52 protein-coding genes and 2 tRNA genes (2 of these 54 running past the window's edge) are annotated in these 57671 nt (G+C 39.7%); 18 read left to right on the top strand and 36 right to left on the bottom strand.

The annotated features are described in order from the left end of the window. The 3 genes in view from lpxK to PTET_RS08385 are tightly spaced (at most 60 nt apart) and all read right to left on the bottom strand, a layout consistent with a single transcriptional unit that may run on beyond the window. A protein-coding gene (lpxK, locus tag PTET_RS08375; protein WP_096038456.1) for a tetraacyldisaccharide 4'-kinase crosses the window boundary here: on the bottom strand, window positions 1–892 show its 5' portion. Its footprint begins 89 nt before the window's first position; 892 of the gene's 981 nt are visible here — the first part of the coding sequence; the start codon lies at window positions 890–892; its stop codon lies off the left edge, out of view. Beyond that, entirely contained in the window at window positions 889–2634 is a 1746-nt protein-coding gene (gene msbA, locus PTET_RS08380) for a lipid A export permease/ATP-binding protein MsbA (RefSeq protein ID WP_096038457.1), read from the bottom strand. The genes lpxK and msbA overlap by 4 nt, the downstream gene beginning before the upstream one ends. Before the next feature lie 60 nt (window positions 2635–2694). Beyond that, window positions 2695–4962 (bottom strand): DNA internalization-related competence protein ComEC/Rec2, encoded by a 2268-nt coding sequence (locus PTET_RS08385; RefSeq protein WP_096038458.1) that lies wholly within the window; start codon window positions 4960–4962, stop codon window positions 2695–2697. Here PTET_RS08385 and PTET_RS08390 point away from each other — a divergent pair. Further along, the gene (locus tag PTET_RS08390) at window positions 4942–5448 is read left to right on the top strand and encodes a DUF2062 domain-containing protein (protein ID WP_024603046.1); all 507 of its coding nucleotides are present in this window, start codon (window positions 4942–4944) and stop codon (window positions 5446–5448) included. The two genes, PTET_RS08385 and PTET_RS08390, sit on opposite strands and share 21 nt — an antisense overlap. A 97-nt stretch (window positions 5449–5545) precedes the next feature. On the opposite strand, the gene PTET_RS08395 is transcribed toward PTET_RS08390, so the two are convergent. The 21 genes from PTET_RS08395 to PTET_RS08495 form a co-directional block, all read right to left on the bottom strand. Further along, a complete protein-coding gene (locus tag PTET_RS08395; protein WP_024603047.1) occupies window positions 5546–7285 on the bottom strand; it encodes a DUF3466 family protein in 1740 nt (579 codons plus the stop codon). Between the two features lie 11 nt (window positions 7286–7296). After that, complete coding sequence (gene uup / locus PTET_RS08400; protein ID WP_058154687.1) at window positions 7297–9210, bottom strand: ATP-binding cassette ATPase Uup; 1914 nt, start codon at window positions 9208–9210, stop codon at window positions 7297–7299. 15 nt (window positions 9211–9225) lie between these two features. Next, a complete protein-coding gene (locus PTET_RS08405) occupies window positions 9226–9465 on the bottom strand; it encodes a glutaredoxin family protein (RefSeq protein WP_016900376.1) in 240 nt (79 codons plus the stop codon). Further along, window positions 9458–11575, bottom strand: coding sequence for a bifunctional 23S rRNA (guanine(2069)-N(7))-methyltransferase RlmK/23S rRNA (guanine(2445)-N(2))-methyltransferase RlmL (rlmKL, locus tag PTET_RS08410; RefSeq protein WP_024603050.1), 2118 nt, complete (start codon window positions 11573–11575; stop codon window positions 9458–9460). The genes PTET_RS08405 and rlmKL overlap by 8 nt, the downstream gene beginning before the upstream one ends. Window positions 11576–11665: 90 nt before the next feature. Next, on the bottom strand, window positions 11666–12196 hold the full coding sequence (locus PTET_RS08415; RefSeq protein WP_036954637.1) for a cell division protein ZapC: 531 nt from the start codon (window positions 12194–12196) through the stop codon (window positions 11666–11668). 131 nt (window positions 12197–12327) lie between these two features. Next, complete coding sequence (gene pyrD, locus PTET_RS08420) at window positions 12328–13338, bottom strand: quinone-dependent dihydroorotate dehydrogenase (RefSeq protein WP_036954635.1); 1011 nt, start codon at window positions 13336–13338, stop codon at window positions 12328–12330. Between the two features lie 106 nt (window positions 13339–13444). After that, entirely contained in the window at window positions 13445–18286 is a 4842-nt protein-coding gene (locus tag PTET_RS08425) for an NAD-glutamate dehydrogenase (RefSeq protein WP_036954632.1), read from the bottom strand. Window positions 18287–18496: 210 nt separating this feature from the next. Next, complete coding sequence (locus PTET_RS08430; protein ID WP_028835179.1) at window positions 18497–20818, bottom strand: efflux RND transporter permease subunit; 2322 nt, start codon at window positions 20816–20818, stop codon at window positions 18497–18499. Then, complete coding sequence (locus PTET_RS08435) at window positions 20818–21813, bottom strand: WD40/YVTN/BNR-like repeat-containing protein (protein WP_096038459.1); 996 nt, start codon at window positions 21811–21813, stop codon at window positions 20818–20820. Before PTET_RS08435 ends, PTET_RS08430 begins: the two co-directional genes overlap by 1 nt. A 124-nt stretch (window positions 21814–21937) precedes the next feature. Then, a complete protein-coding gene (locus PTET_RS08440) occupies window positions 21938–23302 on the bottom strand; it encodes a DUF1329 domain-containing protein (protein ID WP_008112052.1) in 1365 nt (454 codons plus the stop codon). Window positions 23303–23315: 13 nt separating this feature from the next. Beyond that, complete coding sequence (locus PTET_RS08445) at window positions 23316–25412, bottom strand: DUF1302 domain-containing protein (RefSeq protein ID WP_096038460.1); 2097 nt, start codon at window positions 25410–25412, stop codon at window positions 23316–23318. A gap of 253 nt (window positions 25413–25665) precedes the next feature. After that, entirely contained in the window at window positions 25666–25887 is a 222-nt protein-coding gene (locus PTET_RS08450; protein WP_016900377.1) for a DUF2835 family protein, read from the bottom strand. A 3-nt stretch (window positions 25888–25890) separates the two neighbouring features. Continuing rightward, entirely contained in the window at window positions 25891–28485 is a 2595-nt protein-coding gene (pepN, locus tag PTET_RS08455) for an aminopeptidase N (protein ID WP_096038461.1), read from the bottom strand. A gap of 50 nt (window positions 28486–28535) precedes the next feature. Then, the gene (gene nhaC / locus PTET_RS08460) at window positions 28536–30020 is read right to left on the bottom strand and encodes a Na+/H+ antiporter NhaC (protein ID WP_096038462.1); all 1485 of its coding nucleotides are present in this window, start codon (window positions 30018–30020) and stop codon (window positions 28536–28538) included. Window positions 30021–30178: 158 nt separating this feature from the next. Next, window positions 30179–32203: a carboxy terminal-processing peptidase gene (gene prc / locus PTET_RS08465; RefSeq protein WP_016900379.1), complete on the bottom strand. Its 2025-nt coding sequence runs from the start codon at window positions 32201–32203 to the stop codon at window positions 30179–30181. Between the two features lie 27 nt (window positions 32204–32230). After that, a complete protein-coding gene (gene proQ, locus PTET_RS08470) occupies window positions 32231–32869 on the bottom strand; it encodes an RNA chaperone ProQ (RefSeq protein ID WP_008112041.1) in 639 nt (212 codons plus the stop codon). A gap of 16 nt (window positions 32870–32885) precedes the next feature. Further along, window positions 32886–33164, bottom strand: a complete 279-nt coding sequence (locus tag PTET_RS08475; protein WP_008112039.1) for a hypothetical protein — start codon at window positions 33162–33164, stop codon at window positions 32886–32888. Next, on the bottom strand, window positions 33164–33622 hold the full coding sequence (locus PTET_RS08480; RefSeq protein WP_008112037.1) for a GAF domain-containing protein: 459 nt from the start codon (window positions 33620–33622) through the stop codon (window positions 33164–33166). Before PTET_RS08480 ends, PTET_RS08475 begins: the two co-directional genes overlap by 1 nt. 140 nt (window positions 33623–33762) lie before the next feature. Next, entirely contained in the window at window positions 33763–34131 is a 369-nt protein-coding gene (locus tag PTET_RS08485; protein ID WP_096038463.1) for a hypothetical protein, read from the bottom strand. 176 nt (window positions 34132–34307) lie between these two features. Further along, a tRNA-Ser gene (locus tag PTET_RS08490) sits at window positions 34308–34398 on the bottom strand. 51 nt (window positions 34399–34449) lie between these two features. Then, window positions 34450–34540, bottom strand: a tRNA-Ser gene (locus tag PTET_RS08495). 252 nt (window positions 34541–34792) lie between these two features. On the opposite strand from PTET_RS08495, the gene PTET_RS08500 reads away from it, so the two are divergent. From PTET_RS08500 to PTET_RS08525, 6 genes are read left to right on the top strand one after another with little or no spacing between them, the layout of a single operon-like run. Continuing rightward, window positions 34793–35458: a Bax inhibitor-1/YccA family protein gene (locus tag PTET_RS08500; RefSeq protein ID WP_096038464.1), complete on the top strand. Its 666-nt coding sequence runs from the start codon at window positions 34793–34795 to the stop codon at window positions 35456–35458. Window positions 35459–35513: 55 nt separating this feature from the next. Further along, on the top strand, window positions 35514–35867 hold the full coding sequence (tusD, locus tag PTET_RS08505; RefSeq protein ID WP_036954613.1) for a sulfurtransferase complex subunit TusD: 354 nt from the start codon (window positions 35514–35516) through the stop codon (window positions 35865–35867). Further along, window positions 35864–36220, top strand: coding sequence for a sulfurtransferase complex subunit TusC (tusC, locus tag PTET_RS08510; protein WP_008112028.1), 357 nt, complete (start codon window positions 35864–35866; stop codon window positions 36218–36220). The genes tusD and tusC overlap by 4 nt, the downstream gene beginning before the upstream one ends. Next, window positions 36217–36483, top strand: coding sequence for a DsrH/TusB family sulfur metabolism protein (locus tag PTET_RS08515; protein ID WP_028835169.1), 267 nt, complete (start codon window positions 36217–36219; stop codon window positions 36481–36483). The genes tusC and PTET_RS08515 overlap by 4 nt, the downstream gene beginning before the upstream one ends. Before the next feature lie 3 nt (window positions 36484–36486). Then, window positions 36487–36816, top strand: a complete 330-nt coding sequence (locus tag PTET_RS08520) for a TusE/DsrC/DsvC family sulfur relay protein (RefSeq protein WP_008112024.1) — start codon at window positions 36487–36489, stop codon at window positions 36814–36816. After that, window positions 36816–37493: a pseudouridine synthase gene (locus PTET_RS08525; RefSeq protein ID WP_096038465.1), complete on the top strand. Its 678-nt coding sequence runs from the start codon at window positions 36816–36818 to the stop codon at window positions 37491–37493. The genes PTET_RS08520 and PTET_RS08525 overlap by 1 nt, the downstream gene beginning before the upstream one ends. Window positions 37494–37550: 57 nt before the next feature. Here PTET_RS08525 and PTET_RS08530 read toward each other — a convergent pair whose 3' ends face one another. Continuing rightward, a complete protein-coding gene (locus PTET_RS08530) occupies window positions 37551–38825 on the bottom strand; it encodes a sensor domain-containing diguanylate cyclase (protein WP_096038466.1) in 1275 nt (424 codons plus the stop codon). Window positions 38826–39292: 467 nt separating this feature from the next. On the opposite strand from PTET_RS08530, the gene mnmA reads away from it, so the two are divergent. The 5 genes from mnmA (at window position 39293) to PTET_RS08555 (ending at window position 44088) form a co-directional block, all read left to right on the top strand. After that, entirely contained in the window at window positions 39293–40393 is a 1101-nt protein-coding gene (mnmA, locus tag PTET_RS08535; RefSeq protein WP_008113585.1) for a tRNA 2-thiouridine(34) synthase MnmA, read from the top strand. Beyond that, a complete protein-coding gene (hflD, locus tag PTET_RS08540) occupies window positions 40393–40995 on the top strand; it encodes a high frequency lysogenization protein HflD (protein WP_096038467.1) in 603 nt (200 codons plus the stop codon). Before mnmA ends, hflD begins: the two co-directional genes overlap by 1 nt. A gap of 31 nt (window positions 40996–41026) precedes the next feature. Beyond that, entirely contained in the window at window positions 41027–42397 is a 1371-nt protein-coding gene (gene purB / locus PTET_RS08545) for an adenylosuccinate lyase (protein WP_024603065.1), read from the top strand. An 80-nt stretch (window positions 42398–42477) separates the two neighbouring features. Then, window positions 42478–43620, top strand: coding sequence for a ribosomal protein uL16 3-hydroxylase (locus PTET_RS08550; RefSeq protein WP_028835166.1), 1143 nt, complete (start codon window positions 42478–42480; stop codon window positions 43618–43620). A 9-nt stretch (window positions 43621–43629) separates the two neighbouring features. After that, window positions 43630–44088 carry a GNAT family N-acetyltransferase gene (locus tag PTET_RS08555; protein WP_013465047.1) on the top strand — a complete coding sequence of 153 codons (459 nt, stop codon included), beginning with the start codon at window positions 43630–43632 and terminating at the stop codon, window positions 44086–44088. A gap of 33 nt (window positions 44089–44121) precedes the next feature. On the opposite strand, the gene PTET_RS08560 is transcribed toward PTET_RS08555, so the two are convergent. Further along, on the bottom strand, window positions 44122–45339 hold the full coding sequence (locus PTET_RS08560) for a pyridoxal phosphate-dependent aminotransferase (RefSeq protein WP_096038468.1): 1218 nt from the start codon (window positions 45337–45339) through the stop codon (window positions 44122–44124). A 128-nt stretch (window positions 45340–45467) separates the two neighbouring features. Beyond that, window positions 45468–45812: an Hpt domain-containing protein gene (locus PTET_RS08565; RefSeq protein WP_016900383.1), complete on the bottom strand. Its 345-nt coding sequence runs from the start codon at window positions 45810–45812 to the stop codon at window positions 45468–45470. Window positions 45813–45944: 132 nt separating this feature from the next. Between PTET_RS08565 and PTET_RS08570 the strand changes: the two genes are divergently transcribed. Beyond that, window positions 45945–46538 carry a tRNA-uridine aminocarboxypropyltransferase gene (locus PTET_RS08570; protein WP_096038469.1) on the top strand — a complete coding sequence of 198 codons (594 nt, stop codon included), beginning with the start codon at window positions 45945–45947 and terminating at the stop codon, window positions 46536–46538. A 25-nt stretch (window positions 46539–46563) separates the two neighbouring features. Next, window positions 46564–47349 (top strand): CLCA_X family protein, encoded by a 786-nt coding sequence (locus PTET_RS08575; RefSeq protein ID WP_058154702.1) that lies wholly within the window; start codon window positions 46564–46566, stop codon window positions 47347–47349. Window positions 47350–47366: 17 nt separating this feature from the next. Here the strand turns inward: PTET_RS08575 and dcd are convergent, their stop codons facing one another. Then, window positions 47367–47951, bottom strand: a complete 585-nt coding sequence (gene dcd / locus PTET_RS08580) for a dCTP deaminase (protein WP_013465052.1) — start codon at window positions 47949–47951, stop codon at window positions 47367–47369. Between the two features lie 2 nt (window positions 47952–47953). Then, entirely contained in the window at window positions 47954–49030 is a 1077-nt protein-coding gene (apbC, locus tag PTET_RS08585; RefSeq protein WP_096038470.1) for an iron-sulfur cluster carrier protein ApbC, read from the bottom strand. Between the two features lie 177 nt (window positions 49031–49207). Here apbC and metG point away from each other — a divergent pair, with 177 nt between their 5' ends. Further along, a complete protein-coding gene (gene metG / locus PTET_RS08590; RefSeq protein WP_096038915.1) occupies window positions 49208–51232 on the top strand; it encodes a methionine--tRNA ligase in 2025 nt (674 codons plus the stop codon). Between the two features lie 112 nt (window positions 51233–51344). On the opposite strand, the gene PTET_RS08595 is transcribed toward metG, so the two are convergent. Both PTET_RS08595 and PTET_RS19050 read right to left on the bottom strand, forming a co-directional pair. Then, window positions 51345–51986 (bottom strand): hypothetical protein, encoded by a 642-nt coding sequence (locus tag PTET_RS08595; RefSeq protein WP_244186354.1) that lies wholly within the window; start codon window positions 51984–51986, stop codon window positions 51345–51347. Between the two features lie 224 nt (window positions 51987–52210). Then, a complete protein-coding gene (locus PTET_RS19050; RefSeq protein ID WP_167378568.1) occupies window positions 52211–52384 on the bottom strand; it encodes a hypothetical protein in 174 nt (57 codons plus the stop codon). Window positions 52385–52518: 134 nt separating this feature from the next. On the opposite strand from PTET_RS19050, the gene PTET_RS08605 reads away from it, so the two are divergent. Continuing rightward, entirely contained in the window at window positions 52519–53061 is a 543-nt protein-coding gene (locus PTET_RS08605) for a Tll0287-like domain-containing protein (protein WP_096038472.1), read from the top strand. 14 nt (window positions 53062–53075) lie between these two features. On the opposite strand, the gene PTET_RS08610 is transcribed toward PTET_RS08605, so the two are convergent. The 3 genes from PTET_RS08610 to PTET_RS08620 form a co-directional block, all read right to left on the bottom strand. Then, complete coding sequence (locus PTET_RS08610; RefSeq protein WP_036954581.1) at window positions 53076–53597, bottom strand: DUF2937 family protein; 522 nt, start codon at window positions 53595–53597, stop codon at window positions 53076–53078. 91 nt (window positions 53598–53688) lie between these two features. Beyond that, on the bottom strand, window positions 53689–54165 hold the full coding sequence (locus PTET_RS08615) for a nucleoside deaminase (RefSeq protein WP_096038473.1): 477 nt from the start codon (window positions 54163–54165) through the stop codon (window positions 53689–53691). A 58-nt stretch (window positions 54166–54223) separates the two neighbouring features. Continuing rightward, on the bottom strand, window positions 54224–54754 hold the full coding sequence (locus PTET_RS08620) for a GlcG/HbpS family heme-binding protein (RefSeq protein ID WP_036954574.1): 531 nt from the start codon (window positions 54752–54754) through the stop codon (window positions 54224–54226). A 241-nt stretch (window positions 54755–54995) separates the two neighbouring features. Between PTET_RS08620 and PTET_RS08625 the strand changes: the two genes are divergently transcribed. Continuing rightward, a complete protein-coding gene (locus PTET_RS08625; RefSeq protein WP_013465061.1) occupies window positions 54996–55496 on the top strand; it encodes a fasciclin domain-containing protein in 501 nt (166 codons plus the stop codon). A 155-nt stretch (window positions 55497–55651) separates the two neighbouring features. Further along, window positions 55652–56365, top strand: a complete 714-nt coding sequence (locus PTET_RS08630) for a flagellar brake domain-containing protein (RefSeq protein WP_013465062.1) — start codon at window positions 55652–55654, stop codon at window positions 56363–56365. Between the two features lie 74 nt (window positions 56366–56439). Here the strand turns inward: PTET_RS08630 and lepB are convergent, their stop codons facing one another. Beyond that, window positions 56440–57024 carry a signal peptidase I gene (gene lepB, locus PTET_RS08635; protein WP_244186355.1) on the bottom strand — a complete coding sequence of 195 codons (585 nt, stop codon included), beginning with the start codon at window positions 57022–57024 and terminating at the stop codon, window positions 56440–56442. A gap of 454 nt (window positions 57025–57478) precedes the next feature. Continuing rightward, window positions 57479–57671 carry the 3' portion of a DUF2999 family protein gene (locus tag PTET_RS08640; RefSeq protein WP_008113615.1) on the bottom strand. 62 nt of this gene lie beyond the right edge of the window, so only the last 193 of its 255 coding nucleotides appear in the window; the start codon falls outside the window, past its right edge — the gene reads right to left on this strand; its stop codon occupies window positions 57479–57481.

Here is a 57671-nt window from a genome sequence, read left to right on the forward strand (position 1 = left end):
AATACCAATTAGGCTTTGCAAAATCACGGCATTTAACCGCATCTTTTTCTGTCATTAATACACAGTCATCGCCAAATTGAGCAAAATCATCAGCGCTATAAGCATAATGATCGCGAAAATGATGTGTAGACAGTAATTTAATACCTTGTGCTTGCAGTGAAGCCTCAAAACGACCTGGGTTACCAATAGCACTCACCGCATGCGCAGCCTTTAAAGGCGACGCTATATCCGTGTTATCGGCTACGCGCTTAATAACCGATGGCTGCAAGCGATAACTAAACTCATCCTCAGAGCCATTTTCAATTACTACGTCTACGCTCTTTAATCGAGAGACGGTTTCGCGCAGTGGCCCTGCGGGCATTAGCAAACCATTACCAAATTTTCTTTCGCTATCAACAATACAACATTCTATGCTGCGTGCCATTTTGTAATGCTGCATGCCATCATCAGAAATGATCACATCAAGCTTAAAGTTTGCGTTGAGCTTTTCTATATTGTGCTGTCTATTTGGCCCCACAACTAACGGACATTGTAAACGGTTAAATAAAAGCACCGGCTCATCACCAGCCTCTCGTGTAGTCGTTTGTGCAGTAACCAATAACGGGTAATGAGTTGCTTGCCCGCCGTAACCTCGACTAATTAAACCAACAGATAAACCTTGGGCGATTAAGTGATCATGCAGCCATAATACAAATGGGGTTTTACCATTACCGCCAACGCTTATATTACCAACCACAATAACCGGTGTTTTGCTGATAAACGATTTAAAAATGCCGAACTTATAGCAATATCTACGCAGCAAAGAAATACAGCCAAAAATAGCGGACAGTGGTAATAGCAATAACGTAATTAAGCTAAAAGGTTTATACCAGCTTTGCTCTATTTTACTCACCCTTGCTCACCAAACTGCATTTTACATAACGCAGAATAAGTGCCATCGTTAGCAAGTAAATCTGTATGGGTACCACTTTCAATAACTTGACCACTGTCTATTACATAAATGCGGTCACTATTTTCAATAGTCGATAACCTATGCGCAATTACAATAGACGTTTTGTCTTTCATTAATGTATCGAGGGCATGTTGAATGAGTTTTTCTGATTCAGTATCCAGCGCCGAGGTCGCTTCATCTAAAATTAAAATTGGTGCATCTTTTAATATTGCGCGAGCAATCGCGATACGTTGACGCTGACCACCTGAAAGCATCACCCCATTCTCACCAACCATAGTGTTAAGTTGTTCCGGTAAATCTTTAACAAACTCCCACACATGAGCTTGTTTAGCCACAGCATGAAGCTCTTCCATCGATACATCGCGTTGGAGGCCATAACAAATATTATTTGCAATCGTGTCATTAAAAAGCACCACTTGCTGCGATACTAAAGCAAATTGACGACGTAAATCGGTGAGCTTATATTCATTTAAAGCAATACCATCCAGTAATATTTCACTGGGCGCTTCTAAATCATAATAGCGAGGTAATAAGTTTGATATGGTGGATTTACCCGAGCCTGAGCGACCAACAAGCGCAATGCTCTCGCCCGCTTGAATAGTCATAGACAAATTATTTAATACCGGCTCGTCTTTGGTTGGGTATTTAAAGGTGACATTTTTTACCTCAATATGACCTTTAACTTTATCAACCGATAAGGTGCCTGTGTCTTTTTCTATTTCTTCATCTAGCACTAAAAATACACTCTGCGCAGCTGAAATACCGCGTTGTAAATCGCTGTTCACATTGGCAAGCTGTTTTAACGGGCGTAGTAACATCATCATCGAAGAAATGAGCACTACAAAATCCCCAGAGCTAATACTGTCTATCATTGAGGGCATAGACACCACCCATAAAATAACGGCCATTGCACTGGCGGCTAAAATTTGAATGATAGAGACACTTAACGCCTTAGTCGCATCCATTTTGATACGTTGCTGGCGATTATGATTATTAATTTTAGAAAATTGATCGATTTCTTGAGTTTGACCACCAAAGCCGTGGATCACTTTGTGACCACTGAGCATTTGCTCTGAGCTGCGGGTAACTTGCCCCATCGCAGACTGAATATTTTTAGATATATGACGAAAACGTTTAGATACCACCGCCACTATAATAGCCACTAATGGAATAATAACTAAAAAGATTAACGATAATTGCCAGCTGGTATAAAACATAACTGCAAGTAAAAACACCACAAAAGCGCCTTCACGAACTACAATAAGCAGTGCTTTGGTAATCGCTTGCTGTACTTGCTCTGTATCAAAGGTAATTTTTGAAATAAGGTCGCCAGTCGAGTTTTTATCATGAAACGATACTGGCAAATGTAATATATGCTCAAATAGTTCTTGGCGAAGCGCACGCACTACCTGCGAACCAACATAGCTTAAACAGTACGATGACATAAAATTAAATACGCCACGCCCGATCACCAACGCAATAACCACAAATGGCGCATAAGTAAGTACCTGACTATTACGCTCATTTAAACCTTCATCGATAAACGGCTTCATCAGTTGGATGAATAATGCATCCATACCTGAATAACCTATCATTCCAATAATTGCGACGATGGCAACCGACTTATAGGCACCAACGTAAGAAACAAGCCGTTTATAAATTTGTGTAGTACTTTGATCCATAACACTCTCTAAAACCACTGACAGCCTCTATTGTATCCTTAGCAACAGCAAAACAAAACGTCAATCTTTGATAAACCAATAACTTTCCTGCGCCCTCGCTGTAGTAAGCTCAAGGTGCTTAGCATAAAAATCAACTCTAACTTGTCCTACATCACCGGTGCTATATTGTTTGGCGTTTATTTTATTGTAACGCTCAACTACCGCTTTACTTGGAAATTGCCACTGACCTTGATATGCACTTGAATGAATCACAATCGTTGGGTTTACTGCCTTAATAAACTCGTCACTCGAGGAGCTGTCACTGCCGTGGTGTGGGCTTATCAAAACGGTACTTTGTAAATCATCTTCCTTTTTAATTAATTGAGACTCTCGCGTCTTTGATATGTCACCGGTAAGTAGCACACTATAGTTTGCAGCTGAGATTTTAACGATACAGGAATTATCATTACTATTATTAAATTCCTCTTTAGCAAAAGTTTGAATACTCAATCCATTAAAATCGCGTGTTGTTGCTATACAGTCGTTATATACACCATTTGGATGAAAATAATCAAAACTCCATGCATAACCGGCCGCTTTAAAATGCGCAACACCTCCGGCATGATCGTTATCTTGATGACTGACAATCGCGGTACTTACCGTTAGATTATGGGCGTCAATATAGGGTAGTAATACACTAGGCACACGACTAAAGCGATTAAAGTAACTCGGGCCAAAATCATAAATAAACGCATGCTTATCTTTTTTTATCAGTACCATAAGGCCATGGCCTACATCAAATACGTTCAACTGCCAAAGGCTAGATTGCGTAAAGTAATAATTAGACAGTAGAGTCAAAAGCGGAATACACGCCAGTACGCGAAGCTCAATAAAATAAAGTAAAGGAACGACACTATAAAGCAGCACCACAGTGGTTATACTTACCTGACCAACATTAAGCCAACGTATGTGCTGCGGTATCGCCAGCAACATTTGATAAATATAGGTCAGTGGAAAATCATACAACACAATAAACGCATGCCAGTCGGTTAATAACCCCAGCAACACACTTAAAAATAAAGCAGGCATTAATACAAAAGATAAAATGGGAATAGCGACAAGATTTAAAACTAAACCTGCTAAACTCACGCCATTAAAAAAGTATAATGACAGCGGTAATAAGCCAATAAATAATCCCAGTTGAATAACAAAAAGAGTGCGAATATTGGCTAACAATGAATGACCTCGCAGCGGAAACTGTTTTAAAACCATAAAAATAATACATACCGCTAAAAAGGAAAAATACAGGCCAGGATTAAGCAAACTAAATGGATTAACCGCTAGAATAATAACCAACGCATATAAAATACTTCGCCATCTAAGCGCTTGCTTCGCTAAATAATAAAGCAACAAATAACAACCCAACATAATTAAGGCGCGGGTTGCCGAAATAATGAAATCACTCAAGTAAACATAAATAAAAGCGGCAACAAAGCCAGCAGCGCTATAAAAAATAGCAATATTTAATGATTGATTTAGTTCAGGCTTAATCAACTTAAGTAAACAGCGCACTGCAAAATAACAAAAGCCGAAAACCAAAGAGATATGTAATCCAGAAATAGCCAGTAAATGACTTAACCCAAGACTTTGCATTAATTGTTTATGCTCAAAGGTCATTAACGACTTGTCTCCAGTTAAGAGCACGTAATATAGCCAATTAAGCTCAGCACTACTTACGAGCTTTTTGACATAAGTCCGGTAAGCCGCGATATGATTATTTTGTGGACGGTTGTAAATCGCTAACTGCTTATTTAATACTGTGCCTTTAAACGCTATTTTTTGTGTAAAGGCATAGAGTTGACTGTCGAACACAGTAAAATTTTTAATCCCCCTAAAATTTTTTAACCTAACTTGAGCAGTAAAAGCATCACCTGGCTGAATAGGTTGTGTTGAATTAATACTTAATAAGGCATTAGGTGCTCTAAACTGACTATATTCGCTATCTTCCAAACGGGTTATTTTCACTTTTACGTATTGTGGAGGTGTTGAAGAAATAACCTCTTCGACAACAACATTGACTGAATAAGCATATTTTTCGTGCTCATTAGGTAATTCAAATGAATAAAACAAGATAAAATGTGCCGCTACACAGCAAATACCGCAAATAAAGCCTAACAATACAGTTAAAAACGGCTTAAAATACGTGCTCACAATGAGGATTGAAATTGTGATAACTGTAAATTCAAGGGTTTGGTAATAAAATACGGTAACAACAACTCCGATAACAAACCCAAGACTCATCCACACAGAAGTAAATGGTTGCTTTAAATGGCTAAAAAAACGATCCAACGGTTTTTACCCGATCCAAATAAAATTAGACATCACAAATCGCTAAGAATATTTGGCCGTCTTTTACATGATGCTAACCTTTGGCATTTAAATAGACGTTCGGCACGAGGTGCTTTTGCTGTTGGGCTTTTTTTTGCTTTCATCCCTGTTCCTTTTCAAATGGTGCTCGCGGCTGCCGCAGCGATAATTTTGAGAGTTAATTTACCCATTTCTGTTGCGCTAGTATGGATCACTAATCCACTGACTATGCCGCCAATTTTTTACGGCTCCTACCTTGTTGGTACATTAGTACTTAATCAACCAGAACAACACTTTGCGTTCGAAGCCAGTTGGGCATGGTTTATAGAAAGCTTAACGACAATTGGCCCTGCATTCTTAGTCGGTTCTTTGGTATGCGCCTCTATCGCCAGTGTTATTGGCTACTTTGGAATAGATCTAATGTGGCGCCGCTCTGTAAGGCGGGCATGGGGAATGAGAAATAATTAGCCTCTCTTCCTTTAAATGCTTACATTACTATAGACAAAAAAAACCCAACTTAACAAGTTGGGTTTTTTAGTCGTTCTGTTTAACGATTTAAGCTCATTTAAAATCTAAATACACGTCTTAAACCAACAAGTGGTAGTAATAATAAACCAAGCCAAGAAAAGCTCGCAGAACTGCGTTCGTAAAATTCAGCATCTGGGGCTTTACAATTCTCAACTTCACCATTAGGGATAGGCGAAAGTTTTACCGCAACGGCTACACTTTCATATTCAATATTACCATTTACATCGGTAACAACTCCGCCCAATGAATTTCGTTTTTCAACTGTTTTAGTCGCAACACCAAATACTTCGTTGTTTTCATTAATCGATTTAGCTTCTACCATTTTATAGCTGAAACTGGTTTCACCATCACTGTCATAACAAGGCAGCAATTTATTTAGGTTAGTGATCTTGTCATCGCCAATTTTATAAATGAAGGCTTCTGAACGGCGGGTGTTCTCAGATTCACCAATTTCACCTTCACCAACAATGTAACCTTGATTATTAATGTCATTTGCATATGAGCTTGAGCTTATAAAGTAATCTTCAGGAAACACGGTCGTGTTTGTATTTATATCATGGTAAAAAAGTTTATTTCTTAGCGTGCCTTCTATTCGCTTGGTCGCATAACCTACAACAATATCGTTATCGTTGATAGCAAATGCTTTACCACTTTGCCAGTCATCTCTTTGTTCAATAAAATCAACCACTTCACCATCTTTAAAGTAAACTGGCATCGTTAAAATTGTGGAATCTCTATCAAAGTAACGGGTATTAGAAAAACCGGCCGCAACGCCATTTTTATTAACCGCTAATGCATTACTAATAAATGGGTTACTGTCTTCATCTTCTTTTGGTGTCAGCGCTAAACCTAACAATTCTGTTGAGGTTACATTATAGGCACTATCTAATGTCCACTTAACCGCTGTTTTATTAAATAAACCACGTGTGTTACGACTATTAATTGATTCAATACACGTCATTACAGGTTCATCAAGACCATCACAATTATCAGCAATTAAGGTTTGTCTCTCTGTAGGGATACTCACTGATACATTACCAACAACAACGTAACCCGTGTCAGTGGCAACAATATCAGACGCTTTACTCGTCCCACCATGTTCAGTAAATTCTGGAACAAGCGGCACTTCTACACCGCCTTCAGAAATTAAAATACCACGTTCTATAAACTCTCGGGTAAACCAAGTTTCTTCTTCAGTTTCACCATCTGGTGTAAAAGTGATTTTATCAAACGGTGCACTGCCCCAACCTACGGTCGTACCGTCCTGTGCAACAGCATTATAAAAATTGCTGGTCGATCGCGTTAACCCATCATAATCAACCGAAGCCACATCAAACAAAGATTGCTCTGTAATTACACCACTGTTGTAATTTGTAGCAACAATTGAGCTAATTTTTTGATATTCAAAGTTAGCAGATAAGTTTGACAAAAAACGAACCATAAAAGTATGCGCATCAGCATTGGTATAAATAGCGTCGTTGTTTTCGATGTCATCAAGTGTAAACGTAATTTCTTTGTCACTTAGTTCAAATGAATTTACTTCATTAGTATAAGCGTTCTTAATTAAACTATCGGTAAAATCAATATAACTAATATCAATTGGGATATTGTATAAGCCATTAGCAAGCCCAATGACATGTCCGTTTTCACTCACATCGGTAACATAAGTATGTTTTGCGTTTTCAAAGTTACCTAACTCCGTTAACGCATAGGTAGCACTTAATGCCGATGTACTCAGTGTTGCTAAAACACTGGCCGCGAGTAATTTATATTTCATTTTATTCCTTACTACTGATTCTTTAATTCTTCAAGTTCTTCCCAACGCTCAAAAGCGGCTTCAAGGTCAGACTCGAGTTGGGCTAAATGGTTCAATTCCTTAGCTGTTACATCACTGTCTTGCTTGAAAAAGTCTTCGTGACTTACTCGTTCTTGTTGTTTTTCAAGCTCAGCTTCAAGTTGTTCCATTTTATTAGGTAGTTGCTCTAGTTCAAGTTTTAATTTGTAAGAGAGTTTATTTGCTTTGTTATTACTTTTAACGGGTGCCGGCTCTGGTTTTTCAACCTTTTTAACTGGCTGCTGTTGCTGCTTCTTTTCTTGCTCTGCTAAATAGTTGGTATAGGCTTCATAATCGCTGTAGCCGCCAACGATATCTGTTACCTTGCCGTTACCCTCAAAGGCCCATACACTCGAACACGTATTATCAATAAACTCTCGGTCATGGCTAACAATCAGCACAGTACCTTGGTATTGATTGATGATATCTTCTAGTAGCTCTAACGTTTCTATGTCTAAGTCGTTGGTAGGCTCATCAAGTACCAATATATTTGATGGCTTTAAGAACAACTTAGCCAGAAGTAATCTATTTTTTTCACCACCTGAGAGCGCTTTTACGGGGGTGCGAGCACGTGCTGGCGGGAACAAAAAGTCTTGTAAATAACCTAATACATGACGAGAACGCCCGCCCATCATGACCTCTTGCTTACCCTCAGCTACGTTGTCCTGAACGGTCGCTTCTTCATTAAGCTTTTCACGGTACTGATCAAAATACGCAAACTCTAAATTAACACCTTGCTTTATTTCGCCACTGTCTGCTTTTAAATCTCCGAATAGAAGCTTTAATAAGGTCGTTTTACCAATACCGTTAGGGCCTACTAATCCAATACGATCACCACGCATAACCAAAGTAGAGAAGTCATCAGCAATGATTTTATCTTTAAATGCATGGTTTAAGTGTTTCGCTTCAAACACTAATTTACCTGAACGATCAGCCGTTTCAATATTGAAATCGGTTTTGCCTACTTGATCAACGCGTTTTTTACGCTCATTACGTAATTGTTTAAGCTCACGAACTCGCCCTTCGTTACGCGTACGACGCGCTTTAACACCTTGGCGGATCCACGCTTCTTCTTCTGCTAAACGCTTATCGAACAATGCATTTTGCGTTTCTTCCACTTTTAAATCATGCGCTTTTTGTTCTAAGTAAGTGGCATAATCACCTGGATAAGAAATTAGTTTACCGCGATCTAAATCTAAAATACGTGTTGCAACGGCGCGAATAAAAGCACGGTCATGCGATATAAATACAATCCCGCCTTTAAACTCTTTTAAAAATTGCTCTAACCACATTACACTTGTCATATCTAAGTGGTTGGTAGGCTCATCGAGTAATAATAAATCAGGCTCGCTCACTAGCGCACGCGCAAGTGCAACTTTACGTAACCAACCACCAGAAAGTGATTCTAGTTTTGCATCGGGGGTTAATTCTAGTTGGGTTAAAACCAGTTGAATACGGCTATCAAAACGCCAGCCATCAGCTGCTTCTAACTTATTTGATAAGCGCTCTAGTTTGTTGAGTAACTGATCAGTACAATCTGTTTGCAATTGTGTACTTACATGATGAAAATCAATCAGTAAGTTAGCAATTTCAGGCATACCTTGGGCAACATAATCAAATACAGTGCCGCTTGCCCCTTTAGGCGGATCTTGTTCTAAACGCGATATTTTTAAACTACCGACTTGGTTTATTTCGCCGTCATCGAGTATTACTTGGCCATCTAAGACTTTTAGAAGCGTTGATTTTCCTGCACCGTTACGCCCTACAATACACACACGTTCGCCGCTTTCTATAACCGCATCGGCATTATCTAATAATGGGTGCGTCCCGTAGGCTAATTGTGCTTTTGAAATTCTAATTAAATCCATAGTTAATCTTTACTCTTATTCTGCTTGCGCTAAAAACTGCTGCGCCTGAGGTGCAGTAAACGGCCAAAACAATTGCTGGCCTTGTTGATTTTTTAAAACCGGAATACTGATTTGATACTCTAAAATTAATGAGTCATCGCTCATAATATCAATAAGTTGTAATTCATCAGCTGATGAAAGTAACGGTTTTAACAGTTGCTCAGCTTGCTCACACAAGTGGCAACCGTCTGTGTGATATAAAACCCACTTAGCCATGTTTAATTAACCAGCTATTATGAATTTTTTTATTACGTTTAAAATCGGGAGATAAGGTTTTTTCTGAAATATTTTCCGCTTTTAAGCCTAAGCCCATTAACCCTACTTCGTCCATCACAAAGCCGCGTTTATTGTTAGAAAATATAAGCGTACCCGATGGGCTCAATATTTTTTTAACCCAAGTTAACAGCTTAATGTGATCATTTTGTACATCAAACGCATCTTTCATTCGCTTAGAGTTAGAAAATGTTGGAGGGTCTAAAAAGATCAAGTCGTATTGGCCTTGTGCATGCTCTAACCATTTTAAACAGTCTGCTTGCTCAAACCGATAACGCGTATTGCTAATATCGTTAAGCGCAAAGTTATCTTGCCCCCATTTTAGGTAGGTTTTAGATAAATCAACGGTAGTAATCGCTTTTGCACCGCCTAATGCAGCATGAACCGACGCTGTTCCCGTGTAGGCAAACAGATTTAAAAAGCGCTTATCTTTTGCATTTTCTTGAATGTAACGACGCGCAAGACGGTGATCTAAAAATAGTCCGGTGTCTAAGTAATCAAATAAGTTAACTTTAAACTTAGCACCAAACTCCTCTACCACCATGGTTCTGTTTTGCTTAGCCATCGGGGTATATTGTTCTTCACCTTTTTGCTTTTTACGTACTTTTACCGCAATGTTTTCAGGTGCAATATCCAGTTGTTGCGCTGTTAAGCTAATAACATCTTGCAAGCGTTTTTCTGAGGTTTTTTCATCAATTTCTTTTGGTGCTGCGTATTCAAAAATAACCGCTGAATCACCATAAATATCAACCGCAACGTTATATTCAGGAATATCTGCATCATACACGCGATAGGCGTGTACTTGATTTTGCTTAAGCCAATTTTTTAAGCCTTGCTTATTCTTTTTCAAGCGATTAGCAAAAGCCATTGAGCCTTCAAAGTTTAAAGCCGGTTTATCATCCGTGGTAAGACTCACTTGCTTGTCATCAAGTTGATACAAGTTTAATTCAACATCAAGTGGGCCATTTTTAAATTTATAACGTTTTTGCTTAACCAATTTAAGCAGTTTAAACAAGCTTTCATCCATGCCTAATAAAGCTAGTTTCCAGTGGTTGAAGTGTTTTTTAAAGCCAACACCTAAACTGCGATGTAAGTTAACCAGCTCAGCCATAGAGCCAATTCGCTCACCATAAGGTAAATTAGAAATAACAACACCCGGCAATTTAGCAACCGCAGTCAATTTAGTTGCATCGCTTTGTTTAAACTTAATTACCGTATCAAGTTCTGCGCGCTGCGCATTGGCAATGGCTTTATCAAGGACATTTGCGTCGTAATCATGGCCAATCAACCACAATTTAGGGTCGGTAATATTTGCTAAAAGCTGCTCTTTTAGTTCTTTAAATTTTGCCACTCTAAAGCTAGGTAAACGTTCAAACGCAAAGCCTTCACGAAATAGACCTGGCGCTTCATTACGCGCCATTCCAGCGGCTTCAATTAAAATAGTACCAGCACCACAACAGGGATCAAATAAAGGCTGGTTAACATTTTCAAGCCAGCCACTGCGTTTAATAATTGCTGCAGCTAAATGTTCTTTAATTGGTGCTTTACCTTGACCTTGACGGTAACCACGCTCTGATAAACGCGGGCCTGAATAATCAATATAAAGTGAAACACCATGGCGATTTAAACGTGCAACCACTCGTACATTCGCATCTTGCTTATCAACATTTGGGCGCTGTTCATACAGATCATTAAAATAATCAACAATCGCATCTTTAATCACTAACCCTGAAAACTGGGTATTTTTAAGCGAGTCGTTTGTGCCATTAAAGTCAACAGCAAAGGTTTGCGTAGGCCCAAACCACTCTTGCCAAGGTTGTAAGCGTGCAAATTTATACAAGCTGTCTTTGTCATTTACGCCTTCTTTTTCTTCAATAAGCATAAGTACACGCGTAGCAAAGCGTGTTGATAAACACACCTTTTGCGCTAGCAATGAGTCAGCCTCAAAGCGAACAGAACCCACAGTTTGTTTTGACACCGTAGCGCCAAGCTCTGTAAGTTCATCAACCAATAAATTTTCGATTCCGATAGAAGTAAGTGCGATAAATTGCAAAGTAAAAACCCTTAATAGCTAATTGCGCGGGATTATAACATAGGTTTGCGTACAAATACGCCATAAACACGGTGGGAAAACTAAATTAGATTAAGCGGTTTGACTATCGTACTGTGAGATAATAAGCGGGTGAACACGGTTGTTTAATACGCGGATCACTTCAAACTGTGAGAGTGATAAATTATCGTCAAGCGCAAAGGTTTCGCTTAAATTAATACACACAGAAGCATCAGGGCAATGCTCCACAATTAAAAACTCGCCAGTTTGAGATTCAGAGCTCAAGTTGATAACGGCTTCAGTACTAGGTGTTGTACCCGTGTAAGTTTTAAAAAACCAACTTTTAGCTAAAACGGGCTTTAATTGAAACTTAACCGCGGTGGCATTGAGCGCTATTTGACATAATTGCGCAGGATTCCATAAGTTAAACTGCTCGAGGTAATAATATACCTGCTCATAAAAAGCGGCGTCTTCTAAACTAAAGTAAGGGTTTTTAAAGGTGCAATCTGTTAATTGCCTTAGTTTATAAGGGGTGCATAGTTGCATATCGTCATTTAAATCAAGCAGTAAGCGGTTTTTTTCAGCACACGCTATCCACTGCCATTGCTTTGACGCTTGTAACATTTGCTCCTCCCTACTTAGTACTTAAAAAAATAAAATAAGACAATAAGCTTAGAGTATAGCTGCTTTTGACCATTTTTAAAACGTCTTTTTAGAACATTTATCGAACGATCAAAAGCTTACATAACTGATCCTTATAAGTCGTTAATGATCGACTTGACCAATTGTGGTCCTTTATAAATAAATCCAGTGTAAACTTGAATCAAATCAGCCCCTGCGTTCATCTTCTCTTTAGCCGATTGAACGTCATCAATACCGCCTACACCAATGATAGGTAATTGATTATTAGTTAAACGTTTTAGTTCAGAAACAATATGAGTTGAACGCTCTCTTACCGGAGCACCCGATAACCCCCCTGCTTCATCAGCATACTGCTGACCTTGCACTAGGCTACGCTCAAGGGTGGTATTTGTGGCAATCACACCATCAATTTTATTCGTTAATAATGATTCGCTCACTTGTTCAATTTGAATAGGATCTAAGTCTGGCGCAATTTTAACCAGCACAGGTACATTTTTATTATGCTTGGCAATTAAATCTAACTGTTCATTTTTTAAACTTTGCAATAGGTCATCTAATGCTGCGCCATATTGTAAGTCACGCAATCCTGGTGTGTTAGGTGATGAAATATTGACGGTTATGTAAGATGCATACTCAAACACTTTTCGCATACAGTGAATGTAATCATCTTTGCCTTGTTCATTCGGCGTATCTTTATTTTTACCAATATTAATACCTAAAATGCCATCATACTTTGCTGCTTTTACGTTATTTACTAGATTATCAACGCCTTTATTATTAAAGCCCATGCGATTAATAATTGCATTCGACTGTGGCAATCTAAACATACGAGGCTTATCGTTACCTGCTTGTGGACGCGGTGTTACTGTGCCTACTTCGACAAAACCAAACCCCATTTGGGCGAATGCATCAATACACTCGGCATTTTTATCAAGACCAGCGGCAAGCCCTACGGGATTTTTAAATTCGAGGCCTAAAAAGTTAACAGGCTTATTTGCCACGCTTTGTGACCACGCGGCACTTAACGGTGTATTAGCAAAGCGACGTAAGTTATTAAGAGCAAAATCATGGGCCCACTCCGCATCACGGGTAAACATAAAACGGCGAGCTAAATCGTAAAACATGAATATAATCCTCTTAAAGTTGTAGACAAAAAAATACCTCAGACAAGGCTGAGGTATTATATAACAAAAAACTGTTTAACGATTAATTTTAATCAGTTGCAGTTTATTACTTTGCAGAGGTATCACAGTTGTGGCCTAGTAACATAAGCTCTCTAAGTGCAACTGAGAATTTTGCAAAGTCATGACTTTGCGATGTTTTAAATTCAGTGAGCATTTGTTTCCAGCGCTGTAACAACAGATCTTGGCTATCCATCCACTGTTCAATTTGGCCATCAACATCACTACTATCACCTTCAAAGCTGTTTAACACTACTTCAGATAATGTACGTTGTTGCCAATCTAACTCTTCACGATATGAAGCACGCGCAAGTGCTTGCCAATGGTTTGAAACAGGTTGATTAGTAATTTGGTCTAAGAACCAATGTAGCCCCATTTGCGCACCAAGTTTGAAGTAAGTGTGCGATACCATATCGATTTTACGATTAGAGTTTTGCGCAATTTGTGTCAAGTCCATTACAGAGAACAAGCTTGATAACGATACAATACGTTGAGCAATCTCAACCGGAACACCGCTTTGCGTTAGCTCTTCACGTGCACTTTCTATACGATCGCTTTCTGCTTTAACAATGTATTTATTTAAGTTTTCACTTAAATCGGCAAATGTTGGTGCAAATGCTTCAATTGATTGCTCAATTGTTTGTGCTTTCGTACGGTGACGTAAGAACCAACGAGTTGCACGACGAACAGTACGACGTAACTGGTACAACATTTCTGTTTGTACGTTAGACGGTATCTTGTTATCTAAGTCACTAATTGATAACCAAGTGTCACGCATTTGGAATATTTCACTTGCGATTGAATAACATAATGCAATCTCAGCTTCGTTTGCACCTGTTTCTTCATTCATACGCACCATAAAGTTTAAGCCCATATCGTTAACAATATTATTTGCTAACTTAGTGGCAATGATCTCTTTGCGTAGTGGGTGATTATTCATAGCATCGTTAAACTTCTCACGTAATGGACGTGGGAATGATTTAACCAATAACTGACGATAGTAAGGGTTTTCGGTAATTTCGTCGGTTACTAATGACTCTTTAAGAACCATTTTCGCATAAGAGACCAACACTGAAAGCTCAGGACGTGTTAAATCTCTGCCTGCGGCAGCACGCTCTGCTAACTCCTCATCCGTCGGAATAAACTCAATCGCACGGTCTAACTTGCCCTCTTTTTCAAGCGCATGAATAAAACGAATTTTTTCTTTAAGCGTTGAGGTCCCTTTCGATTGGGTAATCGATAAAGTGTGTGTTTGACGATAACAGTCTTTAAGCACTAATTCAGATACTTCGTCGGTCATTGAGTAAAGTAACTCATCACGTTGCTTACGTGTTAAATCACCTTCGGCAACTAAACCATTAAGTAAGATTTTAATGTTTACTTCGTTATCTGAACACGCAACACCGCCTACGTTATCGATAAAATCAGTATTTACACGGCCACCTTTAGCAGCAAATTCAATACGACCTAACTGGGTTGCCCCTAAGTTACCGCCTTCGCCAAAGACTTTAGCGCCAAGGTCTTTACCATTAATGCGTAGTGCATCGTTTGCACGGTCCCCTACATCCGCATCTGTTTCTTTAGAGTGCTTAATGTATGTACCAATACCGCCATTCCACAATAAATCGAACTCCATCATAAGTGAGGCTTTGATCAATTCATTAGGCGTCATGCTGGCTTTTTTAGTGCCCAACATTTTTTTCATTTCTGGGCTTAGCGTAATCGACTTGGCTGCACGAGAGAACACACCACCGCCGCTTGAAATTAACTCTTTGTTGTAATCTTCCCATGATGAACGTGGCAAATTAAATAAACGCTCGCGCTCTGGGTAAGAAGCAGCTGCATCGGGGTTTGGATCCACAAAAATATGTAAGTGGTTAAACGCCACTTGCAAACGAATGTGCTTTGATAACAACATACCATTACCAAATACATCACCGGCCATGTCACCAATGGCAACGGCAGTAAAGTCTGTGGTTTGACAGTTAATATCCATTTCACGGAAATGACGCTTAACAGACTCCCATGCACCACGCGCAGTAATACCCATTTTCTTATGGTCGTAACCTACTGAACCACCTGATGCAAACGCATCACCCAGCCAGAAGTTATATTCGATTGCGATACCGTTCGCGATATCAGAGAAAGTCGCAGTTCCCTTGTCCGCTGCAACCACTAGGTACGCATCGTCTTCATCATGACGAGTAACATCAACAGCAGGTACAACTTCGCCGCGCTCAATATTATCTGTGATATCTAATAAGCCACGAATGAAGATTTTGTAACATTCTTGGCCTTCTTTGATAAACGCTTCGCGCTCACTAGGTAGTTGTTTACATACAAAGCCACCTTTTGAACCAACCGGTACAATTACGGTATTTTTAACCTGCTGCGCTTTTACCAAGCCCAAAACTTCAGTACGGAAGTCTTCACGACGGTCTGACCAACGAAGGCCGCCACGCGCAACTTTACCAAAGCGTAAATGCACACCTTCAACACGCGGCGAGTAAACGAAAATCTCAAACGCAGGAACAGGCAGTGGTACTTCTGGAATTAAACTTGGTTGAATTTTAAGTGAAATGTATGACTTAAACTTACCTTCAGCATCTTTTTGGAAGTAGTTTGTACGCAGCGTTGCAACAATCATATCAACGTATAAACGGATAATACGGTCATCATCAAGATTCGCTACGTTTTCTAACTCTGCATAAATTTCTAAGCCTAGTTTTTCAAGTGTTTTAGCACTTGCAGGACTTTTAACTGAGAATTTTTTAGCAAATAAATTAACGATTTTAGCCGCGATGTGTGGGTAATTAGCAAAGGTGCTTTCGATGTACGTTTGCGAGAAAGTAACCCCAATTTGGCGCATGTATTTAGCGTACGCACGTAAAATTGATGCTTCGCGACCGGTTAACCCACCCATTAACACTAAACGGTTAAAACCATCGTTTTCTAAACGATTTGCCCACACACTGGTTAGTGCGGCACGAAAACGTGCGGAAATTTTATCAAAATCGGCCATCCCTTTGCTATCAATCAGCATTGAGAAGTCCATGATCCAATTAATGCCACCATCACTGGTTTTAACTGAGTAAGGTGTTTCACCTACAACACGTAAACCAAAGTTTTCCAGCATTGGCATCACATCTGATAAGTGAATTGGCTCATCTTTGTGGAATAAGCTTAAACGAACAATATTGCTGCTCGCCTCTTCTTGTGGACGATAAAACAACATCTCAAGTTTGTTGTCATCGTTTAGCATTTCTAGCTTTTCAATATCAACAACAGCGGCACTTGGTAATACTTCTTCTTTGTATGAACGTGCAAAAGCGTTGCAGTATTTACGGTTTAATTCGTTACCACGTGCTTCACCAGCAGATTCGAGTAAGGCTGATTGGAGTTTATCTTCCCAGGTACGAGCGGCTTCAATTAGATTATTTTCTATGTCTTTCACGTTATATTCAATATTGTTATCGGTCACACGAACGGTGTAATGAGTACGCGCCAGTGTTGACTCTGAGAAATAGGTAGTAAATTCGACTTTAACGTCAGAATTAAATGCATTCGCTAAAATAGCCTGCGTTTCGCGGCGCAGCGCCGTGTTATAACGTTCACGTGGTACATACACCATACAAGATAGGAAGCGACCGTATGCATCTTTGCGAACAAATAAACGACACATATCGCGTTCTTGAATTTGTAACACGCCCATAGCAACTTCAAGTAGCTCATGTTCGCGAGCTTGCACTAATTCGTCACGTGGGTAGGTTTCTAAGATGTTTAATACCGCTTTGTATGCATGTGTACCCTTAGCAAAATCACACATATCCATAATGCGATTAATCTTGCTTTTAAGAACCGGGACATCAGCAGCGCTGTTGTTATAAAAGTTAGATGAGAATAAACCTATAAAACGGTCTTCACCAATCACATTACCTTTGTCATCAAAACGCTTAACACCCACATAATCAATATAGGCTGGGCGATGAACTCGAGATAATGAATTGGTTTTTGTTAAAATTAATAAGTTACTACTACGTGCTTCTTGACGAGCCACTTCAGGTAACTCAGAAAGCAAACGTGTATGCTCAGCATCTGAATTTTTCATTAACCCTAAGCTGGTATCCATTTTACCTTTTAATTGATAATCACCTTGGACTGGCGAAAGCTCATATTGGCGGTAACCCATTAATGTAAAGTTGTCTTTTACTAGCCAATCTAAGAACTCAACGGTTTCATTTATTTCGTTATCATTTTTATCTTTGTGGCTTTTAGGTAAGCTTTTACTAACTGCGATTAGTTTTTCGCGAATAGGCTGCCAATCTTCAACCGCAACCGATACATCAACGAGTACAGATTCAAGTTCTTTTTTGAAAGACTCAATAACAGTAGCATCTGTTTGACGGTCAATTTCTATGAAGAATACTGTTTTTGTTGATGTTGATTCTTGCTCTGCTTTTAAGCTTGATAACCCTGATATTTTATCGTTTTTATCACGTTGAATTTTCAGTGGGCTATGTAGAAGTAAGTGAGAGGCAATGTTTTCTCGTGTCATGGCCATACGCACAGAGTCAACTAAAAATGGCATATCTTTAGCAATGATCTCTACAATGGTATGCGATGACTGCCAGCCATCTTTTGCCACTTCAGGGTTGAAAACGCGAATAACTGCGTCATCTGATGTATTTTTTTCTAGCGAATTCCAAAGGCTAAGTGCAGCACCATATAAGTCACTGTCGTTGCGATTTGCCAAATCCTCTTTAGACATATTGCTGTACAAGGCTTTGGCGAATTTCTCAACGAGTAACACATTATCAGCGCGAACTTTTTTCTGGATAAGCTTACAGACGTTATCTAAAATAACCGAGGCTTGGCCTTCATTTCGTGTCATTGTATGTTCCTTAATCTATCACTGCTAGTTTAGCAGAGTATTTGTACAGCCATTTATTAGCGTGGAGTCAGTTAAATTCTAACCCTTTTGAAACTAATAAACAGCCTTTTCGATGAAAACATTTTAAGCATTTCAGCTATTTGGTCATCTATTCACAAAATATAGATATAAATGGCCATTACTGGCCATTTTGGAGCAAATTTATTCACCTTATTTTTTCTGGTCAGTCCAGAGCAAGCTGCCAATTGCAGGTAAAAGTAACACTGCGCCCAACATATTTACTAAAAACATGAAGGTAAGCAGAATTCCCATATCAACTTGGAACTTCAAATCAGAAAAAATCCACGTACTTACACCAATCGCTAATGTAATACCGGTAAATAACACCGCACTACCACGTTCAACTAATGCATTACGATAAGCAATACTCAATGGTACGTTTTGTTTTAACTGCCCCATCATCGATGACAAAATATAAATACCATAATCAACACCAATACCTACACCCAGAGCAATCACTGGTAACGTTGAAACAGTCAGACCAATCTCAAGCTGTACCATCAGTGCTTGTGCAAGGGTTGATACTATGTACAAGGGTAATACCACCGCAATTGTTGCTTTTACACTCTTAAAACTAAGTAAGCATAAAATAATAACCGCACCGTATACATACAACATCATAGGTATTTGCGCTGCTGAAACAGACTCATTCGTTGCAGCCATAACACCAACTGGCCCTGACGCTAATTTAAAGGCAAGTTTATCTGTGCCCTCTTCATCGGCAAATTGTTTTACTTTTGCAATCACGTTATCAATTGTTTGTGCTTTGTGATCGTCTAAAAATATAATCACCGGCATTACCGAACAATCACCGTTTAATAACCCTGTACTGGTTTCTACACGTGACGTTGATTGCACTAAACTGGCAGAATTGCGCGGCAAACTTTGCCACTTTAAATTGCCCTCGTTGTAACCGGCATTGACCGATTGTGCCACTGAACTCAGGCTCACTGCTGACTGCACGCCCGCTAAGTTTTCAACTTTATATTGAAAACGCGATATACGTTCCATTACATCGTGCTCTGTACAGGCCGCAGGGTATGCTTCCACAATCACTTTTAAAATGTCAGACGAAATGGTGTATTTGTCCGATATTAAAAAGGTATCTTGGTTGTAACGTGCATCTTGGTGCAACGATGGCGCACCTGCGTGTAAATCACCTATACGCATTTTATCTGCTTGCCAATAACCCAATGCAAATAAAACCAAGGTAAAACCTATGATCATTTTTGCTGTTTTAGGGTCAGTTGCTTTAACTAATAAATCGCGCATTGCATCGAGTATATTCGGTTTGTTGGCATCACCCGATTGAATATGGATGCTGTTTTCAAAACGCATATACGATGCCCATACAGGCAATAAAATAAGATTAGTAAATATAATAACAGCCACCCCTAAACTTGCTGTAATAGCCAGTTCACGAATGATGCCGATATCTATGGTTAAAAGTGTTAAAAAGCCAACCGTATCTGATAACAACGCAATCCCACCTGGTACCAGCAAAGCTCTAAAGCTAGATTGACAACACACGGCGGTCGCTTTGCCCTCAGTGACTTTTTTACCAATGGCGTTGATCATCTGCACACCGTGGCTTACACCAATTGCAAAGACTAAAAAAGGAACTAAAATTGACATCGGATCAAGGCCAAAGCCTAAACTAGACAATAAGCCTAACTGCCAAATAACGGCAATAATAGAACACACAATTGGTAAAATAGTGAGTTTCAAGCTGCCACAAAATAGCCATACCATGACGAATGTAAACGCAATCGCGATGGCAAAAAATAAAACAACCCCTTTTGCACCTTCAGCGATATCGCCAGCCATTTTTGCAAAACCGATAATATGAATACTGATATTATCAGTACTTAAAGGTTCACGAATCTCGGTTTCTAATTTTTTTGCAAACGCGAGGGTGTCTAATTTTTCTTGTGTTTGCGGATCAGTCTCTAACAGTTGGGCGGTGACCATGGCACACGAATAATCGCTTGCTATCATACGACCAACTACTTTTGCCTTTTCAATATTTTCTTTTACAACGCCTAACCCTTGCTTGTCTGCTTTAAAGTTAGCTGGAATGATAGGGCCACCGGCAAAACCGTCTTCAACGACTTCAACAAAACGGGCACTGGGTGAAAAGATAGAATTTACTAAAGGACGATTTACCCCAGGAATAAAATAAAGCTGATCGTGCACTGCTTTTAATTGGGTAAAAAATTCAGGATTGAAAATATCTCCGCTGTCGTCACATACAGAAATTAAAATACTATTTGCACCACCGAACTGTTTCTCATGTTTAGTGTATACCTTCATGTATTCATGATTGAGCGGGATATTTTTATTAAATGACGCATCAAGTTGAATCTGTGTTGCTTTAAAAACCAACAAACAGGTAATTAGCACAAAACTTATGAGTACTACTGTGCGGTGCCTAAAAATCGCTTTTTCTAAGAAATCTAAAATTGCTTGCATTAAGGGGTCAACTCCTTCACTTTAATGCCATTTTCTGTCGCCATAATAAGTCTATCTTTAACAATTACACCATCAAGTATTGCTTTACCATCGGCCAATTGCTCGTATGACAGCTCATCACCTTTTAGATGAAAAATAACACCGCTATTAGCCAGTAATAGCCATTGTTTATTGTTGTAGTTGATAATGCTATTAATAGTGGCGGTTTTGTCATTTTCTAAATGCTGCCATTGTCCACTGTCGGTTTTATTTACGAAAATATTACCGCGTAGCCCCGCGACGATTTGTTGCGATGAATCAGAAGCAAAACCAAAAAACGAGCCAGGATAAATTTCATCTATCCGTTGCCATGTTTGGCCATCGTCATCACTTTTTGCCATTAAGCCCATCTCTCCCACTAGTATTAAACCCGTACTAGTCGGTTCTATGCGGTTAAAATGTGGCAAAATAGACGAGGTTTCTATTTCATACCCTTCGGGATCGGTTTCTTTTAAATCGTTTAAGTACGTTCTATCTTCACTAAATAACAGTGAATCTAAAAACCGTTTTTGCCAATGTTCGCCGCCATCACTGGTTTGATAAAACATACCGTAGGCGCCCACGGCATAACCATGTAAATCGTCTTTAAAATAAATATCTAAACAGGGTTTATCAAGTGAGGGCTTTGCTTGTTGTAACTGCCAGTTTTCACCACCGTCGGTGGTATTTATAATTGTGGCGTCATGTCCACATGCCCAGCCGTGAGAATCATTAGTAAATTCAACCGCCGTTAGTAATACTTGTGTAGGCACTGATTGTGCTTGTTGCCAATTGTTACCATCAACACTTTTAATTACCGTACCGTGCTTACCCACAGCAATGAGCCCTGCTGAGGTTTGTGTGATATCGGTAAGGAGTGTTTTATCTGCATTAATCGCGCTAATCGCACTTAAAGGTGCGTCTTGTGCAAAACTCGCACCGCTTAGGATCAGGCTGGCATAAACCAAATACTTCATAAATTAAATTCGCCTTGAACTGAGGATTTGTTTGTCTGTTATAAAGAGGAAAACCTGTGCGTTAATAGACAAACGCGATGTGAAAGAAAAAAGGCACCTAGGAAACTAGGTGCCTGCTTTTATACTATCTGCCAGCGCGACGTAAAGCGCTCGATGTGAACTCATTATCATTAAATGACTGAGAAAAATCATACATCTTTTCTTGATTATCTAAACCAATGGCTAAGTAACGACGTGAGTTAAGGTCGTGGTATACCTCAAGCGTACTCCACTGAGTCGGTACTTCGTAGTAGTTAAGGCCATAAGCCATTGCTACACGATACAGTTGGTCGCGATTATCGTATATATCGGTAACATGTACTTGCCAGCTGTCTTCATCAATGTAGAACACACGTTTTTTATAAATATGGCGCGTGTCATCTTTTAAGTTTGCTTCAACAACCCACACACGGTGTTTTTCATAACGTGTATGCTCTGGGTTGATGTGGCCCGGCTTTAAAATATCATCATAGGTTAGCTTATCACTATGAAGCTTGTAGCTATTGTATGGGATATAAAGCTCTTGCTTGCCTTTTAGCGTCCAGTTATAACGATTTGGTGAGCCGTTAAACATGTCAAAATCATCGGTAGTACGTAAGCTATCTGCTGCTGTACCCGGAGCATCATACGCTACATTAGGTGCACGACGAACACGACGCTGACCTGAATTATACGTCCACGCTTGACGTGGTGTTAATATTTGATCCATGGTTTCATGTACTAACAATGCCGTACCTGCCAAACGTGCTGGCTCTGTCACTTGCTGTTTAAACTTAAACAAAATATTAGAGTCTTGTAGTTCAGCCGGCGTTGCACTTGGATCAGAATATTTAACTAATAGTTGCTCATCAAAGCCAACATAGTTGTACGACCCCGATGCTGTTGGCGCTGCTTGACCACCAAAGCGCTCAATTGATTGACCACGATAGCGAAGTAAATGGTTCCAAATTGCTTCTAAACCTGTTTTAGGAATTGGAAATGGAATACCAATTGCTGTGTTCTTAATCCCGTTACCACCTTCAACTAATTCAGCTGTAGTAGCAAATTTCTTTGTCGCATCGTATACAAACTGTGGGTATGACGCTGAACGACGTGTTTTGTAAATAGGCATTTTAAACGTATCTGGGTACGCTTCAAATAATGCTATTTGCCCTGGGCTTAAATTTTCTTTGTACTTATCAATATTGCTTTTATCTATAGTAAACAATACTTCATCAGTTGCGTAAGGGTCTAAGTGGTGCATACCCGGCTCATAACCTGCTGGTGCAGCAGTAATACCGCCGTTCCAAGCTGGGATTGAACCATCTGCATTAGCTGCTTTTTCTGCCCCAATTGGGCTTAGGTCTTTACCTAGACGCGCAGCTTCTTCTGGACTAATTTTAGCCAGTGCTGTGTGACTTGCAAACAAACTACAAAACGCTGTAGCAATGAGGGTAGGTTTTTTAATCATAATAATGTTACCCCTAGATAGAATATTTTAAGTTAAAAGAAACGTAATCTCGGTCAGAGAAAGTGTTGGTGTCGCCACCACCCCAAAATGAGTTGTAACTTACATCTAAAGACCATGCATTTTGGTAATTAAAGCTCATAGTAGCACCTAGTGACTTACGATCTTCAATGAACAAGAACATTGGATCAGGCGTATTACCATTAACATCATGCGAGAACACAAAACGGGGTGAGAAGTTAATACCATTGTAAATATTAAAGTAATCACCTTTGGCAATTAAGCGATAACCCCAAGACGACGCCGTAGCAAACGATTTTTGCTCAGGACCATTTGATAAAGCCATATGCAATGCAGAATAGTCTGAACTACCTGGGCCTTGCATAATACCGCTTCGACCAGTACCAGAAACATTTAAACGCATTTCATCGTATTCAGGCATATTGTTGATGCGAACACCACCAATTTCACCGACAACTGCCCAGCTATCAGCACCTAATGAAGGGCCGAATAAATGCGTTGCCGTAAACTGTAGCTGTGAAGTATTACGTTCAATGTAACCTTTAGCCAGCTCGCCTGGACCTACAACACTTGCAGCATCACCTTTACTCATTTGCGAAATACCCGCAAATTCAGGGCGTAAGCCGGCAATCGCTAATTGCTCAGGCATAGCTGCATAAAGTAATTCTACGTCATCGATTTGCAGTGGTTCGTCTTCACGGAAAGTGAATTCACCTGCAAACGCGGTTTCACCCAGCGAGGTATTAAAACTCAAACCATATAGTTTAATATCTTCAGGGTATTCGTTTGTCGCTTTAGCAAATGCTTTTAAGTCAGAGACGTTATCAGAGGTAATTTCAGTGGTGGCAATCATGGCTAAATCTTGTTGCAATGATGCTTGCGTGAAATTAGATACGCGGCCCGAAATAAGTGGACGGCGGCTGTGATAATTTACATGGTAAAGTGCCACTTCTGTATCGTTCCACTCTGGCAAAAACATACCTAAGCGCAGACCATATTGACCGCCATCATCAGGCTCTGTTTTTCCATCATAGCCTTTACCTTTAAGGGCAACCTTAGTCGGGTACGCTAAGTACATATTGGCCAGTAATTGTTGTCCAGCTGCACTTGATGGATCAATACCTTGGCTCGAAGCCACTTGGCCATAAGTTGCCATCAGGTTATTCAAGTTATCTGTTAAAAACGCTAAGTCAATATCAGGGTTTGAGGTGAAACCAAGCTGTACATTTTGTTGATAACCGTTTTCAGCCGCAAAATCATTGGTAGAAAAATAAGTCCCTGCTGCAGGTAAACGTGTTTCATGCCATTGATACTGATAAAAGCCCTCTAAGGTCATGTTTTCTGTAAGCCCTAATGAGGCCCACAACATACCAACCGGAATAAACGCTTCTTTTAGTTCAGCACCTGGTGCTTTTAATCGGTCAATATCAACCGGATTTACGTTAATACCATGAGAGATTAATGTACTTTCCCCCCAGTTAACCACTTGTTGACCAACTCGAATAGAAAGCGGGTTTTTGCCTTCATTTAAATCAAAGTTTGCCCACACATACGCATCAAGTAAACGAATGTCAGCACAGCTTTGCTCTTTAGTATCATCATCATCACACGGATCTACACCCTGACCAGATGTTGGATTAACGTAGGCACGATCGCCGTCCATTAATTCAAAATCATAAAAATACATAAAACGAGTAAATAAGCCGTAGTTATCTTTACTTATTGATAGGTCATGCGTGCCTTTTAATAGCTTTGAAAAAGTTTCGCCGCTATCAAAGTTTAAATCGCCTGCATCACCATTATTTGAGTAAGAGCCCGGTTGAGCCCAGACATCTTGAGATGAATAAATTGTATTGATTGCTGGGTTATAACCTGTCCAATCAAATGATGGGTTATTACTTTTACCAATGAGGTTAAAGTCACGGTCTTCTACGCGAATACTTTGCCCATAAGAAAAAGTAGAGTCGAAAGCGATATCAAAACCGCCTACCTCAAATGTTGCAGCCTGTGTCTGTGCTGCTGATAAACCGATAGCCGCAGCTGTTAAGCCGAGTACTATTTTATTTTTAACAAAAAGCGATCTTCTTATCATTTTGGTTCCCCCCTGTCGCGGGTATTTTTTGTGTGATCAAGTTATTGTTTTTAGTGTAATCGTAACGATAGAAGCGAATTAAACAAATTACAAATGGTCGCCTTCAATCAGTTATAAGTTTTTTATTTGTTTAACGTTTACGTATTGGTAAGACGTCATACCAGATAATTTATACACGTAAATTAACAATAGAACAAATCGAAATTAACAAAAAGGCAATATTTGTGTATATCTATATCACAAAAAACAACAGCTAGGCTACTCGTTCGAGACGGATGAACTTGTTTTCATTACTTAAAATAAGTCTAAACCGACCACGAATACCTAAACTAGACATGAAGGGCCGAAGATAATGCGCAGCAAAACGAATTGTTTTGCCGCTATCAGCTGTTACTTGAATTGAGCTATACCGGCCATGGTAATAATCCATGCACTCGTTATAGCTCAAATTTATATAAAAATAATGTTCTATCATGATTTATTGTAAAGCTTTTTCAACCTTTTCAAATAAATCATCGCTTAAACCTTCTAAATTCGAAAGGCGCTCTAATTGCGCTTTCATTGCACTGGCACGGGTTTCATCATAGCGGCGCCATGACATAAACGGCGTTAACATACGTGATGCATTTTGCGGGTTAATCGCATTAAGCTTAATTAATAAATCGCCAAGTAATGTATAACCTTGACCATCTAAGCGATGAAATTGTGCGGTATTAAAGTGCGAAAAACTCCCCACTAATGCACGAACTCGATTCGGATTTGAAAAATCAAAACATGGATGTGTATACAAGGCCTTAATTTTCTCAATGGCATCATCAGCGCTATTCATTGCTTGTAAAGCAAACCATTTATCCATTACTAGCACATCATGGCGCCATTGGCTGTCAAAATGCGCAAGTAATTGATTTGATAATGGGTGCGCAGCTTTAACTACACTGCTCAAAGCGCCAAGCACATTAGTCATATTTGTTGATGCTGCTGCCTGCTCAATTAAGCTTGCCGCCTTAGCACTGTCTGTTTTTGCTAAATAGTGCAAGCAAAGTTGTTTTAAAGCGCGAATAGCCACCGCTTTGGCACTCACACTACCATCATCGGTGATTGCCTGATAACAACTTAAAAACTCAGTATGTAGTTGTTTGGCAATTTGTTGTTCGAATAGCTCAATATTGGCAATAATGTCATCAACCGGAATAACGTCAAACTCCGCAGCTAAAGTATCAAAACTAGGCAGTTTTAAGAGTTCAGCAATCAGCGCTAAATCACCCTCTCGTTGCGATATTAGCACCATAAGTGCATCAATAACGGCATCGCTTAGTGGTGCATTACTAGCTGAAATAACGTTTGCCTTGAGTGCATTAATAAACAATTGTTGTTGTGCATCCCAGCGTGAAAAGTCACTGCGTGCAAAACGCATAATATGTAATAAATCAGCTTCAGTGATCTGTTGATTCAAAATACACGGTGCTGAAAAATCTTCTAGCAATACGGCGGTTGGACTGTGTTCAATATTATCAAAATGAAATGTTTGTTTAGCTTGAGTAACATTTAATACGCTATCAACCTTTTTACCTTGGTATTGCAATGCAATACTTTGGCCTTGCTGATCTAAAAGTTCAATCGCAAAAGGAATATGTAACATCGCATTATCAGGCTGATTCAGGGGCGCAAGTTGCTCTATAGTGAGCGTGAAGATTTGTGCACTTTCATCATACGCTTTGGTAACGTTTAAACGTGGTGTCCCACACTGATTATACCAACGCTTAAATTGTGATAAATCAATTGATGATGCATCACTCATTGCCGCAACAAAATCATCGCAGGTAACCGCTTGGCCATCATGACGCTGAAAATACAGTGTCATGCCTTTTTGAAAATTTTCCTCACCCAACAATGTATGCATCATACGAATAACTTCAGCCCCTTTGTCATACACTGTAACGGTGTAAAAGTTATTCATTTCGATGACTTTTTCTGGGCGTATTGGGTGTGCCATTGGGCCGGCATCTTCGCTAAATTGATGAGTGCGCATCACTTTTACCGCGTCAATTCTATTTAGCGCACGAGAGCCTAAATCACTGCTAAACTCTTGATCTCTAAATACCGTTAAACCTTCTTTTAAAGACAGCTGAAACCAATCACGACAAGTTACACGATTTCCGGTCCAGTTATGAAAGTACTCGTGGCCAACAATAGACTCAATGGTGTGGTAATCTTTATCGGTTGCCGTTTCTTGATTTGCCAGCACACATTTGCTGTTGAAAATGTTTAACCCTTTATTTTCCATTGCTCCCATATTGAAAAAATCAACGGCAACAATCATATAAATATCAAGGTCATACTCTAAATTAAAACGTGACTCATCCCAAGCCATCGCTTTTTTAAGCGACGTCATAGCATGCTCTGTTTTAGGTAAGTTTCCTTTATCGACAAATAACGCTAGGGTGACATCCTTACCACTGCGGGTAGTGTATTTATCGTGTAAAACATCAAAGTCCCCTGCCACTAGAGCAAACAAATAACTCGGCTTTTTGAACGGATCTTGCCATTTTACAAAATGGCGTCCATCTTGCGTTTCACCACTGTCCACTTGGTTACCATTAGAGAGCAAATGCGGAAATGCCGTATCGGCAATAATAGTGACATCAAAAGTTGAAAGTACATCAGGGCGATCCATGTAGTAGGTTATTTTTCTAAACCCTTGCGCTTCACATTGAGTACAATAAGCGCCTCTCGATAAGTACAACCCCTCAAGTGATGTGTTTGTTTGCGGTGAAGTTTGCGTCACTATGCTTAACTGACATTCATCAGGCAGATTATTAATGATTAATTGCTGATTTATAATTTTATAATCTGTGAGCTCTGCACCGTCAATCGATAAAGAGAGCAGGGTTAAGTCAATGCCATCTAATACCAGGGGGGCATTTGAATCACCCACGCGTTTAAGCGTTAATAAAGCATTTACTTGAGTCGTTAATGGCTGTAAGTCGAAAGTCAGCTCAGTATGCTCGATTGAAAAATCAGGGGCTTTATAGTCTTTTAAATATTCTGCTTGAGGTTTTTGTAGTTCAGTCATGATCACTCCAAAAAAATAGCCCCTTTTAGTGATAAAAGGAGCTACTTAAATTAAGCCGTTTGCTTAGGCTTGATACGCAGTATCTTAATACCTAAGTAAGCATAAATAACGGCTAAGAAAGGATTTATAAGGTTGAAAAATGCATAAAGTGCATAATCAAACGGATTGATTAATAGGACACTTTGCATATACGCACCACAGGTATTCCATGGTATGAGCGGGCTGGTAATTGTGCCACCATCTTCTAGTGTGCGTGACAAATTAACCGGCTTTAACCCGCGCTTTTTATATTCTTCTTTAAACATACGCCCGGGTACAACAATAGCAATATACTGATCGGCTGCGATAATATTGGTACCAATACAGGTAGCAATAGTTGAAGCAATTAATGAACCGGTACTTTTTGCGATTTTAAGAATACTTTTAACAAATATATCAAGTAGACCCGTTTTTTCCATAATCGCACCAAACATAAGTGCCGTCATGATCAACCATGTGGTTGTTAGCATGCCTGACATGCCACCGCCACTGAGCAAAGAGTCCATTTTTTCATCACCGGTACTAATAGTAAAACCGTCAAAAAAGGTGGTCCAAACCAGTTTAAAGTAACCAACAAACTCGCCTTGAGTCATATCTATTTGGTTAGCAATTAAATCAGATTGAAATAACAATGCCCATACAGCCCCTATTACAGCGCCAATAGAAATAGCCGGAAACGCTGGCATTTTTCTTATTGCTAAGACTAGTAACACAATTAAAGGCATCAACATTTCTAAACCAATATTAAAGTTTTGTTGAAGAATTGATGTTATTTCATCAATTTGACCCGACTCGCCTGCCGCGGTGGCATTGAAGCCCATAAATACAAAAATGATTAATGCAATCACAAAGCTTGGAACAGTTGTCCATAACATATGGTGAATGTGTTCAAATAAATCAGCGCCAGCAACAGCCGGTGCTAAATTGGTTGTTTCTGACAATGGGCTAAGCTTGTCGCCAAAGTAAGCGCCTGATATAACTGCACCGGCGGTAACTGTCGGCTCTAGGCCAAGTCCAGAAGCAACGCCAAGTAATGCGACACCTATGGTCGCTGCCGTGGTCCACGAACTACCAATACTCATTGCTACAATGCCACAAATTAAACAACTCGCGGCGTAAAACCAGCTAGGGTTGATAATTTGTAAGCCGTAATAAATTAAGGTCGGAACCGTTCCTGATAATAACCATGTTCCGATAAGTGCCCCCACCATGAGTAAAATTAAAATAGCGCTAAGAGATAAGGTAATTCCCTCAATCATTGCATCTTCTAATTTTTTCCATGTGTAGCCATTTTTTAAACCAATCAGTGCTGCAGCAAAAGTTGCAAACAGTAATGCAATTTGATTCGGGCCTGATGATGAATCATCGCCAAATAAGTACACGGCGGCACCTAACAAACAAATTAATACAGCAATTGGAATGAGTGCATCAAAAAGTGTGGCACTTTTAAGTGGTTTTTCTTCAATGGGCTTCAAAATATAGACTCCTACACACATTCGATGCATGTTGATTATTTTTATTAGCACGTACGCGCATTTATTGAGCAGTGTTGATCTAGCTCAACTTTTGGTAATCCGCGATTATAACAATTTAGCAAATTATCGATAGTAAAAAAGGCGCCTAAGCGCCTTTTTTTTAACGGGCAAAGCCTTAATTAGCGCTTAGCCATACGACCGTATCTAATATAATCTTGCGTTATTAGTGCCGCTTCTTCAAGGAATGGGTCGAGCTTTTCAATCACCTCTGGTACATCGTCAAGGTTTTCTACTGGCTCTTTACCTAAACGTTTTAAACGCTCGTTAGTACGAGCTAATGCACGTGCCTCATTTTCTTCTTTTTCTTTAATACGTTTTTTCTCAACTAAAGAAATCGTTTTACGATCTTTTTCTTCGTTGTAACGGGTAATATCTTCAAATACATAATTAAATTCAGGCTCTGTTTTAATTCGCTCATCATGTTGTTTTTCAAGATGACTGATGACCGGATCTAAACGCCCTATTTGTTTATACTGTGCTTTTACTATGCTATCCCATGGCAATGCATTGTCTTGTTTGCTTTCGCCCCACTCAGCTGGGTCAATGGCAGATGGGAACGTAATATCTGGGATCACACCTTTATGCTGCGTACTGCCGCCGTTGATACGGTAAAACTTAGCAATGGTGTATTGCACACTGCCTAGCGGGTTATCGTATAAATCATAAGCGCGTGCGAGGCCTTTATGCTGCTGCACAGTGCCTTTACCAAAGGTTTGTTCACCTATGATAACTGCGCGGCCATAGTCTTGCATTGCCGCTGCAAATATTTCAGATGCAGACGCGCTGTATCTATCAACAAGTACCGTCAGTGGGCCATCGTAATAGGTAATGCCATCACGGTCTTTTTGCTCTTCAATGCGATTATTTAATGTATGAATTTGTACCACTGGGCCTTGATCAAAAAACAAGCCTGACAATTGCGTCGCTTCATATAGCGAACCACCGCCATTTTGACGTAGGTCTATAATAATACCGTCAACTTTTTGCTCTTTTAATTTAGCAAGTTCTACTTTTACATCTTTAGAAAGGTTGTTGTAAAAACCAGGGATTTCAATTACTCCAATCTTACTGGTTAGATCCGAATAGCTGGCTTCAAATACTTCTGATTTTGCTGCTCGGTCTTCCAGACGAATTTTATCACGGGTAATCTCAACTACCTTTGGCGTACCGTGAGCATCAGCACCCTTTAAATATTGTAAACGTACTTTAGTGCCTTTAGGACCTTTTATAAGATCAACCACGTCATCTAAACGCCAACCAATAACATCAACAAACTCTTCGCCCTCTTGAGCCACACCAATAATGCGATCATCGGCTTTAATCTGCTCAGATTTGTCTGCAGGGCCTCCTGGAACTAGACTACGAATAACCGTGTAGTCTTCATCAGGCGTTAATACTGCGCCAATCCCCTCAAGCTCTAAGTCCATGTCCATTTTAAATTGTTCAGCACGACGAGGTGACAAGTATGAAGTGTGCGCTTCAATACTGCGTGCTAGCGAGTTCATTACAATTTGAAATGCGTCTTCAGATTTTGACTGAACAAGGCGTTTTTCTGCGTTTTTATAGCGCTTAGTCAACACCTCTTTAATGCCTGGCCAATCTTTGCCAGTCATTTTTAAACGCAGTGCATCATATTTTACCCGTTCGCGCCAAATTTCATCAAGCTCAGCTTGGGTAGTTGCCCACGGTGCATCTTCGCGGTCATAAAAATATTCATCTTCTTCGTCAAACGTCATTTCGTTTTCAAGTAGCGACAGTGAAAATTCATAACGTTCAAAACGGCGTTTAAGGCTTAAGTTGAAAATATCAAACGTAAACCCTAACTGGCCGCTAAGAAGCGCGTTATCAAAACGGTTACGATATTGCTCAAATGAGTCTACATCGCTTTTTAAAAACACGCTTTTATTAAAATCAAGGGATTCGATGTAACGATCAAATACTTTACTCGAAAGCTCATCGTTAAATCGAACGGGTGTGTAATGTGAACGAGTAAATAGATTAGCCACTCGTTTGCTGGCTGTACCGTGCTGACTTTCTTGTTTTAACAAGGGTAAGTCTTCTAATGTTACCGGCTCTACTGCAGCAAATAACGAACCTGAAAACAGCGCAGCAACTAACGGAATGAGCGTAAACTTTTTACTCATACACAACTCCTTAATTTTTTTCGCAACTTAAATAATGTATAAGCTGTCGGCTTTGGTTTTTACTTGCATACCTGTCACTAGTTCAACGTGAACATCGTCTTTGTTTACTTCAGTGATTACTGCATTAACAAGTGCTTGGCCAAGTTTAACTTTAACCTTGTTATTAACCTTGACCTCGCCTGCAGGTAAAGGTTCAACTTTTCCTGAACGCTTAGGCGCAGCGGCTTTGGCAGGTTTTGCTGCAGCTGATGGATTTTTAGCTGAATGCGCTGGCTTCTTCTTAAAAGATTTTGCATCTGAATCTTGACGAGGGCGTTGCTGCTTTTTGCGTTTTGCCATTTTAGCACGGCTTTCTTCCAACGCTTTTTGTGCGTGGTCGATATGCTCTTGCTCAACTTTCTCGCCTTGATTTCCGTCAAGATCAATACGGAACTCAGATTTAGTAACCGCTTCAAGATAGCGCCAGTTAGATGTGTATTTTCTAAGTGCTTGGCGTACTTGTGTTTTACTAACTTTTTCAGAGCCTTCAATACGCTCAGCGATATCTTTAAAGATACCTACTTTAAGCGGCTGAATGCCTTCTTTTTGTTTAAAACATTGTGGAAATTCTTGGTATAAGAACTCCAATACTTCATTAATATCTTTTAGCTTGTTTGTGGTTTCCATTTTAGAACCTATTTAATCACATCTTTTCATCAAGGGCAGAATCAACATAGTGGATGCTCCAATCAACTAACTCTTCAAAGTCAGTTTCAATCACAGCCATATCACCACGTAAATGTTCCCAAATACCATTTATAATTTCATCAATTGAATCACAGTCTAAATCATCAGGTAGACGATCCCAGGCCATGTGAATCAAATCATTGAGCGTTTCCGCTACATGTTCTTCTTCACCTTCCCAATCACCTACATCTTGAACGGCGAATAGGTAATCTTGAACATTTAGCAAATCTTTCATTACAGGCTAGCCTCTAAGCATTTTACAAGTGCTTCAAGCCCTGCTTGGTCATCAGTATCAAATCGGCCAATACTTGGGCTATCTATATCAAGTACCGCAAATACACGGCCGTTTTTCATGATAGGTACAACTATCTCAGAATTTGACGCCGCATCACAGGCTATATGACCGTCAAACGCATGCACATCTGAAATTAACTGGGTTTGCTCGGTTGCCGCAGCAGTGCCACATACCCCTTTCCCTACCGGAATACGAATACAAGCTGGATTGCCTTGAAATGGACCAAGTACCAATTCTGTCGGTGAATCCATAAAATAAAAGCCCGCCCAATTCACATCTTCTAAAGAAGTAAATAACAGCGCGCTAATATTTGCCATATTGGCAATTATGTTTGATTCACCGCCTATCAGCGATTCAGTTTGCTTAACTAATGACTGGTAAAAATCGTGCTTTTGCATACCAAACTACTTCTTATTAAACATACAGTAGCTAAAGGTACTCTTTGTCACTAAAAATTGAAACCTTTTGCGGGTAAAAAAAAGGAAATTACATGGTTTTACGACACACTTGATTAAATATTCTGCAATTAGCTTTGTACCTATTTACGCAAGCCAAATAAAAACAGTCCTGCAGCAAATCCCGACATCACACTATTGATTAAAAATATCTCGCCAGTAGTCGCACTAAGCAGATAGCTAAAAATAGCGCCACCCAGTAAGCCAAGAGTTAATACCCCAGAATAATTCACCTTAGAATACTTAAACATAAGTAAGTAGCCTGGCACCACAAACGCAGCCATTGTTAACCCTACTATGTGGGCATTAGCAATGGCCGTCATCAATAGTCCTAAAAAGATAGACACCGCGTCACCACGCATAGTCAATGCGTAATATATTCCTAGCATACTGCCGATAATAACAGGAGATAATAATGAAAGTGCGACGCTTTTAGCAAGTTGATGTTTCATAGTAAGAACCTTAAATACACAAGCATAAATCTTATTTCTTAGCATGCCCTAAGAGCTGTAGCTTATAAATAGAGACTATGGTCGTATTTTTTAACTATAAATATACTTGGTTTTGAGGTTAGGTATAGCGAAAATTAGACACAAAAAAGCCCGCTAATAAGCGGGCTTTAATATAATGGTGGAGAGATAGGGATTTGAACCCTAGAGGGGCTATAAACCCCTGCCGGTTTTCAAGACCGGTGCATTCGACCACTCTGCCATCTCTCCGAAAGTGCATAAACTACAAGTAAGAGAGTACTCATAGTTATTTTAATAAGGTGGTGGAGAGATAGGGATTTGAACCCTAGAGGGGCTATAAACCCCTGCCGGTTTTCAAGACCGGTGCATTCGACCACTCTGCCATCTCTCCGCACGGCCTGAATAATAGGGAAACCCATGGGCTTTGTGAAGCTTTTTTTTCAATTATTTGTTCAAGTGATTAAAAAACAACTAATTTGTTTAAACATAAAGCAAAAAGGGCGATTCCTATACGCCGAGTGAACTTTTATTTAAATTTAGTTGTCTATTGATCTACAAAGGTTTGCCCAAACATATAAGAGTTGGTAATCTAATTTTAGTTAAATTACAGGAACTACTTAGTTTCACTTACAGGAGCTCTACAATGGCATTTAATCAATCGTACAATACTGCAAAGCCGGTAATGTCGACCATTGAAACAAACAAAGTGCTTAAAAACACTTATTTTCTACTTGCAATGACACTTGCATTTAGTGCCGTCACCGCCGGCATTTCAATGGCACTGCAATTACCTTATTTCATGGGACTAGTGTTCACTCTGGTTTCGTTTGGCCTTCTTTTTGTTGTAAACAAAAAAGCCGACACAGCATCTGGTGTATTTTGGGTGTTTGCGTTTACAGGATTTATGGGAGCTGGTTTAGGCCCACTCCTTAATCACTATGCACAATTACCTAATGGCCCTATGCTAATTATGCAAGCGCTAGGTTCTACGGCGTTAATCTTCTTTGGTTTATCTGCTTATGCACTTAACACTAAAAAAGATTTCTCGTTTATGGGTGGTTTTTTAACTGTGGGCTTAATTGTGGTTATCGTGGCAAGTATTGTAAATATTTTCCTAGGTAGCTCTTTAATGTTTATGGTACTAAACGCAGCTGTGGTATTAATCATGTCTGGCCTAATTTTGTTCGATACGAGCAGAATCATCAATGGCGGCGAAACGAATTATATCCGCGCAACGGTTTCTTTATACCTGAGCGTTTATAACTTATTTACGTCTTTACTTGCGTTACTTGGCGCAAATAATGACTAATTAAATAGTTCTGTTAAAATAGCCCCTTTATTGGGGCTTTTTTATTGGAATAGTTTTGGCACGCTTTGTACTTTCTTTACATACTCCACCATCGGATCACGATACCACACAGCGAATTGTTAAATTTGCTCACGCCTGTTTAGCACAAGGGCATAGTGTTGATGCAATATTTTTATACCAAGATGGTATCTATCATGCTTCAACGCATTTTGAACTTGCCTCAGATGAGCTCAATTTATCCTCACTTTGGCAGCAGCTAGCCGACAAAAATATTAATTTAATGCTGTGCGTTACCGCAGCTGAAAAGCGTGGCTTAGATATGCAAAATACTGGTGTATTCGCTGTAGCAGGCCTCGCTGAATTTGCTATGTTAGCCAGTGAAGCAGATAAATGGATACAATTTAAATGATTAATGTACTCGTTATTAGTCAATCAAGTCCATTTGATGACATGCATATTCGCGATGCACTCGATATGACGCTTATTTTTGCCGCAGTTGATCAAAATATAAGTTGGTTGTTTAGCGGTCCTGCGGTGTTAGCTCTTAAAAAAAATCAAAGCCCGAATAGTTTAGGACTTAAAGATTTTTTTAAAAATATTAAAACCCTAGAAATATATGATGTTGACAATATCTACGTGTGTGAGAAGTCACTCATTGACTACGGTTTAAGTAAAAATGAGCTACTTATTGAAGTAAAAACCGTTAACTTTAATGCCCAAAAACAGTTAATTCAAAATCAGCAGCACGTGGTAACGCTATGAGCACTTTACATATATTTTCAAAACCGCTGAATTACTACAGTGCAAACAGTCTCGATAATCTGATTATGCTAACAGACTCGGTTTTATTAGTGGGTGATGCCTGTTTTGCTAAAGGGCAATACAGGCAATTTGCCGATTCGCTTTATATTTTAAAGGACGATGCAGCGGCGCGTGGTATCTCTTTAAATTTGAATGATAAAGCGATTAGCTATGATGAGTTCGTTACCCTAAGTTTATCATCTAAACAATCAATTACTTGGTGATTTATGCTGGAATTTAATAATCAAACAATAGACACAGATAAGCAAGGTTACCTGCTAGATCATACTGATTGGTCTAAAGAATTGGCCGATGTTATTGCACAACATGAAAGCATTATATTAACCGAACAGCATTGGGAAGTTGTTAACTTTGTGCGCGCATTTTATCTTGAATACAACACCAGCCCGGCAATTAGAATGTTAGTCAAAGCGATGGCTAAAGCGCTCGGTGAGGATAAAGGTAATAGCATGTACTTGTATAAGCTTTTTCCGAAGGGACCGGCCAAACAAGCGACTAAAATTGCGGGCTTACCTAAACCTGCACGGTGTATTTAATGAAACAAAAAGCTAAAAACACGCCACCTTCAACGGGCAAACGTAATACCGGTCGTACATATTCGCGCAGTGCTGTAAAAAAAAGCCCGATAAAAAGAGCAATTAAGCCGCAGATAGCCCAAAGCGATAAAAAAGTTATTTTATTTAACAAACCTTATGATGTCCTTTGCCAATTTACAGACGAGCAAAATAGACAAACACTGGCTAATTTTATTCCTATTAAAGATGTTTATGCTGCGGGTCGCTTAGACAGAGATAGTGAAGGCTTGTTATTATTGACCAATTGCGGGAAATTACAAAATACCTTAACCGCTCCTGGTAAAAAAACCAACAAAACGTACTGGGTACAAGTTGAGGGGGTGCCTACAGAAGCATCTATTGATGCGCTAAATAAAGGGGTCGAACTGAAAGATGGATTAACCTTACCTGCACAGGTGAAATTAATCGATGAGCCAGCGCTTTGGCCACGTACTCCCCCAGTGAGAGAACGCAAATCAATTCCTACATCTTGGTTGAGTATCACTATAAACGAGGGGAAAAACCGTCAAGTTCGACGAATGACCGCTCATATTGGCCATCCTACGCTACGGTTAATTCGCTATAGTATTGGTAAATACACACTCGATGGAATTGAAACAGGCCAATATAAAATCAGTGAACCACCTACAAACAGTTAATACATTACGTTAGCCTTTGCTTATCTGATATTGGAAGCAAAGGTTAAACATTTTGTGTTATTCATGCCTTCCTAAAGCAATGCAATTTCTGCCCTGCCTTTTTGCATAATACAGCGCATTATCAGTTGCTTTAAAGAAATCGACATGGTTCGTTTTTTCGCCATGCTTTACAGTATGAACCCCCATACTAACAGAGAGAAAACCAGTAAAACTATCATCATGAGCTATCGCTAAATCTTCAATAGATTTTTGTATTTGTTCTGCAATAAAGAGTGCACCTTGATTATCTGTTTGAGGGAGTAAAACAACAAACTCTTCTCCGCCATAGCGCGCTACAAAGTCTTCAGGACGGCTGACTGTTTCTGCTAGCTTTTGCGCTACGCTATGTAAACACTTATCCCCTGCAATATGACCATATCTATCATTAAATTTTTTGAAATTATCTATATCAATAATGATCATAGAAAGTTGAGTATTTACTTTTATCAGTTTTTTAAATTCAGCATGTAATTTTTCGTCAAAACGGCGTCTGTTGGCAATTTTAGTCAATGAGTCTAAAAAGGCCATATCGCTTAGTATCTCTTGGGTTTTCAACCGCTCAGTCGCATCGTTAAATACGGCAATAAATTCACTTTCTACACTAATACCTGACACTTGCATTATCACTTTCGAACCATCTTTACATACAATTTGATAGTCATTAGCAGGAATATCGTCATTATTTTTATTTGCCTGCGCTAAAGACTGACCCCACATCGTTTGAGCCGACTCTCTATAACTAGGCTCAGGATACGCGGCTTTCCACCACTGTTTTAAATTAGGGATATCATCAATTGTATAGCCAAATACATCTACAAAGCGTTGATTAAGCTTTAAAATATCGCCGGTTACCATACAAACATTACACACGGGCAAAGGCAAAATAGTAAATAATTTTGCATAATGGCTCAGCTCATGTTTTCGCATTGGATGTTCAGTTGCACTACTAACAAAACGCTGCTGTTCAACGTGTTTCATTTCAAGAGAAGCATTCATAGTGGCAACAAAATGCCATTCTAACCACCACTTTTCTAGCTGCTTTAAAATGACTTGTTGAAAGGGATTAATAAAGTCTAAAGAATGTTCAATGAGTCTAAATAGCGCTGAAATAGGGTTGGGTTCTTCAAAGCGGTAAGGACGAGGAACCCTAATGGTTTGATAAAACAGTTGGTAAGCTGATTCTTTAACGTTATGTGGTAATTGTTCTGCTACTAAGCAATCATCGCGTTGTAACTTTGTTGATAACTCAACAACGTAAGATTTTACCTTTTGTGCTTGAGAAGCATAATTCATATATTCATTCCATTGACTATATTATAAATACTTATTTGAGTGTTTATTCAATTTAAACTCATCTAAAGGTATTGCATAATCATTTGGTTGTAAAGGTTTGTTAATGAACAATAATAAATATATTCTTTGATATTCTATAAACAGTACTAACACCTTAAATAAACAACATTTACTCATCATTTATAACTTAAATGAGTGTTTATAATTTAATGGCCTGACATCTTGGACCTGTTGTTCTTTGCAAATTAAAATGTGTTCAAACAAAGGGGCTATAATAGCACCGCAAAATGTGTAATCTAATCGACTAAGTAAAAATCGACTAACAAGGAGTAAATCATCCCTAACCAACATAAAAAAAAGCAACAAAATCTATTCAATAGCCCTTCCTCTCTTTAAGCACTTACAAAATACATGCTATAATCGCGGCCTTTCCAAGTTAACAGTAATCTGTATAAGCGAAATTATTCATGAGCGAAAATAGTCACATTAAAGTCATCGTTGGTATGTCCGGCGGTGTTGATTCTTCTGTATCTGCATATTTATTAAAACAACAAGGCTACCAAGTAGAAGGCTTGTTTATGAAGAACTGGGAAGAAGATGACAATGATGAATATTGCGCTGCCGCTGAAGATTTAAAAGATGCCCAAGCTGTCTGTGACAAATTAGGTATTGAACTTCATACCGTTAACTTTGCAGCGGAATACTGGGACAACGTATTCGAATACTTTTTAGCTGAGTACAAAGCTGGTCGCACACCTAACCCAGACATCATGTGTAACAAAGAAATTAAATTTAAAGCCTTTTTAGAATTTGCGGCTCAAGCACTTGGTGCTGACTTTATAGCAACGGGCCACTACGTGCGTCGTGAGCTCAGAGATGATAAATATGTTATGTGCCGTGGCCTAGATGATAATAAAGACCAAAGCTACTTTTTGTACACATTGAGTCATGAACATATCGCGCAAACGCTGTTCCCTGTCGGAGATATTGCCAAGCCAGAAGTGCGCCGTATTGCTGAAGAGCAAGATTTAATTACCCACGATAAAAAAGACAGTACTGGTATTTGTTTTATTGGTGAGCGTAAATTTAAAGATTTCTTACAAAAATTCTTACCTGCCCAACCTGGTGTTATTGAAGACACAGATGGTAACAACGTTGGTGAACATGAAGGTTTAATGTACCACACCTTAGGTCAGCGCAAAGGCTTGTTAATTGGTGGTATGAAAGAAGGCTCAGGCGAACCTTGGTATGTTGTAGACAAAGATGTTGAACGCAATGTATTGATTGTGGGCCAAGGTAAAAATCACCCTCGCCTTTACAGTAATGGCCTAAATGCCAACCAATTACACTGGGTAGATCGTGTCGGTCCTCAAGGTACTACTCGTTGCACCGTAAAAACACGCTACCGTCAAGAAGACCTAAGCTGTACCTTGTTAGTTGGTGAAGATGGTATGGCACGCGTATTATTTGATGAGCCACAAAAAGCGGTAACCCCAGGACAATCTGCCGTATTTTACGCTAATGAAGTGTGTTTAGGTGGTGGTATTATTGACTCGGTGATCAAATAATGAATCAACATCAAGTCATGGCGCTTGCTGCCATGTGCCAAGTGGCTAAGCAAGTTCAGAAGGTTGCTCAATATGGTCGCGTTGATGAACAAGATTTATCGATTTTATTATCAAGTATTGTGCAAACCTCGCCAGCTTCCCCAGAAGATGTTTATCAAGGTGAGCATAACTTACGTGACGGCTATAAAACATTGATGGCACAACTGAGTGCCGGTGCTCAAAAAGATGTAGAAATAGTCAAATATGTAGGTGGTTTAATGCAGTTAGAGCGTGCCCTTAGTGCTAACAGTAAAAGCCTCAATGAATTAGGTAAACGTATTGATGATATTCATCGTCGTTTAGATCATTTTGCTATTACCGATGACAGTGTTGTTGCCGGTTTAGCAGATATATACTCGTCGGTGCTAAGCCCCCTTGGGCACCGAATTCAGGTTTATGGTAAACCCGAGTTATTAAAACAGCAGCTCACGCAAAATAAAATCCGCGCATTACTTTTAGCCGGAATTCGCAGTGCAGTATTATGGCGACAAATGGGCGGCAAACGTCGTCATTTCTTTTTTGCGAAAAGAAAAATTCTCGCCATAGCTAAAACAAAAATTTAATTATCGTTCAAACTAAAATTTAGGAGTTATTATGGAGCTTTCAGCGTTAACGGCTATCTCTCCGGTTGATGGTCGCTACGGCAGCAAAACCACTGAACTACGCAGTATTTTTAGCGAATTTGGATTAATCAAATACCGCGTAACCGTTGAAGTGCGTTGGTTGCAAGCGTTAGCTGCAGCAAGCGAGATTAAAGAAGTCCCCGCTTTTAGCGACGAAGCAAATGCGCTGTTGAATGCAATTGTAGATAACTTCTGTGAAGCTGATGCTCAGCGGGTTAAAGACATCGAACGCACGACAAACCATGATGTTAAAGCCGTAGAGTATTTACTAAAAGAAAAAGTAGCTGATAATGCTGAGCTACACGCAATTAACGAATTTATTCACTTTGCCTGTACTTCTGAAGATATTAATAACCTATCTCATGGTTTAATGTTAACTGAAGCGCGTAACCACGTCGTTTTACCTTATTGTGATGAGTTATTAAGCGCCATTAAAGAAAAAGCAATTGAGTACAAAGCCATTCCAATGATGACTCGTACACATGGACAGCCTGCAACGCCTTCGACTATGGGTAAAGAGTTTGCAAATGTTTACATGCGTTTAAAGCGTCAACGTGACCAAATTGCACAAGTAGAAATGCTAGGTAAAGTAAACGGTGCTGTGGGTAACTACAATGCACACCTAAGTGCGTACCCTGACTACGATTGGCATACCCACGCCGATAAGTTTGTAACTAGCCTAGGTTTAACACTCAACCCGTTTACCACGCAAATTGAACCGCATGATTACATAGCAGAGCTTTTTGATGCAATTGCACGCTTTAATACCATTTTGCTCGATTTTGACCGCGACATGTGGGGCTACATTGCACTTAATCACTTTAAGCAAAAAACCATTGCCGGTGAAATTGGCTCATCAACTATGCCACACAAAGTGAACCCGATTGATTTTGAAAACTCAGAAGGTAATTTAGGCTTAGCCAATGCTATCTTTGGTCATTTAGCACAAAAACTACCTGTGTCTCGCTGGCAACGTGATTTAACTGACTCAACCGTATTACGTAACTTAGGTGTAGGTATGGGTTATGCTGTAATTGCATACCAATCAACCCTTAAAGGTGTAAGCAAACTTGAAGTAAACGAGCAACGTTTGGCAGATGAGCTTGACCAAAACTGGGAGCTGCTCGCTGAACCAATTCAAACCGTTATGCGTAAATACGGTATTGAAAAACCATATGAAAAGCTAAAAGATTTAACCCGTGGTAAACGTGTAAATCAAGAAATTATGGCTGATTTCATCGATGGTTTAGACCTACCAGAAGCTGCAAAAATTGAAATGAAAAAACTAACGCCGGCTAACTACATTGGTCGCGCTGTTAAGTTTATTGATGATTTAGTTTAATCACTCAAATCTACTAATAAAAAGCGAAAGGTACCTGCCTTTCGCTTTTTTCATTTAGGTCTTAACGTTATAGGCATTCTATGTATCAATTAAAAATAAATGAATTATCAGAGCAAGCGTTTTTAAGTCAATATTGGCAAAAAAAACCACTGTTGATCAAAGCTGGTTTTAAAGATTTTCAAGATCCACTTGATGCGAATGAACTCGCAGGCCTTGCTATGGAAGACAGCATAGAATCGCGCATTATTACTAACCACAATCAACAATGGCAATCGCATCAGGGACCATTTGACGATTTTGAAATACTCACTGATCAGCACTCGACACTACTCGTGCAAGCAGTGGATCATTGGCACCCAGAAGCTGCTCAGTTACTTGAACCTTTTCGCTTTATACCTAATTGGCGAATAGATGATTTGATGATCAGCTACTCAACCCCAGGTGGCGGTGTTGGCCCACACTTAGACCAATACGATGTATTTATTATTCAAGGTGAAGGTAAGCGCCATTGGCGGGTAGGATTACCCGACCCAACACTAAAACAATTTGCTCAAAATAAAACATTACTGCAAGTTGAAGCTTTTAGTGCAGTAATTGATTGTATTTTGGAGCCCGGTGATATTTTATATATACCACCCGGTTGTCCTCATGAAGGCTATGCGGTTGAAAATGCACTCAACTATTCAGTCGGTTTTAGAGCACCTAATCAACAAGATTTACTTTCAAGTTTTGCTGATCATATTATCGACACAGAAAGCGGCCAAAAAAGGTATACCGACCATACCCTCGCCCTACGTGATTCCAAAGGTGAGCTAACCCAAAGCGAAGTCGATAAAGTAAAAACGTTAATGCAAGCATTGCTAGAAGACGAGAGTTTATTTAAACACTGGTTAGGTAATACCCTTAGCCAACCTAAGCATGATATGGACTTAGCCCCTGAAGAAGACCCATTTAGTGTCGAACAAATACAACAACTGCTTGAGAACCAAGTAACATTTGAGCGTTTAGGGGGCACACGTGCTATTTATCAATGTATGGATACAGAGTTACTTCTAAGTATCAATGGCGAAAACTACGCTTTACCCTTATCTGATTTAGAAGCGGTAAAACAGCTTACTGATTTTATTGAATTTGATAGCAGCGTGCTTAATGCAACCACACCTAGCCTAGATTTTATCGAAACTTTTACTACACTGGTTAATGAGGGTATTTGGTTTAGCTAGGAGGAGGTCATGGTTTATACCGTTGACAAAGTTGATTGGCAAAGTGAAAAAAGTCAACTGCAACATATAAGGGAGCGAGTGTTTGTATATGAGTTACATATTCCTAAACGTATTGAGTTTGATAACTTAGATGCACTCGCTCAACATATTCTGGTCACCGATAATATGCACTCACCTGTTGCCACAGGTCGATTATGTAATGATGGTTTAATTGGAAGAATCGCCGTATTGCCGCAGCATCGCAACCGCAATGTTTATAAGTCACTGCTTAATTTCATTGTTAAATTAGCAGCGGAGCAAGGTATTGAAGCAATCAGTATTAATTGTATTTTAAACGAAGTAGAACGATTCAAAAATAATGGGTTTACTGTGCAAGGCCACGTCTTTATGGAAGCAGGTATCCCAAGGCAACGTATGCAGTGCCCTATTGCATGCTTTGAAACACGACCATTTACTTTAGTGCATTAACGAAAAAACGAGCCACTTGGCTCGTTTTTTTCTTTATTCTTGTCGGTAATCTTTGAAAAAACGCTGCATTTTCATCATTGCACTCGATAAATCATCTTTATTAGGTAAGAACACCAATCTAAAATGATCAGGCTCTGGCCAGTTAAAGGCGCGCCCATGTACTAACAATATTTTTTCTGCTTTTAACAAATCAAACATCATTTGTTCATCGCTTTTAATATTGAATTTAGCGGTATCCACTTTAGGGAAAGCATAAAGCGCCCCTTTAGGCTTTTTACAACTAATTCCATCAATCGCATTTAAGCCGCGCCAAGCAATATCACGTTGCACATATAAACGCCCACCGGGGTCAATTAAGCTATCAATTGACTGAACGCCACCCAATGCTTGCTGAATTGCATATTGTGCGGGCACATTGGCACAAAGACGCATTGAGGCAAGAATATCTAAGCCTTTAATTAAATCTGTCATTAATGCGGTGCGACCACTTAACACCATCCAGCCCATTCTCAGCCCAGCAGCACGGTATGTTTTAGCTAAGCCATTAAAGGTGATGATAGGGAGATCATCGCATAATGAACCAATAGAAGTATGGGTAACGCCGTCGTATAGAACTTTCTCGTATATTTCATCGCTTAACAGCAAAAGCTTGTGCTCTCGAGCAATATTGATCAACTCTTCAAGTAAAGCGTCACTGTACACAGCCCCAGTTGGGTTGTTGGGATTAATCAGCACTAATGCTTTGGTTTTAGAGGTGATTTTACTCTTAATATCATCAATGTCAGGAAACCAATCTTGCTCTTCATCACACAAGTAGTGAACCGGATTACCACCTGCTAATTTTACCGAGGCTGTCCAAAGGGGATAATCTGGAGCAGGAATTAACACTTCATCATCATTATTCAACAGTGCTTGAGTAACCATTTGGATAAGCTCACTCACACCGTTGCCAATGTAAATATTATCAACGTCTAAATTGTGTAAGCCACGCTGTTGGTAGTGCTGATAAATAGCAACCCGCGCAGAATAAAGACCTTTAGAGTCACAGTATCCTTGAGCTGAATATAAATTACGAATGATATCGCGATGCATATCTTCTGGCATATCAAAGCCAAATGCGGCGGGGTTACCTATATTAAGCTTTAATACCTTTTGGCCCTCATCCTCCATTTTTTTAGCTTGCACTAAAACGGGACCTCGGATGTCATAACAGACGCCGTCTAATTTATGACTCTTTTTTATTTCTGACATTGTTACCTCTAAAGAGCAAGTTAGCCATTAGACTAACGCAGTAAAGCCGTGAATTACTAGGAAAATTAAGCGCTTAAAACTGAAAAAAATTCACGTTAACACTCTTTTTTATTACTATTGAAACGCGTTTAGCGCCCAGCTAACCATGCATTTAGTTTTGCTTGTGAACCAGTAACTTGCGCCATTAATCCATCGGCTGCATTAACAGCCTGCTCGTCATTCCCATTATTTAAATTATATTCAATTAAACGAGCAACTTCGGCTAAACTTGCCGCACCAAATTGAGCGGCGTTTGATTTAAGGCTATGAGAGTGGCGAATAGCAGCCTCTTTATCTTGCCCAATCGCAGCAATTGCTTCGTTACCCAATCGCTCAAATTCCGCACAACAAAATTCCAACGTATCTGGAAATTGTTCACCTAATAGCGATTCCATACTTTCTAAAGCGGATTCGTCAATATTGATCTCTGTCATATTCATGCCCTTCAATACGGTCCATCGATTTTCTTCTTATCTCTTACTCTATATCTAAGCACAAAAAAAACCAACTTTATTAGTGCTAAAATGTATAATTACGGCAAATGTACCAACGAAATAGTGTATTCAATGGCACGTCCTCTTTGTAAACAGTGTAACTTTTCGCTAAGCACTTGTATTTGCAGCGCAATTATCCGTGTTAATAACCAAACACAGGTTATTATTTTGCAGCACCCCAGTGAAGCAAAAGTTAGCAAAAATACGGCGCAGCTATTAGCTTTGGGTTTAACCCACTGTAAAATTATTAGAGGCGAAAATAATCAAGACTTCGCCTGTTTACAGAACCTGCCTGTTGAATCGAGCGTATTACTCTACCCAAGCGAGAGCGCCGTAAAATTAGACCGACCGAATAGTAAAGAAAATCTACAAGAGATTACGCATTTAATTGTGATTGATGGTACATGGAATAAAGCTTTTAAAATTTTGCAATTAACCCCGTTATTACAACAGTTTAAAACGGTAAGCTTTAGCCATATTCCCACCAACCGTTATGCTATTCGTAAAGCCCCTAGAGCAGATAGTTTATCGACACTAGAAGCAGTAGCACATAGTTTATGGCTCATAGAAGCACTAAACCCTGCGCCCTTGTATGGTTTATTAGAGGAATTAATAAAAAAACAAACCCAACACATGCCCGCTCACGTAAAAGCACGTTACTTGTAATGTATGAGCTGAAATAAAATAACCGATGCGTAATACCACATCTCGATTAAAACGCGGATTTTCTCGCCAAGGCCCCGACTATCGTTTTGACGATCAAGTCGATTTTAGTGATATAAGAACCACATTTGGTTTTCGTTCTATGGTGGTTGGTAAATGGGTTACTAAAGAAGAGCGCTTTATTAGTGCCAACTTAATTTATGATGCGCTGGCTGATTTAGCGCAGATTTTGCATTTACCACCCACTGCCATTGGCCTGCGTGGCAAACTTAATTTCGCTTTTGGTCACGGTGGACAAAAAGGCGTGCAAGCACATTATAATGCGTATGACCAAACCTTAGCACTGGCTAAAAATGCAGGCGGTGGCGCTTTAGCCCATGAATGGTTTCATGCTTTTGATCATCATATTAGTGAGCATTTGTTTAAATCAAAAACCCGCTTTGGTTTCGCTTCTAAGTTATGGTTATCACACTCTCCCGACTTAAGCCATCCACTTAATGATGCACTTAATCAATTTTATAAACAGGTGTTTTTAGAGCAAAGCGGTGAACATGCCAATGAATTTGTAAATAAATGCATTGCGTTTGATAAAGCGCATAATCAGCAGTATATGAGTATGCCAGAGGAGCTTGCTGCTCGGTGTTTTGAAGCCTGTATCAACGAGCATCAAACAATCAAAAACAGTTTTTTAGTCGGCGGTTTGAGTAATAATAACTTAATTTATCCTGAGCTAAAGCACACGTTACACGCCAATGAAGCGCTTAACCATTATTTTCAACTATTAGGTTATGCGCTTCATCAACTAGAAAAATAAGCTATTGTTTAGCTCAGTTATTTATCGTCACTGATACGACTTGCTACCGCACTATTCTGATCTTTATATTTTGCATCAATGCGGGTGTTATAAGGGCTTTCACACGGACCGGTAAGTGTTTCAAAACTCATTGCGCCAATTTTCATCATAGGTCTGAGCGCAAGCGGCAGCTTACCAGAGTTATAAAACTCTAAAACAATATTACCACTCCAACCAGGATCGATTCTGTGTGCTGTAACATGCACCATTAAACCCAAACGTGCCAGCGATGAACGCCCGTCTAACCAACCAACAATGTCTGCAGGTAGGGTTACTTTTTCATAGGTTATTGCCAACGCAAGCTCGCCAGGATGTAGAAAAAACGCTTCGCCTTCAGCTAATACAATTTCGTCGCTCATGATTGATTCTAACGCTTTATTAAGCTGATCTTTTGGACCACTTAGATCAACATAAGCGGCATTATGGGCATGAAATGTTCTAAACTTATTACCTAAGCGAAGATCAGCGGTAACCCCTGAAATCATTTCACTCGTTGGCGCGGGCTCGATAACAATGCGCCCATCGTTTAAGTATTCTTTAATATGTGTATCTGAAAGTCTCATTTTTAATCTTCCGTAATCACAACGTCAATCGCGTTGTGATGTTGTTGATAGTAAAGCGTGCTGGCAATCAATCGTGCGGCCGCGCTGTAAGTTTTGCTAATAGCCGCATCTGTATCATCGGCAATCAACTTACCTTGCTCAGAGGATTCTCTGATATCAATCGCAAGCGGAATATGCGAAAGCACAGGCACACCATGCTTAAGGGCTAATTTTTGTGCACCGTCTTTACCAAATACATGGTTGGCCTCGCCGCAATGCCCACAAATGTAATGGCTCATATTTTCAATCAAACCGAGCACTGGCACATTTACTTTATTAAACATAGCAATACCCTTTTGCGCATCAGCAAGCGCTAAGTCTTGTGGCGTCGTGACAATCACGGTGCCACTGGCTGGCACTTTTTGGCTCATGGTTAATTGAATATCACCGGTACCTGGCGGCATATCTACAATTAAATAATCAAGTTCACCCCAATCGGTTTCATTTAAAAGTTGACTAAGCGCGCCTGAGGCCATTGGGCCGCGCCATACGGTCGCATCATCGCTGGGGACTAAAAAACCGATAGATTGCGCTTTAATACCATTGGCATCAAACGGTTGTAATTGTTTATTGTCTTTTGTAACCGGCTCACTGCCAACTAATCCTAACAACATAGGAATTGACGGACCGTAAATGTCGGCATCTAGTATGCCTACTTTTGCGCCTTCATTTTTAAGCGAGCCCGCAAGATTTACAGCCGTAGTAGATTTACCCACCCCACCTTTTCCTGAGGCGACTAAAACAATATGTTTAATGGCTTTAAACTTCGCAGCTTCTTTGAGGTGAACATTAGCCGTTACGTTTACATCAACCTTTAAACGCTCAGTCAAAAATTGAGCCACGTGCGGCATTTCAGATTGCGCCGCAAAAGGGAGAATGAGTTTAACCGTAATTGATTTATCGGTGTTTTGAGTGATATCAGCAATGAAATCTTGCTCAATACCCACAGCGAAAGCGGCACTGCGATAGGCCGCTAGAGCAGAAATAATCGGTTGTTTTTGCACCGATTTTGCAGAGAATAGTTTCGACAGTCCAAACATAGCAATAAAATAGCGTTTCTTTGATGAAAAGTGCCACGGAATTATGTAACATTCAGGGCATTAACACCAGTCAATTAGTAAATATCGATAAGCAGTGTGCTCTGTTATCACTTTGCTTATCGATAATGTAATAATTTTCATCTGTTCCTGACTAGGAACGCTTAATTCGGAATGATTATGGCACAGCGAAAGATCCTGATTACTAGCGCATTACCTTATGCCAATGGCCCTACCCATTTAGGGCATTTATTAGAGTATATTCAAACTGATATTTGGTCGCGTTTTCAAAAACTACAAGGCCACGAAGCATACTATGTGTGCGCCGATGATGCTCATGGCACACCTATTATGCTTAATGCGCAAAAGCAAGGGATCACGCCTGAGGAAATGGTAAAAAACGTTAGTATCGAGCGCCAACGCGACTTTGCTGATTTTAATATCAAATTTGATAATTACCACAGTACCCATAGCCAAGAGAATAAAGAATTTAGTGAGCTTATTTATAACCGCCTTAACGATGCCGGTCATATCAAAAAGCACACTATTTCACAGTTATTCGATCCAGAAAAAGGCATTTTTCTGCCAGATCGCTTTGTTACTGGCACGTGTCCTACATGTAAATCAGAAGATCAGAACGGGGATAGCTGTGATGCCTGTGGCGCAACCTACAGCCCAACCGAGCTAATCAACCCACGCTCTGTTATGTCGGGTGCTGAGCCTATCTTAAAAGATTCTGAGCATTACTTTTTTGATTTACCCGCCTTTGAAGACATGCTTAAAGAGTGGCTACATTCAGGCACAATTCAACAAGAAATGGCCAACAAGTTAGATGAGTGGTTTGCCGATGGTCTCCAGCAATGGGACATCAGCCGTGATGCACCTTATTTTGGTTTTGAAATTCCAAACGCACCAGGTAAATACTTTTACGTATGGCTAGATGCGCCTATTGGTTATATGGCGAGCTTTAAAAACTTATGTGACAAACAAGGCATCGACTTTGATGCATTTTGGCAAGAAGGTTCAGACGCTGAGCTTTATCACTTTATTGGTAAAGACATCATCTATTTCCACAGCCTATTTTGGCCTGCTATGTTAGAAGGCGCTCAATTTAGAAAGCCAACTAATGTGTTCGCCCATGGTTTTGTTACGGTCAATGGCGCAAAAATGTCTAAATCAAAAGGCACGTTTATTAAAGCGCGTACTTATTTAGATAACCTAGACCCAGAATTTTTACGTTACTACTACGCAGCTAAACTTAATAGTGGCATTACCGATTTAGATTTAAACCTTGAAGATTTTGCACAACGTGTAAACTCAGACTTAGTGGGTAAAGTAGTGAATATTGCCAGTCGTTGTGCTGGTTTTATTACTAAAAAGTTCGACGGTAAGCTGAGCAATACAGTTATGCAACCTCAATTGCTTGCAGAATTCCAGAACGCATCAGCGACAATCACCGAATATTACGAGAACCGTGAATACAGCCGCGCAATCCGTGAAATTATGGCACTTGCTGATAAAGCAAACCAGTTCATTGATAATGCCGCGCCTTGGGTGCTTATTAAAGACGAGTCAAAGCAAGAAGAAGCGCATCAGGTATGTTCGTTAGGACTTAACTTATTCCGCGTACTGATCACTTACTTAAAGCCTGTACTGCCTGGTATGGCCACAAATGTTGAAGCCTTTTTAAATGATGAATTATCTTGGCAGGGTGCGCAAACAGCGTTAGTAAACCACCCTATCAATAAATTTAAGCCGTTAATGCAACGTGTAGAAATGGATAAAGTGAATAAAATGGTTGAAGAATCAAAAGAAAGTTTAGTTGCTGAAAAAGACAAAATCGATCCTAATAGCCCGCTTGCGAAAGAGCCTATTAGCGAAGAGATTGAGTTTGATGACTTTGCAAAGGTAGACCTGCGTGTTGCTAAAATTGCCAAAGCAGAGCACGTAGAAGGCGCTGACAAACTACTTAAGTTAACCCTTGATTTAGGCGGTGAAACTCGCCAAGTGTTTGCTGGAATTAAATCGGCTTACGCACCAGAAGACATTGAAGGTAAATTAACGGTAATGGTTGCTAACCTCAAACCACGTAAAATGCGTTTTGGAATGTCTGAAGGCATGGTACTTGCGGCAGGCCCTGGTGGTAAAGAAATTTACATTCTTAACCCAGACGACGGCTCTGAGCCGGGTATGCGCGTAATGTAATTATTATCGCTTAAAGCCGCTAATATTTAGCGGCTTTTTTTTCATCTGTTATTTAGCTATTATAATAAGAATTTTTAACGCCGCTATTCTGTGGTTTACTTCCTGAAAATAATTAAGCATTATTGCGATTTGATATTACTGCAACAACTTTTGCTAAGTGAATCACCAAGCTTTGCGAGCTAATATACACAAACCAGTTTATATAGCGCACTTGAGGGTAAAAGCCTTGCCCCTGATTACCATAAATCCAAAAAGCACCAATAATGGCATCAGCCAATGCAGCAAGGAAAAGCCCTAAGCTCACCCACACTATTGGTTTGGGTGCGTTAGTCCCACCATAGGCAACAACTAATACCAGACCCATAAGCCCAACAGCCGTTATCACTAAACTATAGACCCCAGTCATAGCTAAAATAGTATCTCCTACCCCCTCAAGATACATAGAAGAGAGCGACGCACTACTTAGCACCAACACAACAACAAAAAAAAGTGCACTTTTTATAAGCGACACCCGACGTTTTATATTAAAAGCTAACACACAGGCTATAAATAAAAGGCTGTAACCAGGTGCAAAAAATAAGATTGAATCCACTAAGTAATCATGTTTTATCAAGGTACTATAGCGATAATAGTGTTGGGGTAAATTAAAATTAATCACATCACCCGCGATACACAACATAAAAGCGCCACTGCCTAAAAGAGCAATAAAGCGTAATTGTTGGTCTTTAAAACGTTTAAATACCCAAGCTGACATCGTTACACTATTAAACATAAGTAAGCAGAGGGAACTCAGTGACAACAGCATTAAAACACTTTTATTTTCAGGCGCAAGTAGCCCTATTAACATCACAGCTAAAGCGCACAGCCAAGCTATAAAAGTAATAATTTGATGCGGATGTTTTATAGATAACGGATTAATTGCACTATCCAACCTTTAAAATTAATAACGTTAACTTAGCAAGTTTTTATCGTCCAAGGCTATTTTTTGTTTTGCATGTGCTGCATTTCTTTTTGTATTTTAAGCCGACATTGCGCTAACTGTTCGAGTCGAATTGCTTTAATAGCGGCTAATGGATCTTGTGCATTAAGTCCACCAGCATCATGGTTATTTTGTTGGTTTATTATTTTACTCTCACCGTGCTTATTGTGCATATCTTTTCTCTTGAAACTGTTTATCGATTTTAGGCGCGATGCCTTAAGTAAAAAGTGCTTAAACGCTAAACGATTTACTTGAAAAACACCTGACACCCTGTATATTAGAACCTTCTAATATTTAGAGGTGTATTATGCGCATTATTTTGTTTTTTTCCAGTTTATTTCTTTCATCCGCTGCTTTTGCTAGCAATACCGACGAGGCACGACAAACCATTAAGGCATTTTCAAGTGATTTAAAACAGGTACTGGTTAGTACTATGAAACAAAGCGGCCCACTAGCGGCAATAAGTGTATGTAATACAGCTGCACCCGCTATCGCTTCACAACATAGCAATAGTCCTTGGCAAATTAGCCGCAGTGCTTTGAAAACTCGTAACTCAGATAATCAACCCGATGCATGGCTCAAAAATGTTTTATTAAACTTTGAACAACGTAAGCTCAATGGCGAGCCGGTAGCAAGCATAGAATATCAAGAGCAAAGACCGGATGGCTGGTATTTTGTAAAAGCGATTCCTACTCAAAAAGCGTGTTTAGCGTGTCATGGCAGTCAGATTGACCCCACAGTTTCTAAAAAAATAGCGACTTTATACCCTAATGATCAGGCAACTGATTTTAAACTGGGTGACATTCGTGGCGCATTTGTTGTTAAAAGGGCCAGTGAAAATCACCAATGATAATTCATTGAAGATCAGCTATTAAATTTTACCGCATCGGATGCAATACGCTTTTTACGCCTAACATATAAAGTATGTGGCAGCATAAGTAATTGATTTAATAAAATAGCTAATACCAATGCAAACAACACTGCACTCGCGGTTAAAGGGATACCTAACTTAAAGTTATCAAGTGTATTTTGTAATCTGTCAACGCGCTCAGGGGAGAACATATACAGCATTTTTTGCACTAAATTACCTTGTTCAAAAATAGCCATCCCTTTTTTTAAATCGGCAAATTGCAGTAATGTTTGCTGTTTTTGATTTGCATCGGCTCTAACGCTAGGTTCAGGGTTAGCTAAGTGGCGGTTTATCATCGCTTGCGTGCTAGAAAAGTTATATTGCTTGGCCGTTTTTGCATAGCCGTCGACTTGCCATTTTGTTGCATGGTATAAGCCCGCTAAATGTTGTTGGTAATGATCACTCAGCTGCGGTAGTTGCAATGAAACAATAAAAGCGCAAGCAAATATTAACTTATCGAACAGGTTAACGATCATAATAATCCCTTGTGCTGCGTTTAATAAAAGTGACTACTGTTAACTATAGCAGGTAGTCGCTTTAGTCTAAATACCATGCGCTGCTGCGCTGTTAATCTGCTTGGTGGAATTGACGATGTAGGGCGTGAACCTGCTCAACAAGTGCTGGTACGGGCCCATAAACAGCGACATTAGGAGCAACCGCTTCAATAGGTAACGGGTTAACCGGCGACTTAGTCATTTTGAGCTCGCTAAGCCAGCTAGTTAATTGCGCAGATGAACTGACATACATAATTCGACCTAAGCCAACCCAGGCGTGTGCCGCAGCACACATAGGACAATGTTCTCCTGAGGTATACACTGTGGCGCTGGCGCGTTGCTCTGGGGTCATATTGTTGGCTGCCCAACGAGCAATCTCAAATTCAGGATGACGAGTATGATCGCCACCCGCAACACGGTTGCGATCTTCCATACATACATGCCCATTAGCATCAACAAGGACTGAGCCAAACGGTTCATCACCTGCTTCTAACGCCTCTTTAGCTAGCGCTACGGTGCGTTTTAAGTGCGCTAAATCAGTCTCGTTCATAATCTGTAAACTCCTTTACTATCACTTTTGGGGATATTTAGTAACGTGATCAGTTTTTCTACTGCGCTAACCATAACGCTTTGATCCCTGCTTTTGCAACACGTACATCCTCACTGCCATGAGCACCGCCAACTCCCACAGCCCCCACCACAGTATCGTTTATATAAATAGGCACCCCGCCATCCAATATTAAAATGTTTTCATCTAAATAACGAAGGTCTGCTGGAATAGTGCCCTCATTTATGCCTTTTGCTATAACTGCGGTTTCTCGCTTTTGCGAATTGGCGGTATAGGCTTTTTTATAACTGGCACGAATAGTATGAACACCGGCACGATGATCGCGAAGTACCGCCAGCGTTTGCCCAGATGCATCCACAACGGTTATTGATACAGCTAAATTGTCCTTGAGCGCCGCTGCAGACGCTGCATTGACTATACGCTGTGCCATTTCACCCGTTAATTGTGCCACCATAGCCACATTTTCAAGCTGTTGATTATAAGTATTTATCTGCATTTCAGTTTGTCCAGCAACAGACGCTAATGAAGAAAGTGATGCAATGAGCGCTGTAAAAATAGCCCGTTTTTTCATGGTTTATTTCCTATTGTTAATTAATGACGTTATATCGCTGAACTGGATATAAAAAATTGAAAATAAACAGACCGTGTTTACTCATAAAAGCTTTCACTAGGAGGGTTAATAGCAGGCTTTGCTTTTTATAAAATACTTTTATTGGGATAAGGTAATGTAACCCCCCTTTTTTAAAATGATCGTAAGCTAGCAACTCGGCGTAATATTTAACCGACAACTAATCAATTTAAAGGAAAGTAACATGTTTAAGAAAATAGCGTCTGTTCTGACTTTTGTATTAGCAAGTTTAACCCTATCTACAGCAGCTCATGCCGATCACCATGGTATGAAAAAAGATATCGTTGATGTAGCTGCTGCCAATGGATCGTTTTCAACACTCGTTGCTGCCGTCAAAGCAGCAGGCCTTGTTGATACGTTAAAAGGAGATGGTCCTTTTACTGTATTTGCGCCAACTGATGAGGCATTTGCTAAACTACCAGCAGGTACCGTTGAAAACCTTCTTAAGAGCGAAAATAAAGACAAGTTAACTGCAATTCTTACCTACCATGTGGTATCAGGTAAAGTAATGGCTGCAGACGTTGTAAAATTAGACAGTGCAACGACCGTGCAAGGCCAGTCTGTGAATGTAACCACCAATGATGGCTCTGTCATGATCAACAATGCAAACGTAGTAATGGCAGATGTAAAAGCCAGCAACGGCGTGATTCATGTCATTGATACTGTTTTGTTGCCAAAAGAGTAACAATCTAATCTCCACAGCGGAGTAAAATACTAACTCCGCTCACTATTACAAGCACAAAGTATTATTTTCTTTTACTAAATGCCCTCTTTTATACTAGTGATTTTTACACTATATTAAAAGATAATTAAGCGTCTGTTAATATTGAGAAAGTGTTTGTGGAAACAAATAAAAATAATACTACTGTTGAAGATAAACCAACTGAAGATCAAAAGAAGTTTTTCCTCGATTTACTCCCGGGAAAGCTAATTGATATACAATTTAACAATCCCATTCAGGTTCGCTTTAAACTCACTTTAATCGGCTACGACACCGGTAAATATTTAATATTAAAATACCCTGCTCAAGCAGGTAAAAATGATTACAGCGACATTTTAGTTGAAGGTAATGGGGCTATTGTACGTTATATCATTGAAGACGAACGGGGCGAATGTGTTGCTTTTTCAACCAGCATATTAGCGATTTCATTTCGCCCTGAACGATTAATTTATTTAGCTTACCCTAAAAAAATTGAAAGCCGCCAATTACGTGAAACTAGCAGGTTGCCTACACACATTCCGGCTAAAATTAGTTTACATAAAGGCGATATTGATGCTGATAATAAAAGCTTATTGCACGGTTTAATTATTGATATTTCTCCGAGTGGTTGTCGCTTTGCTATTCACGTAAGCTCTGGATTTGTTGCACTAAAAAAACGTCAAGTTTTTGTGCATATACTTTCTCCATTAGACAACGAGCCTGTTATTATTACGTCTTACATTAGGAATAACCAAATGAAAGGCAACCGCCTTAGCGTTGGTATAGAGTTTGATGCTTCAGAGCAAGTTAAGCTTAACAAGCTATTAGAAGCTTACTCGATTGATATTGATTAATGCCTTAAATAATCCTACCTGCAAAAACAGCAATGGCTAACCAATCTTGCTTAGCCATTGTAATAGTTAGTTTTTTATTCTAAACGCTTCAAAAACCGGTCACTTCTTGGCAAGTAGTAATCATCATAATCAAGCGAGACAATCACTCGCTCTGCCCGACCCAGCAACTCATCACGTGGAATTAATCCAATAACCCGTGAGTCCGCACTGTTATCGCGGTTATCACCCATAACCAGATAATGATCTGCTGCTATTGGTGTTGCCGGAAACTGCACTAAGCTTGCTGCCGATTTGGTAAGCCGTATGGTATGAGCATGCCCCTTTAAGTGCTCAGTTTTATCTAGCCACCGAATACTCTCGTTTAAAGTGCTATAACTTACTTTCTCGCCATTAATGGTCAATTCGTTATTTTGCAATGAAACTATATCACCTGGTGTGCCAATAACGCGTTTTATTAAACGGTTATCCGCCACTTTAGAATCAAATACAATAATATCGCCGGTTTGTGGTTCTGCCAGTCTTAACAGGGATACATGCGTAAATGGTATACGTAAATCATACGCCATTTTATCGGTAAGGATTCGGTCGCCTTCTTCAATAGTCGGTTTCATTGAACCTGTTGGTACTTCGTACCAATCGGCGACGGCACTACGAAACACACTCTTTAAAATAATAAAAACAATAGGGCCTGTTGACCTTTGCGGATTGGAATTTGTTCAAACAAGGGGCGATTTAATCGCGGCGCGAGGTTTGTAACCTAGTGGGCTAAGTAAAAACCGAGTAACAAAGAGTTAATCGCCCCTTGGAAGAACCCTTTGGGCAATACCTGTTTGGCATTGATGCTACGTTATCGCCTATTTATGGGGAATAACCACACCACATAGGCTCTGCCTTGCTTAAATACCAAACAGACTACTGCAAATTCAACCTTGAAAGGTTAACAGGCCCTTAAGAACGGTTATTTTTCCAAAATTTATAAAGTCGCTTCATGTTTTGTCCCTGCTATAAGTTAAGTATTTATTTGACTGTATAAATGCAGAGCCGTTCAAATGAGTGTGAAACAAAACATGTTTAGGGATAGAGACATGCATAAAACATGTCTCTAAAGATAGTTTACTGCTGGTTTAACTTGTCTTTCGCTTCTTGTACTTTTGCAAAATCTAAACCTAATTCATCCGTTGCTTCTTTAATTAAATGAGGTTGGGTCATTACTACCGCCATCAATTGCTGAAGTTTTTCAGGTGGTATGCCCAGCTCTTGTACTAAAGCCATAGCCATCATTGGGTTTTGGGTAAATGCTTCAAAT

Source organism: Pseudoalteromonas tetraodonis (assembly GCF_002310835.1).
Taxonomy (GTDB): Bacteria; Pseudomonadota; Gammaproteobacteria; order Enterobacterales; family Alteromonadaceae; genus Pseudoalteromonas; species Pseudoalteromonas tetraodonis.

Coding starts and splice junctions, on each gene's coding strand:
- PTET_RS08560 (WP_096038468.1), bottom strand. CDS start 45,339: ATGTCAGAAATAAAAAAGAGTCATAAATTAGACGGCGTCTGTTATGAC.
- PTET_RS08515 (WP_028835169.1), top strand. CDS start 36,217: ATGAGCACTTTACATATATTTTCAAAACCGCTGAATTACTACAGTGCA.
- PTET_RS08625 (WP_013465061.1), top strand. CDS start 54,996: ATGTTTAAGAAAATAGCGTCTGTTCTGACTTTTGTATTAGCAAGTTTA.
- PTET_RS08440 (WP_008112052.1), bottom strand. CDS start 23,302: ATGATTAAAAAACCTACCCTCATTGCTACAGCGTTTTGTAGTTTGTTT.
- PTET_RS08595 (WP_244186354.1), bottom strand. CDS start 51,986: ATGTCAGCTTGGGTATTTAAACGTTTTAAAGACCAACAATTACGCTTT.
- apbC (WP_096038470.1), bottom strand. CDS start 49,030: ATGTTTGGACTGTCGAAACTATTCTCTGCAAAATCGGTGCAAAAACAA.
- pyrD (WP_036954635.1), bottom strand. CDS start 13,338: ATGTTTTACGATTTAGCTCGCCGTTTTATGTTTACCCGTGATGCGGAG.
- PTET_RS08550 (WP_028835166.1), top strand. CDS start 42,478: ATGTATCAATTAAAAATAAATGAATTATCAGAGCAAGCGTTTTTAAGT.
- PTET_RS08500 (WP_096038464.1), top strand. CDS start 34,793: ATGGCATTTAATCAATCGTACAATACTGCAAAGCCGGTAATGTCGACC.
- msbA (WP_096038457.1), bottom strand. CDS start 2,634: ATGGATCAAAGTACTACACAAATTTATAAACGGCTTGTTTCTTACGTT.
- PTET_RS08615 (WP_096038473.1), bottom strand. CDS start 54,165: ATGAACGAGACTGATTTAGCGCACTTAAAACGCACCGTAGCGCTAGCT.
- PTET_RS08405 (WP_016900376.1), bottom strand. CDS start 9,465: ATGGCTAAGTGGGTTTTATATCACACAGACGGTTGCCACTTGTGTGAG.
- PTET_RS08525 (WP_096038465.1), top strand. CDS start 36,816: ATGAAACAAAAAGCTAAAAACACGCCACCTTCAACGGGCAAACGTAAT.
- nhaC (WP_096038462.1), bottom strand. CDS start 30,020: ATGTGTGTAGGAGTCTATATTTTGAAGCCCATTGAAGAAAAACCACTT.
- PTET_RS08610 (WP_036954581.1), bottom strand. CDS start 53,597: ATGATCGTTAACCTGTTCGATAAGTTAATATTTGCTTGCGCTTTTATT.
- dcd (WP_013465052.1), bottom strand. CDS start 47,951: ATGAGACTTTCAGATACACATATTAAAGAATACTTAAACGATGGGCGC.
- PTET_RS19050 (WP_167378568.1), bottom strand. CDS start 52,384: ATGCACAATAAGCACGGTGAGAGTAAAATAATAAACCAACAAAATAAC.
- PTET_RS08395 (WP_024603047.1), bottom strand. CDS start 7,285: ATGAAATATAAATTACTCGCGGCCAGTGTTTTAGCAACACTGAGTACA.
- PTET_RS08530 (WP_096038466.1), bottom strand. CDS start 38,825: ATGAATTATGCTTCTCAAGCACAAAAGGTAAAATCTTACGTTGTTGAG.
- PTET_RS08475 (WP_008112039.1), bottom strand. CDS start 33,164: ATGAAAGATTTGCTAAATGTTCAAGATTACCTATTCGCCGTTCAAGAT.
- PTET_RS08435 (WP_096038459.1), bottom strand. CDS start 21,813: ATGAAGTATTTGGTTTATGCCAGCCTGATCCTAAGCGGTGCGAGTTTT.
- PTET_RS08555 (WP_013465047.1), top strand. CDS start 43,630: ATGGTTTATACCGTTGACAAAGTTGATTGGCAAAGTGAAAAAAGTCAA.
- metG (WP_096038915.1), top strand. CDS start 49,208: ATGGCACAGCGAAAGATCCTGATTACTAGCGCATTACCTTATGCCAAT.
- uup (WP_058154687.1), bottom strand. CDS start 9,210: ATGGATTTAATTAGAATTTCAAAAGCACAATTAGCCTACGGGACGCAC.
- PTET_RS08575 (WP_058154702.1), top strand. CDS start 46,564: ATGCGTAATACCACATCTCGATTAAAACGCGGATTTTCTCGCCAAGGC.
- PTET_RS08445 (WP_096038460.1), bottom strand. CDS start 25,412: ATGATAAGAAGATCGCTTTTTGTTAAAAATAAAATAGTACTCGGCTTA.
- pepN (WP_096038461.1), bottom strand. CDS start 28,485: ATGACTGAACTACAAAAACCTCAAGCAGAATATTTAAAAGACTATAAA.
- PTET_RS08620 (WP_036954574.1), bottom strand. CDS start 54,754: ATGAAAAAACGGGCTATTTTTACAGCGCTCATTGCATCACTTTCTTCA.
- PTET_RS08520 (WP_008112024.1), top strand. CDS start 36,487: ATGCTGGAATTTAATAATCAAACAATAGACACAGATAAGCAAGGTTAC.
- PTET_RS08430 (WP_028835179.1), bottom strand. CDS start 20,818: ATGCAAGCAATTTTAGATTTCTTAGAAAAAGCGATTTTTAGGCACCGC.
- PTET_RS08485 (WP_096038463.1), bottom strand. CDS start 34,131: ATGAAACATCAACTTGCTAAAAGCGTCGCACTTTCATTATTATCTCCT.
- mnmA (WP_008113585.1), top strand. CDS start 39,293: ATGAGCGAAAATAGTCACATTAAAGTCATCGTTGGTATGTCCGGCGGT.
- PTET_RS08605 (WP_096038472.1), top strand. CDS start 52,519: ATGCGCATTATTTTGTTTTTTTCCAGTTTATTTCTTTCATCCGCTGCT.
- PTET_RS08450 (WP_016900377.1), bottom strand. CDS start 25,887: ATGATAGAACATTATTTTTATATAAATTTGAGCTATAACGAGTGCATG.
- proQ (WP_008112041.1), bottom strand. CDS start 32,869: ATGGAAACCACAAACAAGCTAAAAGATATTAATGAAGTATTGGAGTTC.
- PTET_RS08425 (WP_036954632.1), bottom strand. CDS start 18,286: ATGACACGAAATGAAGGCCAAGCCTCGGTTATTTTAGATAACGTCTGT.
- tusC (WP_008112028.1), top strand. CDS start 35,864: ATGATTAATGTACTCGTTATTAGTCAATCAAGTCCATTTGATGACATG.
- PTET_RS08565 (WP_016900383.1), bottom strand. CDS start 45,812: ATGACAGAGATCAATATTGACGAATCCGCTTTAGAAAGTATGGAATCG.
- PTET_RS08390 (WP_024603046.1), top strand. CDS start 4,942: ATGGCTAAAAAAACGATCCAACGGTTTTTACCCGATCCAAATAAAATT.
- purB (WP_024603065.1), top strand. CDS start 41,027: ATGGAGCTTTCAGCGTTAACGGCTATCTCTCCGGTTGATGGTCGCTAC.
- PTET_RS08570 (WP_096038469.1), top strand. CDS start 45,945: ATGGCACGTCCTCTTTGTAAACAGTGTAACTTTTCGCTAAGCACTTGT.
- PTET_RS08415 (WP_036954637.1), bottom strand. CDS start 12,196: ATGTTACAAGCGTCAAAGCAATGGCAGTGGATAGCGTGTGCTGAAAAA.
- hflD (WP_096038467.1), top strand. CDS start 40,393: ATGAATCAACATCAAGTCATGGCGCTTGCTGCCATGTGCCAAGTGGCT.
- PTET_RS08480 (WP_008112037.1), bottom strand. CDS start 33,622: ATGCAAAAGCACGATTTTTACCAGTCATTAGTTAAGCAAACTGAATCG.
- prc (WP_016900379.1), bottom strand. CDS start 32,203: ATGAGTAAAAAGTTTACGCTCATTCCGTTAGTTGCTGCGCTGTTTTCA.